At 74.1% G+C, this 48,903-nt stretch carries 47 protein-coding genes and 1 pseudogene (1 of these 48 only partly in view); 25 read left to right on the top strand and 23 right to left on the bottom strand.

The genetic code is table 11. The annotated features are described in order from the left end of the window. Nucleotides 1–1,332, bottom strand: a pseudogene (locus IG69_RS0111130) (Ig-like domain-containing protein); the annotation flags it as partial. Between the two features lie 162 nt (nucleotides 1,333–1,494). Here IG69_RS0111130 and IG69_RS0111125 point away from each other — a divergent pair. The 4 genes from IG69_RS0111125 to IG69_RS0111110 are packed head-to-tail and all read left to right on the top strand — an operon-like array spanning nucleotide 1,495 to nucleotide 4,626. Continuing rightward, entirely contained in the window at nucleotides 1,495–3,213 is a 1,719-nt protein-coding gene (locus tag IG69_RS0111125; protein ID WP_030528239.1) for a DEDD exonuclease domain-containing protein, read from the top strand. A gap of 56 nt (nucleotides 3,214–3,269) precedes the next feature. After that, nucleotides 3,270–3,524: a VOC family protein gene (locus tag IG69_RS22965; protein WP_245616123.1), complete on the top strand. Its 255-nt coding sequence runs from the start codon at nucleotides 3,270–3,272 to the stop codon at nucleotides 3,522–3,524. Between the two features lie 41 nt (nucleotides 3,525–3,565). Then, nucleotides 3,566–4,321, top strand: coding sequence for a dienelactone hydrolase family protein (locus IG69_RS0111115; protein WP_051750437.1), 756 nt, complete (start codon nucleotides 3,566–3,568; stop codon nucleotides 4,319–4,321). 23 nt (nucleotides 4,322–4,344) lie between these two features. Further along, on the top strand, nucleotides 4,345–4,626 hold the full coding sequence (locus IG69_RS0111110; protein WP_030528237.1) for an Lrp/AsnC family transcriptional regulator: 282 nt from the start codon (nucleotides 4,345–4,347) through the stop codon (nucleotides 4,624–4,626). A 16-nt stretch (nucleotides 4,627–4,642) separates the two neighbouring features. On the opposite strand, the gene trpD is transcribed toward IG69_RS0111110, so the two are convergent. Together trpD and IG69_RS0111100 are read right to left on the bottom strand one after the other, a co-directional pair. Further along, nucleotides 4,643–5,716, bottom strand: a complete 1,074-nt coding sequence (gene trpD, locus IG69_RS0111105; protein ID WP_030528236.1) for an anthranilate phosphoribosyltransferase — start codon at nucleotides 5,714–5,716, stop codon at nucleotides 4,643–4,645. A 5-nt stretch (nucleotides 5,717–5,721) separates the two neighbouring features. After that, the gene (locus IG69_RS0111100; RefSeq protein ID WP_030528235.1) at nucleotides 5,722–6,168 is read right to left on the bottom strand and encodes a response regulator transcription factor; all 447 of its coding nucleotides are present in this window, start codon (nucleotides 6,166–6,168) and stop codon (nucleotides 5,722–5,724) included. A gap of 137 nt (nucleotides 6,169–6,305) precedes the next feature. On the opposite strand from IG69_RS0111100, the gene ctaE reads away from it, so the two are divergent. From ctaE to IG69_RS0111065, 6 genes are all read left to right on the top strand, one after another. Next, on the top strand, nucleotides 6,306–6,974 hold the full coding sequence (ctaE, locus tag IG69_RS0111095; RefSeq protein WP_483823624.1) for an aa3-type cytochrome oxidase subunit III: 669 nt from the start codon (nucleotides 6,306–6,308) through the stop codon (nucleotides 6,972–6,974). A gap of 54 nt (nucleotides 6,975–7,028) precedes the next feature. Continuing rightward, nucleotides 7,029–7,841 (top strand): cytochrome bc1 complex diheme cytochrome c subunit, encoded by an 813-nt coding sequence (gene qcrC / locus IG69_RS0111085; protein ID WP_030528233.1) that lies wholly within the window; start codon nucleotides 7,029–7,031, stop codon nucleotides 7,839–7,841. Between the two features lie 43 nt (nucleotides 7,842–7,884). After that, nucleotides 7,885–9,030: a cytochrome bc1 complex Rieske iron-sulfur subunit gene (gene qcrA / locus IG69_RS0111080; protein ID WP_030528232.1), complete on the top strand. Its 1,146-nt coding sequence runs from the start codon at nucleotides 7,885–7,887 to the stop codon at nucleotides 9,028–9,030. 1 nt (nucleotide 9,031) lies between these two features. Continuing rightward, on the top strand, nucleotides 9,032–10,771 hold the full coding sequence (gene qcrB, locus IG69_RS0111075; RefSeq protein ID WP_030528231.1) for a cytochrome bc1 complex cytochrome b subunit: 1,740 nt from the start codon (nucleotides 9,032–9,034) through the stop codon (nucleotides 10,769–10,771). Between the two features lie 99 nt (nucleotides 10,772–10,870). Beyond that, nucleotides 10,871–12,283 (top strand): serine hydrolase domain-containing protein, encoded by a 1,413-nt coding sequence (locus tag IG69_RS0111070; protein WP_036829698.1) that lies wholly within the window; start codon nucleotides 10,871–10,873, stop codon nucleotides 12,281–12,283. Nucleotides 12,284–12,286: 3 nt separating this feature from the next. Further along, complete coding sequence (locus IG69_RS0111065) at nucleotides 12,287–12,640, top strand: metallopeptidase family protein (protein ID WP_030528229.1); 354 nt, start codon at nucleotides 12,287–12,289, stop codon at nucleotides 12,638–12,640. 76 nt (nucleotides 12,641–12,716) lie between these two features. Here IG69_RS0111065 and IG69_RS0111060 read toward each other — a convergent pair whose 3' ends face one another. From IG69_RS0111060 to ctaC, 3 genes are read right to left on the bottom strand one after another with little or no spacing between them, the layout of a single operon-like run. Continuing rightward, on the bottom strand, nucleotides 12,717–13,130 hold the full coding sequence (locus IG69_RS0111060; RefSeq protein WP_030528228.1) for a cytochrome c oxidase subunit 4: 414 nt from the start codon (nucleotides 13,128–13,130) through the stop codon (nucleotides 12,717–12,719). Nucleotides 13,131–13,133: 3 nt separating this feature from the next. Then, a complete protein-coding gene (gene ctaD, locus IG69_RS0111055) occupies nucleotides 13,134–14,879 on the bottom strand; it encodes an aa3-type cytochrome oxidase subunit I (RefSeq protein WP_036829826.1) in 1,746 nt (581 codons plus the stop codon). Nucleotides 14,880–14,904: 25 nt separating this feature from the next. Next, nucleotides 14,905–15,798 carry an aa3-type cytochrome oxidase subunit II gene (gene ctaC / locus IG69_RS0111050; protein ID WP_036829697.1) on the bottom strand — a complete coding sequence of 298 codons (894 nt, stop codon included), beginning with the start codon at nucleotides 15,796–15,798 and terminating at the stop codon, nucleotides 14,905–14,907. A 94-nt stretch (nucleotides 15,799–15,892) separates the two neighbouring features. Here ctaC and IG69_RS0111045 point away from each other — a divergent pair, with 94 nt between their 5' ends. Next, complete coding sequence (locus tag IG69_RS0111045; protein WP_245616122.1) at nucleotides 15,893–17,059, top strand: aminotransferase class V-fold PLP-dependent enzyme; 1,167 nt, start codon at nucleotides 15,893–15,895, stop codon at nucleotides 17,057–17,059. Further along, nucleotides 17,056–17,301: a sulfurtransferase TusA family protein gene (locus IG69_RS0111040; protein ID WP_030528224.1), complete on the top strand. Its 246-nt coding sequence runs from the start codon at nucleotides 17,056–17,058 to the stop codon at nucleotides 17,299–17,301. Before IG69_RS0111045 ends, IG69_RS0111040 begins: the two co-directional genes overlap by 4 nt. Here the strand turns inward: IG69_RS0111040 and aat are convergent. From aat to IG69_RS0111020, 4 genes are all read right to left on the bottom strand, one after another. Further along, nucleotides 17,259–17,963, bottom strand: coding sequence for a leucyl/phenylalanyl-tRNA--protein transferase (gene aat, locus IG69_RS0111035; protein ID WP_030528223.1), 705 nt, complete (start codon nucleotides 17,961–17,963; stop codon nucleotides 17,259–17,261). The genes IG69_RS0111040 and aat overlap by 43 nt on opposite strands. A gap of 14 nt (nucleotides 17,964–17,977) precedes the next feature. Then, a complete protein-coding gene (locus IG69_RS0111030; RefSeq protein ID WP_030528222.1) occupies nucleotides 17,978–18,961 on the bottom strand; it encodes a carbohydrate kinase family protein in 984 nt (327 codons plus the stop codon). A gap of 77 nt (nucleotides 18,962–19,038) precedes the next feature. Next, nucleotides 19,039–19,410, bottom strand: coding sequence for a HesB/IscA family protein (locus IG69_RS0111025; protein ID WP_030528221.1), 372 nt, complete (start codon nucleotides 19,408–19,410; stop codon nucleotides 19,039–19,041). A 206-nt stretch (nucleotides 19,411–19,616) separates the two neighbouring features. Next, nucleotides 19,617–20,780 (bottom strand): glycerate kinase family protein, encoded by a 1,164-nt coding sequence (locus IG69_RS0111020; protein WP_030528220.1) that lies wholly within the window; start codon nucleotides 20,778–20,780, stop codon nucleotides 19,617–19,619. A gap of 86 nt (nucleotides 20,781–20,866) precedes the next feature. Here IG69_RS0111020 and IG69_RS0111015 point away from each other — a divergent pair, with 86 nt between their 5' ends. After that, the gene (locus tag IG69_RS0111015) at nucleotides 20,867–21,382 is read left to right on the top strand and encodes a DinB family protein (RefSeq protein ID WP_030528219.1); all 516 of its coding nucleotides are present in this window, start codon (nucleotides 20,867–20,869) and stop codon (nucleotides 21,380–21,382) included. 19 nt (nucleotides 21,383–21,401) lie between these two features. Next, a complete protein-coding gene (nadA, locus tag IG69_RS0111010; RefSeq protein ID WP_030528218.1) occupies nucleotides 21,402–22,598 on the top strand; it encodes a quinolinate synthase NadA in 1,197 nt (398 codons plus the stop codon). Between the two features lie 6 nt (nucleotides 22,599–22,604). Here nadA and IG69_RS0111005 read toward each other — a convergent pair whose 3' ends face one another. Genes IG69_RS0111005 through IG69_RS0110990 form a run of 4 tightly spaced genes read right to left on the bottom strand, consistent with a single transcriptional unit; the run spans nucleotide 22,605 to nucleotide 25,787 of the window. After that, nucleotides 22,605–23,153 carry a hypothetical protein gene (locus IG69_RS0111005; protein WP_242525606.1) on the bottom strand — a complete coding sequence of 183 codons (549 nt, stop codon included), beginning with the start codon at nucleotides 23,151–23,153 and terminating at the stop codon, nucleotides 22,605–22,607. Beyond that, nucleotides 23,143–23,370: a hypothetical protein gene (locus IG69_RS0111000; RefSeq protein ID WP_030528216.1), complete on the bottom strand. Its 228-nt coding sequence runs from the start codon at nucleotides 23,368–23,370 to the stop codon at nucleotides 23,143–23,145. The genes IG69_RS0111005 and IG69_RS0111000 overlap by 11 nt, the downstream gene beginning before the upstream one ends. A 54-nt stretch (nucleotides 23,371–23,424) precedes the next feature. Beyond that, nucleotides 23,425–24,468 carry a glutathione S-transferase family protein gene (locus IG69_RS0110995; RefSeq protein ID WP_030528215.1) on the bottom strand — a complete coding sequence of 348 codons (1,044 nt, stop codon included), beginning with the start codon at nucleotides 24,466–24,468 and terminating at the stop codon, nucleotides 23,425–23,427. A gap of 17 nt (nucleotides 24,469–24,485) precedes the next feature. Next, nucleotides 24,486–25,787 (bottom strand): dipeptidase, encoded by a 1,302-nt coding sequence (locus IG69_RS0110990; RefSeq protein WP_157577522.1) that lies wholly within the window; start codon nucleotides 25,785–25,787, stop codon nucleotides 24,486–24,488. 151 nt (nucleotides 25,788–25,938) lie between these two features. Between IG69_RS0110990 and IG69_RS0110985 the strand changes: the two genes are divergently transcribed. Continuing rightward, entirely contained in the window at nucleotides 25,939–26,517 is a 579-nt protein-coding gene (locus tag IG69_RS0110985) for a DUF3043 domain-containing protein (protein ID WP_030528213.1), read from the top strand. 10 nt (nucleotides 26,518–26,527) lie between these two features. On the opposite strand, the gene IG69_RS20205 is transcribed toward IG69_RS0110985, so the two are convergent. The 3 genes from IG69_RS20205 to gcvT all read right to left on the bottom strand — a co-directional run bounded on the left by IG69_RS20205 (nucleotide 26,528) and on the right by gcvT (nucleotide 31,113). Beyond that, nucleotides 26,528–29,707, bottom strand: a complete 3,180-nt coding sequence (locus IG69_RS20205; RefSeq protein ID WP_036829694.1) for a hypothetical protein — start codon at nucleotides 29,705–29,707, stop codon at nucleotides 26,528–26,530. 90 nt (nucleotides 29,708–29,797) lie between these two features. Next, complete coding sequence (locus IG69_RS0110975) at nucleotides 29,798–30,013, bottom strand: hypothetical protein (protein WP_030528212.1); 216 nt, start codon at nucleotides 30,011–30,013, stop codon at nucleotides 29,798–29,800. Beyond that, a complete protein-coding gene (gene gcvT, locus IG69_RS0110970; RefSeq protein ID WP_030528211.1) occupies nucleotides 30,010–31,113 on the bottom strand; it encodes a glycine cleavage system aminomethyltransferase GcvT in 1,104 nt (367 codons plus the stop codon). The genes IG69_RS0110975 and gcvT overlap by 4 nt, the downstream gene beginning before the upstream one ends. A gap of 56 nt (nucleotides 31,114–31,169) precedes the next feature. Here gcvT and IG69_RS0110965 point away from each other — a divergent pair, with 56 nt between their 5' ends. Next, entirely contained in the window at nucleotides 31,170–32,696 is a 1,527-nt protein-coding gene (locus tag IG69_RS0110965) for a leucyl aminopeptidase (RefSeq protein WP_030528210.1), read from the top strand. A gap of 66 nt (nucleotides 32,697–32,762) precedes the next feature. Here the strand turns inward: IG69_RS0110965 and IG69_RS0110960 are convergent, their stop codons facing one another. Next, nucleotides 32,763–32,957: a DUF5302 domain-containing protein gene (locus tag IG69_RS0110960; RefSeq protein ID WP_030528209.1), complete on the bottom strand. Its 195-nt coding sequence runs from the start codon at nucleotides 32,955–32,957 to the stop codon at nucleotides 32,763–32,765. Between the two features lie 77 nt (nucleotides 32,958–33,034). Beyond that, nucleotides 33,035–33,361, bottom strand: a complete 327-nt coding sequence (locus tag IG69_RS0110955; RefSeq protein WP_030528208.1) for a hypothetical protein — start codon at nucleotides 33,359–33,361, stop codon at nucleotides 33,035–33,037. A 161-nt stretch (nucleotides 33,362–33,522) separates the two neighbouring features. Between IG69_RS0110955 and lpdA the strand changes: the two genes are divergently transcribed. The 3 genes from lpdA to IG69_RS0110940 are packed head-to-tail and all read left to right on the top strand — an operon-like array spanning nucleotide 33,523 to nucleotide 37,747. Continuing rightward, nucleotides 33,523–34,905 carry a dihydrolipoyl dehydrogenase gene (gene lpdA, locus IG69_RS0110950; RefSeq protein ID WP_030528207.1) on the top strand — a complete coding sequence of 461 codons (1,383 nt, stop codon included), beginning with the start codon at nucleotides 33,523–33,525 and terminating at the stop codon, nucleotides 34,903–34,905. A 39-nt stretch (nucleotides 34,906–34,944) separates the two neighbouring features. Then, nucleotides 34,945–36,846: a 2-oxoglutarate dehydrogenase, E2 component, dihydrolipoamide succinyltransferase gene (gene sucB, locus IG69_RS0110945; protein WP_030528206.1), complete on the top strand. Its 1,902-nt coding sequence runs from the start codon at nucleotides 34,945–34,947 to the stop codon at nucleotides 36,844–36,846. Between the two features lie 10 nt (nucleotides 36,847–36,856). Then, on the top strand, nucleotides 36,857–37,747 hold the full coding sequence (locus tag IG69_RS0110940; RefSeq protein ID WP_036829692.1) for a TIGR01777 family oxidoreductase: 891 nt from the start codon (nucleotides 36,857–36,859) through the stop codon (nucleotides 37,745–37,747). 9 nt (nucleotides 37,748–37,756) lie between these two features. Here IG69_RS0110940 and IG69_RS21020 read toward each other — a convergent pair whose 3' ends face one another. Then, complete coding sequence (locus IG69_RS21020) at nucleotides 37,757–39,268, bottom strand: protein kinase domain-containing protein (RefSeq protein ID WP_157577506.1); 1,512 nt, start codon at nucleotides 39,266–39,268, stop codon at nucleotides 37,757–37,759. Between the two features lie 36 nt (nucleotides 39,269–39,304). On the opposite strand from IG69_RS21020, the gene IG69_RS0110930 reads away from it, so the two are divergent. Continuing rightward, on the top strand, nucleotides 39,305–40,039 hold the full coding sequence (locus IG69_RS0110930; protein WP_030528203.1) for a Type 1 glutamine amidotransferase-like domain-containing protein: 735 nt from the start codon (nucleotides 39,305–39,307) through the stop codon (nucleotides 40,037–40,039). 12 nt (nucleotides 40,040–40,051) lie between these two features. On the opposite strand, the gene IG69_RS0110925 is transcribed toward IG69_RS0110930, so the two are convergent. Next, complete coding sequence (locus IG69_RS0110925) at nucleotides 40,052–41,083, bottom strand: Gfo/Idh/MocA family protein (RefSeq protein WP_030528202.1); 1,032 nt, start codon at nucleotides 41,081–41,083, stop codon at nucleotides 40,052–40,054. Then, on the bottom strand, nucleotides 41,080–43,368 hold the full coding sequence (locus IG69_RS0110920; protein ID WP_084696729.1) for an MMPL family transporter: 2,289 nt from the start codon (nucleotides 43,366–43,368) through the stop codon (nucleotides 41,080–41,082). The genes IG69_RS0110925 and IG69_RS0110920 overlap by 4 nt, the downstream gene beginning before the upstream one ends. A gap of 71 nt (nucleotides 43,369–43,439) precedes the next feature. Between IG69_RS0110920 and lipB the strand changes: the two genes are divergently transcribed. Genes lipB through IG69_RS0110905 form a run of 3 tightly spaced genes read left to right on the top strand, consistent with a single transcriptional unit; the run spans nucleotide 43,440 to nucleotide 45,946 of the window. Then, complete coding sequence (gene lipB / locus IG69_RS0110915; protein WP_030528200.1) at nucleotides 43,440–44,078, top strand: lipoyl(octanoyl) transferase LipB; 639 nt, start codon at nucleotides 43,440–43,442, stop codon at nucleotides 44,076–44,078. Nucleotides 44,079–44,135: 57 nt separating this feature from the next. Beyond that, entirely contained in the window at nucleotides 44,136–45,161 is a 1,026-nt protein-coding gene (gene lipA / locus IG69_RS0110910; RefSeq protein ID WP_030528199.1) for a lipoyl synthase, read from the top strand. Nucleotides 45,162–45,220: 59 nt separating this feature from the next. After that, nucleotides 45,221–45,946, top strand: a complete 726-nt coding sequence (locus IG69_RS0110905) for a DUF4191 domain-containing protein (protein WP_030528198.1) — start codon at nucleotides 45,221–45,223, stop codon at nucleotides 45,944–45,946. A gap of 21 nt (nucleotides 45,947–45,967) precedes the next feature. On the opposite strand, the gene IG69_RS21015 is transcribed toward IG69_RS0110905, so the two are convergent. Continuing rightward, nucleotides 45,968–46,414 carry an RDD family protein gene (locus IG69_RS21015; RefSeq protein WP_051750433.1) on the bottom strand — a complete coding sequence of 149 codons (447 nt, stop codon included), beginning with the start codon at nucleotides 46,412–46,414 and terminating at the stop codon, nucleotides 45,968–45,970. Between the two features lie 188 nt (nucleotides 46,415–46,602). Between IG69_RS21015 and glnA the strand changes: the two genes are divergently transcribed. Both glnA and IG69_RS0110890 read left to right on the top strand, forming a co-directional pair. After that, complete coding sequence (glnA, locus tag IG69_RS0110895; protein ID WP_030528196.1) at nucleotides 46,603–48,027, top strand: type I glutamate--ammonia ligase; 1,425 nt, start codon at nucleotides 46,603–46,605, stop codon at nucleotides 48,025–48,027. 102 nt (nucleotides 48,028–48,129) lie between these two features. Continuing rightward, nucleotides 48,130–48,903, top strand: the 5' portion of a protein-coding gene (locus IG69_RS0110890; RefSeq protein ID WP_030528195.1) for an LLM class flavin-dependent oxidoreductase. The gene runs 54 nt beyond the window's last position; the window shows 774 of its 828 coding nt (coding positions 1–774); its start codon is at nucleotides 48,130–48,132; its stop codon lies beyond the right edge, outside the window.

Here is a 48,903-nt window from a genome sequence, read left to right as displayed (position 1 = left end):
GGGGCGCACCGTCTGGGCGTCGGGGACGGCCTTGGGCGGCTGCTGTGCGGCGGCCTCGTCGACGAGGTTCTCGTCCTTCTTCTGGTTCTTGTCGTCCTGGCGCGTCGGCGGCGTCAGCGCGTCCCAGTTGTCGATCTTCGTCGGCTTGTCCTCGAGGTCCCAGACCCCGCCGTTGTCGAGGTCGTTGAGGACCACGAGGCCGCGGTTGACCCGCAGCGCCACGCCGTCGCGGGTCGGCTGCTCGCCGTCGGCGGGCAGCGTGGCCGTCTGCTCGTCGCCGGTGCGCCCGCAGTTGGCCCCGTAGAAGACGCGACCCTCCTCCGCCCACGCCGCGTGGACGCAGCCGCCGAGGACGACCGGGCGGCTGAGCAGCGTGGCCCCGGGGACGCGGTTCACCCGCTCGCCGACGACGACGCCGCCCGGCGAGAGGCCACCGTCGAGCGGCACCTGCGTCGCCCGGGCCGAGGACTCGACGACGACCGTGTCGGCGTCCGGGCCCGGCACCTGCAGCGCCGCCGACCGGGCCCCGTCCGTCGTCACCTGCGCGTCGACGCCGTCCCGCTCGTCGGCGGTGAAGACCCGGTCCGACGCCGGGTCGTACGCGACCCAGCGGGGGCCCACGGCCGTGACGTCCGGCGACGGGGACCGCAGGGCGGTCGGCGTGACGACGGGGCGCGAGAAGCCCCCGGCGGCCGTGGGCGCGAGGGTCGTGACCTTGCCGTCGGCGCCGGAGACGACGTGGATCGCGCCGTCGAGCCCCACGGCGAGCGCCGCCTGGCGCCCGACCGTCGCGAGCGGCTTGGCGCCGGCCGCCACGCCGGGGAACTCCGTCGTGCCGCTGCGAGGGTCGACCCGCTGGCCCCAGACCTTGCCGCTCGCGGGGTCCAGGAGCGCGAGGGTGCCGCCGCGCAGGTCGACCGGGCTCGGGCGGAAGCCCTTCGCCGTGCCGCGACCCGGGCCGGGCACGACGGCGACCGGGTCGCCGGCCGTGGAGGCGGCCACGTCGAGGGCGGAGAGCTCGCCGGTGCCGGTGTCGAGGCCGAGGACGACGGCACCGTCCTGGAGGAGGTCGAGCCCGGCGCCGGGCGCCGCGTCGGTGGCGATGCCGGTGTCGAGCTGGCCGATCGGCACGTTGGCCTTCGCGTACTTCGCCTGGGCTCCGGAGCTGACCCAGACACCGGCGTCGTTGAGGTCGGCCTCGTGGACCGTGGTGCCGTCGCTCGCGACCGCGGCGTACCCGAGGCCGGAGGCGACGAGGACGACGGCGAGCAGGCTCGCGAGGCGGCGGCGGGTCTGCCGGCTCCGCGCGCGTGCGCCACCGCCACGTGCCACTGCTGCCTCCCTCGTGCGCTCCCCCGGTGCCCACGGCCTCCGGGCCGTCGCGACGTCGCCACACTGTAACCGCGCGGGCACGCCGTCGGGCCCGGACCCGGAGGGGAGCACTCCCCGCGCGCCTCGACGGACCTGTCGGTGCCCCGACCTACCGTTCGGGGCATGACGATGGTCCAGGGCACGTTCGACGACCTGGGCACCCCGCTGTCGTCCGTCGACTTCGTCGTCGTCGACCTCGAGACCACGGGCGGCAGCCCGGCCGAGTGCGGCATCACCGAGATCGGCGCCGTGCGCGTGCGCGGCGGTGTCGTCGTCGGCGAGTTCCAGACGCTCGTCAACCCCGGCGAGCCGATCCCGGCGTTCATCTCGGTCCTCACCGGCATCACCGACGCGATGGTCGCGGGCTCGCCGCGCATCGAGACCGTGCTCCCGCAGTTCCTCGAGTTCGCGGCCGGGTCGGTGCTCGTCGCCCACAACGCCCGCTTCGACGTGTCGTTCCTCAAGGCCGCGGCGCTGCGCTGCGACCGGGAGTGGCCGTCGTTCGCCGTCCTCGACACCGTGCACCTCGCCCGCCAGCTCGTCCCCCGCGACGAGGTCCGCAACCACCGCCTCGGCACGCTCGCGGCGCACTTCGGCGCCACGACCACGCCCGACCACCGGGCGCTCCACGACGCGCGCGCGACCGTCGACGTCCTCCACGCGCTGATCGGGCGGGTCGGCAGCCTGGGCGTGCACTCCCTCGAGGAGCTCCTCGACTACACCGCCCGCGTCTCCCCGGCGCGGCGCCGCAAGCGCCACCTCGCCGACGGCCTCCCGGACGCCCCCGGGGTCTACCTCTTCAAGGACGGCGACGACCGCGTCCTCTACGTCGGCACGTCGGTCTCCATCCGCACCCGCGTCCGCTCCTACTTCACCGCGTCCGAGCACCGTCGCCGGATGGGCGAGATGGTCCGCCTCGCGGAGTCCGTCTCGCCCGTGGTCTGTGCGACGACGCTCGAGGCGGAGGTCCGCGAGCTGCGGCTCATCGCCCAGCACAAGCCGCGCTACAACCGCCGCTCGCGCCATCCCGAGAAGGCGCTGTGGGTCAAGCTGACCGTCGAGCCGTTCCCGCGCCTGTCGATCGTGCGCGCCGTCGCCGCCGACGGCGCCCGCTACGCCGGGCCGTTCGGCTCTCGGCAGGCGGCGGAGGCCGCCGTGTCGGCGGTCCACGAGGTCCTCCCGCTGCGCCAGTGCGTCGAGCGCCTCTCCCCCAGCCGCCCGCGCACCGCCTGCGCCCTCGCCGAGATGGGCCGCTGCGGGGCGCCCTGCACCGGTGCGCAGGGTGTCGACGAGTACGCCGAGGTCGTCGCCGAGGCCGCCGCGCTCCTCGACGGGCACGCCCGCGGTCTGCTCACCGCGCTCCAGGAGCGGATGGCCGCCCTCTCGGGTGCGGAACGCTTCGAGGACGCGCAGGTCGTCCGCGACCGCCTCGTCGCCCTCGTGCGCGGGACGACCCGCAGCCAGCGGCTGCACCCGCTCGCCCGCATCCCCGAGCTCGTCGCCGCCCGGCGCTCGGTCACCGGCGGCTGGGAGGTCGTCTGCGTCCGCTACGGGCGGCTCGCCGGGAGCACCACCTCGCCGCGGGGCGCCGACCCGATGCCCTACATCGGGGCGCTGCGCGCGAGCGCCGAGGTCGTCGCGGCGCCCGTCGCCCCGGCCACCGCGGCGACCGCCGAGGAGAGCGAGAAGGTCCTGCGCTGGCTCGAGGCGCCCGGGGTGCGCGTCGTCGACGTCGACGGCGACTGGACCTGCCCGGTCGGCGGCGCCGCGGCCGTGCGCGAGCAGCTCGAGCCGCTCGAGACCTCGCGCCGCCGCACCGCCGGCTTCGCCGGCGTCTCCTGACCCGGGTCCAGGCAGCTCGGGGCGATGCGGACGCGTCCCGTCCGCCGGGCGGCGGCGTGTCTCCCGAGCGGCCGGACGGGCGCACGACCCTCGCCTTCCAGCGCATCGACGACTGGGTGGCCCCCACCTGGCCGGGCGGCGCCCACCCGCAGCAGTTCCACCTCGACCTCTCGGTGCAGGACATCGACGCCGCCGAGCCGGCCGTGCTCGCGGCCGGTGCGAGCGTGCACGCCGAGCAGCCCTCCTCCGACGGCGGGTTCCGCGTCTACCTCGACCCGGCCGGCCATCCCTTCTGCCTCGTGCGCGGCTGACGCGACGGCCTCCCCGTTCTGCTGGGCGTAGCGTCGGCCCCGTGAGCGACCTGAACCTCGTCGACGTCCCCGTGCCCGGCGGTTCCGCCGAGGCCCACCTCTCCCTCCCGCCCGCCGGCCACGGCCCCGGCGTCCTGTTCGTCATGGACGCGATCGGCCTGCGCCCGCAGATCGCCGCGATGTGCGAGCGCATCGCCTCGTGGGGCTACACCGTCCTCGCGCCCAACGTCTTCCACCGCGAGGGCAGCGTCGCCGAGCTGATGCCGACCGGCGACCTGCGCACCCCCGAGGGCCGCGACGCGTTCATGCAGCTCGCGATGCCGCGCGTCGGGCACCTCACGAGCGACCTCTCGCGGCCCGACGTCGCCGCCTACCTCGAGCACCTGCGCGGGCTCGACGCCACCGACGACGGCCCGGTCGGCGTCACCGGCTACTGCATGGGCGTGCGCATCGCCCTGCGCGCGGCCGGCGACCACCCCGACGTCGTCGCGGCCTGCGGCGGCTTCCACGGCGGCGGGCTGGTGACGGACGAGCCGGACAGCCCGCACCTCTCGCTCGCGACCACCCGGGCCGAGCTCGTCCTCGGCCACGCCGACCACGACCGCTCGATGCCGCCCGAGGCCGTCGAGACGCTCGGCACGGCGGCCGCCGAGGCGGGCCTGACGGTGAGGAACGAGGTGTACCCGGACGCACCCCACGGCTACTCGATGGCCGACACCTCGATGTACCAGGAGGCGGGCGCCGAGCGGCACTTCGCCGAGCTGCGCGGGCTGCTCGACCGGACCCTGCGGCCCTGACGGCCGCTGGCTAGGCTGACCGCGTGATCACCGCCATCGTCCTCATCACCGCCGACGTCGACCGCATCCCCGAGGTCGCCCAGGAGATCGCCGACATCGACGGCGTCACCGAGGTCTACTCGGTCGCCGGCGACGCCGACCTCGTCGCGATGGTCCGCGTCCGCCAGCACGAGGCCCTCGCCGACGTCATCGCGGACCGGCTCAACAAGGTCACGGGCGTCACCGGCACGAACACGCACATCGCGTTCCGCACCTACTCCTCGCACGACCTCGAGTCGGCGTTCAGCCTCGGACTCGAGGACTGAGGGCGAGGACGCGCGCTCAGGCCCCGGCGATCTCGCGGGTCGTCGCGACCCAGCGCTCGAGCAGGCCCGCCGCGGCGCCCGAGTCGAGCGCCTGCTGGGCCCGGCGCACGCCGGTGGCCAGGGCGGCGGTCAGCGACTCCCGCGTCGGCTCGCCGTCCAGCCCGGCCGCGACGGCCAGGGCCATCCCGGCGTTGAGGACGACCGCGTCGCGCGGGGCGCCCGCCTCGCCGGCGAAGACCCGTCGGGCGACGTCGGCGTTGAAGGCGGGGTCCCCGCCGCGCAGCGCCTCGACCGGCGCGCTCGACACGCCGACGTCGGTCGGGTCGACGACGAGCTCGGTCACGACGCCGTCGCGCACCCACCAGACGGTCGAGGTCGTCGCGAGGGTCAGCTCGTCGAGGCCGTCGTCGCCGCGGAACACGGCGGCCGCCCGGCCCCGCCCGGCGAACACACCGGCGATGAGCGGGGCGATGCGGGCGTCCGCGACCCCGACGGCGGCGTAGGTCGGCTGCCCGGGGTTGGTCAGCGGGCCGAGCGCGTTGAAGGCGGTGCCCACGCCGAGCCCGGAGCGGGCCTGGGCGGCGTGCCGCATCGAGGGATGGAAGGCCGCGGCGAAGCAGAAGGTGATGCCGGCCCGGACCGCGACCTCGGCGACCCGCGACGGCGGCAGCGACAGGTCGACCCCGAGCGCCTCGAGGACGTCGGCGGACCCGGACGACGACGACGCCGCCCGGTTGCCGTGCTTGACGACGCGCAGGCCGGTCGAGGCGACGACGACCGAGGCCATCGTCGAGATGTTGACCGAGTGCATCCGGTCGCCGCCGGTGCCGACGATGTCGACGCTCTCGCCGGGCACCTCGATGCGGTTCGCGTGCTCGAGCATCATGTCGGCGAGCCCGCGCAGCTCGTCGACGGTCTCGCCCTTGGCCCGCAGCGCGACGAGGAAGCCGGCGAGCTGCACCGGCGAGGCCTCGCCGGACATCACGCGGTCCATCGCCCAGCGGGCGGCGTCCGTCGACAGGTCCTCGCCGCGCAGCAGCGCGGCGAGGAGGTCCGGCCAGGTCAGCGCACCGGACGGCGAGGCGGTCACGCCGCTCAGCCGACGGTGGCCCGGCCGCGGGCGAGGCCGGCGACGGCCTCGGCGACCGCGATCGGGTCGAGGGGGTGCGGGACGGCGTCGTCCGCGAGCGACCAACCGGCCAGCCACGCGTCCTGGGGGCGGCCGGTGAGCACGAGGATCGGCGGGCAGCGGAAGATCTCGTTCTTCAGCTGACGGCACAGCCCGAGCCCGCCGACCGGGGCGGCCTCGCCGTCGAGCACGACGACGTCGAACCCGCCGGCGTCCATCGCCTCGATGACCGCCTCGGCCGTGGCGCACTCCTGCCACGACGCGACCTCGACGTCGCGCGCGGGGCGACGACCCGCGGCGGCGCGCACGGCGTCACGGGTCGTGATGTCGTCGCTGTAGAGGAGGACGCGCACGCGGTGGATGCCGTCGGCGCTCGAGGTGGACGGGCCCGCGGGGGCGTGCGCATCGGTCATGACGTGCATCGTAGCGAGGACGTCCCGGGGCGCCGGACCCGACCGCTCGGCGGGAACACACCACCGGTGCAGGGCGTTGTCGAGCCTTTCGGGGGGTCGCCTCGTCACACCCCCTCCGGTGTCGGCATAATGCGTCCGTGGCGACTTCTGCAGCAGCTTCCGTCAAGAACGCGGGACCGGTCCCGTCCATCCCCGGCTCCGGCCCCGCGACGCGGCCGAACATGGTGGCCGTCGGGACGATGGTCTGGCTCTCCAGCGAGCTCATGTTCTTCGCGGCGCTCTTCGCGTTCTACTTCACGCTGCGGGGGCACCTCCCCGAGATGTGGGCGGAGGAGAGCGCGATCCTCAACGTGCCGTTCGCCACGGCCAACACGATCATCCTCGTCGTCTCCTCCGTGTGGTGCCAGCTCGGTGTCCTCCAGGCCGAGCGCGGCGTCGTCGCCCGGCCGGCCGGCACCCGCCTGACCAAGGTCAGCGCCTGGGGCATGCGCGAGTGGTACGTCGTCACCTACGTCTTCGGCGCCATCTTTATCGCCGGGCAGGTGCTCGAGTACGCCACGCTCGTCACCGAGGGCGTCACCCTCTCGTCCGACTCCTACGGCTCGATCTTCTACCTCGCGACCGGCTTCCACGGCATGCACGTCACGGGCGGTCTCATCGCCTTCCTCCTCATTATCGGCCGCACCTTCACGACCCGCCGCTACACGCACGCGCAGGCCACCGGCGCCGTCGTCACGTCCTACTACTGGCACTTCGTCGACGTGGTCTGGATCGCCCTGTTCCTCATGATCTACGTCCTGAAGTAAGTTCTCCCGCACGCCGACTCGACACGTAACGCAGCAGACGACAGGAACCCCTCCGTGAACGCACTGGCAGCCCGCCGCCGGCACCCCGCAGCGATCGCCGTCCTCCTCATGATCGGCCTGTTCCTCACGGGGGCCGTCTACGCGGCGGTGGCCCCAGAGCCCGCCGACGCCACGACGCAGGCCCTCCCGGCCCAGTCGGTCGCCGAGGGCAAGGCGCTCTTCCGGGCCAACTGCGCCTCGTGCCACGGCCTCAACGCCGAGGGCCGCCAGACCGGCACCGGCGACCAGATCGCCGGCCCGCCGCTCGCGGGGGTCGGCGCCGCCGCCGTCGACTTCCAGGTCGGGACCGGCCGCATGCCGATGACCCAGCCCGGCGTGCAGGCCATGCGCTCCGACGACGTGAAGTTCACCGACGAGCAGATCGCCGCGATGGGCGCCTACATCGCCTCCCTCGCCCCGGGCCCGTCGGTCCCCTCCGACGAGGCCGTCGACCCCACCAAGGGCGACGCCGCCGTCGGTGGCGAGCTGTTCCGCGTCAACTGCGCCATGTGCCACAACTTCGCCGGCTCCGGCGGCGCCCTGACCCGCGGCAAGTACGCGCCCTCGCTGCGGGACGTCACCGGCAAGCACATCTACGAGGCGATGGCCACCGGCCCGCAGAGCATGCCGGTCTTCAACGACTCCAACATCACCCCCGAGAACAAGCGCGACGTCATCGCCTTCCTCGACACCCTCGACCAGGAGCCGAGCCCGGGCGGTCTGACCCTCGGCTCGCTCGGCCCGGTCACCGAGGGCCTCTTCGCCTGGGTCTTCGGTCTCGGCATCCTCGTGGGCTGCGCCGTCTGGCTCGGCTCCAAGGCCGCCTGACCCCCACCACGTTCCCTTCCGTCGACGACAGATCGGTACCCCGATGAACGAGCAGGACCCCCACACCCCCGGCACCGAGGTGACCCCGGCCGGGTCCCACGGTGAGGCCGTGCGCCTCGACGAGGGCCACGTCGTCGGGACCGGCGGCCTCCCGGACCGCTTCACCAACCCCGGGCTCCCCCACCACGTGCCGCGGATGGCGGACCTCGACGAGTCCGCCGCCAAGCGCGCCGAGAAGCAGGTCGCGGCCCTCTTCGGCGTCTCGATCATCGCCACGCTGCTCTTCATCGTCCTGTACTTCGCGCTCGACGTGGACCAGACGGTGTTCATCCCGGGCATCGGCACGACGAGCGCCACGAACGCCGGCCTCGGCGTCACCCTGGCCTTCTCGCTGCTCGGCATCGGCCTCGGCGCCGTGCACTGGGCCAAGACCCTCATGCCCGACGAGGAGGTCGTCGAGGAGCGCCACCCGCTGCGCGCCGCCGACGCCGACCGCGACGAGGTCGTCCGGGTGATCACCGAGGAGGGCGGCAAGTCGCAGATCGGCCGCCGCCCGCTGCTCAAGATGACGATGGGTGGCGCGCTCGGCCTCTTCGCCGTGCCGCTCGTGCTGCAGGTCGGTGGCTCGCTCGGCGAGATGCCGCAGAAGAGCCTCTCGCTCACCTGGTGGAACGGTGGCCCCAGCGGCCCCGGCGAGGAGCCGACCTTCAAGCCGCTGCGGCTCATGAAGGACCCCGAGAACCAGCCGATCAAGGCCTCCGACGTGACGATCGGGTCGGTCTACCACGTCATGCCGCAGGGCCTCCTGCCCGACCCGGAGACCAACGAGGGCGGCGCCGAGCACCTGCTCGAGGAGAAGGCCAAGGCCGCCGTGCTCCTCATGCGCCTGGACCCCGCGCAGATCCAGTCGCAGAAGGAGCTCGACTGGGGCTACGAGGGCATCGTCGCGTACTCCAAGATCTGCACCCACGTCGGCTGCCCGGTCGGCCTCTACGAGCAGCAGACGCACCACCTGCTCTGCCCGTGCCACCAGTCGACCTTCGACGTGACCCAGGACTGCAAGGTCATCTTCGGTCCGGCGAAGCGTCCGCTGCCACAATTGAAGATCACCGTCGACGACGAGGGCTACCTCGTCTCCGCACAGCCGTTCCGCGAAGCGGTCGGCCCGAGCTTCTGGGAGCGTGGCTGACATGTCCACGACCGCGAACCAGCGTCCGGCGGACGCCCTGCGCACCGGTGACGGCCCGCGCCACGTGGCCCCGTCGGCCGGCGCGAAGAAGATCGGCGGGCTCGCCGGCTGGGTCGACGACCGCACGGGCGCCGCCAAGCCCGTCGGCTACCTCATGAAGAAGGTCTTCCCCGACCACTGGTCCTTCATGCTCGGCGAGATCGCCATGTACTCGATGATCATCTGCCTGATCACCGGTGCCTTCCTCACGTTCTGGTTCGTCCCGAGCGCCGGCCACACCGTCTACGACGGCTCCTACGTGCCGCTGCGCGGGGTCGAGATGTCGGAGGCCTACGCCTCGACGCTGCACATCTCGTTCGACATCAAGGGCGGCCTCATCATCCGCCAGATCCACCACTGGGCCGCGCTGATGTTCGTCGTCGCCCTCGTGGTCCACATGTTCCGGGTGTTCTTCACCGGGGCGTTCCGCAAGCCCCGCGAGATCAACTGGGTCATCGGCTCGGTCCTCGCCCTCCTCGCGATCGTCGAGGGCTTCGCCGGCTACTCCCTCCCGGACGACCTGCTCTCGGGCACCGGCATCCGCGCGATGGCGGGCTTCGTCCAGACGGCGCCGGTCATCGGCTCCTACCTGGTCTACGGCATCTTCGGCGGGCCGTTCCCCGGCGAGATGATCATCCCGCGCCTGTACTCGGCGCACGTGCTGCTCATCCCGGCCATCCTCATCGGCCTGTTCACGGCGCACATCGCGCTCGTGGCGCTGCAGAAGCACACCCAGTTCCCCGGCCCGGGCCGGACCAACGACAACGTCGTCGGCTACCCGGTCATGCCGGTCTACGCGGCCAAGGCCGGTGGCTTCTTCTTCATCGTCTTCGGCGTCCTGGCCCTCATCGCCGCGCTCGTCCAGATCAACCCGGTGTGGGCCTACGGCCCCTACGACCCCTCGCCGGTGACGGCCGGGTCGCAGCCGGACTGGTACATGGGCTTCGCCGACGGCGCGCTGCGCCTGCTGCCCGGCTGGCTCGAGTTCACCGTCTTCGGCTTCACCGTGTCGATGAACATCTTCCCCGGCGCGCTGATCCTGCTGCCGCTCGTCTACGTGATCCTCGGTGCGTACCCGTTCGTCGAGCGCTGGGTCACGGGTGACGAGCGCGAGCACCACCTGCTCGAGCGCCCGCGCAACGCCCCGGTCCGTACCGGCATCGGCATGGCGGGCATCACGGCGTACACCGTGCTGCTCTTCGCCTCCGGCAACGACATCATGGCGATCAAGCTCGGCATGTCGATCAACGACCTCACGTGGTTCTTCCGCGTCGGCTTCTTCGTCCTGCCGGTCGTCGTGTTCTGGGTGACCAAGCGCGTCTGCCTCTCGCTCCAGCGCCGCGACCGCGACACGGTCCTGCACGGCCGCGAGTCCGGCACGATCATCCGCACGCCCGACGGCCGCTTCTTCGAGCGTCACGAGGCCGGGCTGCCCGAGGACCAGTGGGTCCTCGTCCAGCACGAGGCCGTCGCGCCGCTCGAGCTCGAGCCCGAGGTCGACGAGCACGGCGTCGCCCGCCCGGCCGCCCGCAAGGACCGGATGCGCGCCCGCCTGTCGCGCTTCTACTTCGCCGACGCGGTCAACCCCGTCACCCCGGCGGAGCTCGCGGCCGCGCACCACCACGGCCACGAGACCGAGGCCCTCGAGGGCTCGCAGGCCGCCGGCGAGATCGAGTCCGCCGAGCCGGCCGGCCGCCACTGAGGCACCCCGCCCGACCGACCGAGGCCGCACCCGCCCAGCGGGTGCGGCCTCGTCGCGTCCCGGGCCGTGTCGCACCGGCGCGCGCCTAGGCTGGAGCGCGTGAGCACCCCGGCGCCCCTCCCCCTGCCCCGCACCCGGCCCGAGGACGCGGGGGTGCCTCCCGCGGCGCTCGAGGCGCTCCTGGAGCGGTGGGAGCGCGTCGGTGTCGAGGCGCACGGGCTCGTCGTCCTGCGGCACGGCGAGGTCCTCGCCGAGGCGGACTGGGCGCCCTACACGCGCGACGGCATCCGGCTCGTGTACTCGGTGAGCAAGACCTTCACGGCGTGCGCCGTCGGGTTCGCCGTCTCCGACGGGCTGCTGCGCCTCGAGGACCGCCTCGTCGACCTCTTCCCCGAGGCCGCGGACGCCGCCGACCCCCGGGCCCGCACCCTGACGCTGCACCACGTCCTCTCGATGTCGACCGGCCACCACTCGGACACCCTCACGTGGCGCGGCCTTGACGTCGCCGACTTCCCCGCGCAGTTCCTCGCGACCGAGCCGGACGAGGAGCCGGGCTCCTGGTTCGTCTACCACAACGGCGCCACGCTCATGGCGGCCCTGGCGGTCCAGCGGGCCACCGGGCAGCGCCTGCTCGACCACCTGCGCCCCCGCCTGCTCGACCCGCTCGGCATCGACGACGCCGCCTGGCAGGGCACGGACGGCCTCGACCTCGGCTATTCCGGCCTGCACGTGACGACCGAGGCGCTCGCCCGCCTCGGCGAGCTCCTGCGCGCCGACGGGGTCTGGCAGGGCCGTCGCGTGCTCCCCGAGGGATGGGCCGCGCGGATGACCTCGGTCCACGTCGACACCGCCCCGCACCCCGAGACGGTCGACTGGCAGCAGGGCTACGGCTACCAGGTCTGGCGCTGCCGGCACGACGCGTTCCGCGCGGACGGCGCGTGGGGGCAGTTCTCGCTCGTCCACCCGCCCAGCGGGCTGGTCCTGGCCGTCACCTCCCTCGCGACCGACACCCAGGCGCTGCTCGACGCGGTCTGGGAGGAGCTGCTGCCCGCGCTCTCCCCCGCGCCGCTCCCCCGCGACGACGAGGCGCACGCACGCCTGCTGGAGCGTCTCTCCGGCGCCCACCTGCCGCCGGTCACCTCCGACGACTCACGACTCCCCGAAGCCGCTCACGCGCCCGTGACGGCCCACCACGAGCCCGACGAGGACCACCCCTCGCTCCGGTCGCTCTCGGTCCGGGCCACCGGCGACGCGCACGCACCGTGGCAGCTGATGGTCGACGACGGCGACGTGCTCGTCCTGCCGGCCGGTGACGGCGCGTGGGTCGGGGACGGCCCGTGGTCCGCGTCGGCCGGCTGGACCGCCCCGGGTGTCTTCGAGGCGGTCGTCGTCGCCCGCGAGACCCCGCACGTCCTGCGCCTGCGGGCACAGGACGGCGTCCTCACCGCGGCGTGGAACGGACGCCCGCTCGGATGGCCGGCCCTCGTCGCCCTCCAGGCGCCCCGTGGCTGAGCCGTGGACGCGCTGACGCCCGAGCACTTCGACGCCATCGTCGAGGACGCGCTCGACGAGGTGCCCGAGGAGCTGATGGCGATGCTCGACAACGTCGTCTTCCTCGTCGAGGACGAGCCGCCCGCCGACGACCCCGAGCTGCTCGGCGTCTACGACGGCGTCCCGCTGACCGAGCGGGGCGACGGCTGGGGGGCCGGGGCGCTCCCGGACCGCATCGTCCTCTTCCGCGGCCCCCTGACCCGGATGTGCGAGGACCTCGACGAGCTGACCGACGAGATCGCCGTCACCGTGGTCCACGAGATCGCCCACCACTTCGGGATCGACGACGCCGCGCTCCACGACCTCGGCTGGGGCTGAGACCACGCACGCCCGGTCGGACGACGACGAGGGCCGCCCGGGATCTCCCGGGCGGCCCTCGTCGTGGGTCACGTGCTCAGAGGGCGTTGGGGCCCTTCCAGTACTCGAAGGTCCAGCCGACGAGCGCGGGGATCGCGAAGAACGCCCCGATGATGAACAGCCACCAGCCGACCGCGAGTCCGAGGAAGCAGACCGCCGCGGCCCCCGCGAGGAAGAGCGGCTGCCAGCTGTGCGGGCTGAAGAAGCCGTACTCGCCCTGGATCTCGTCGATCTCGCCCAGCGGGTCGTCCGCCGGGTCGCGGTCCAGGCGCCGCCGGGTCATCCAGAGGTACCACGCGATCATCATCCCGAGCAGGCCGCCGAGGATGAGGCCGATCGTGCCGACCCACTCCGTGCCGATGACCGTCGAGGACGTCCACGTGCCGTAGATGGCCGCCATGACGAACGCGAACACGCCGATGAGCATGCCGATCCGTTCCATCGCCCGCATGGCTCAGGCCTCCTTGTTCTTCTCGTCGACGAAGGCCTCGCCGTGCAGGTCGGCCGGGCCGAGCGCGGACACCAGGCCGCTGTCGGAGCTGTGCGCGGCGTCGTGGACGCCGGCCACCGCGGCCTCGGGGTGGTGCAGGTCGAACGCGGGGCGCTCGGAGCGGATCCGCGGGATGCGGTCGAAGTTGTGGCGCGGCGGCGGGCAGGACGTCGCCCACTCGAGCGAGGCGCCGTAGCCCCACGGGTCGTCGGTCTCGACGAGCGGCGCGTACCGCCAGGTCTTCCACACGTTGTAGAAGAACGGGAGCATCGAGGCGCCGAGCAGGAAGGCACCGGCTGTCGAGATCTGGTTGCCCAGGGTGAACCCGTCCTCCGGCATGTAGTCGGCGTAGCGGCGGGGCATGCCCTGCGCTCCGAGGATGTGCTGGACGAAGAAGGTCAGGTGGAAGCCGAGGAAGAGCATCCAGAAGTGGATCTTCCCGAGCTTCTCGTCGAGCATCCGCCCGGTGAACTTCGGCCACCAGAAGTAGAAGCCGGCGAACATCGCGAACACGACCGTGCCGAAGACGACGTAGTGGAAGTGCGCCACGACGAAGTAGCTGTCGGAGAGCTGGAAGTCCAGCGCCGGGCTCGCGAGGATGACGCCGGTCAGGCCACCGAAGAGGAAGGTGACGAGGAAGCCCAGCGCCCAGAGCATCGGCGTCGAGAAGTCGAGCTTGCCGCCCCACATCGTGCCGATCCAGTTGAAGAACTTCACACCGGTCGGGACCGCGATGAGCATCGTCATGATCGCGAAGAACGGCAGGAGCACCTGTCCGGTCACGTACATGTGGTGCGCCCAGACGCTGACCGAGAGGGCCGCGATGGCGATGGTCGCGTAGACGAGGGTCTTGTAGCCGAAGATCGGCTTGCGCGAGAAGACCGGCAGGACCTCGGAGATGATCCCGAAGAACGGCAGCGCGATGATGTAGACCTCCGGGTGCCCGAAGAACCAGAAGATGTGCTGCCACATGATGGCGCCACCGCTGGCGGGCTCGAAGATCTGCGCCCCGAACCTCCGGTCGGCGCCGAGCGCGAAGAGCGCGGCGGCCAGGGCCGGGAAGACGAGGATGACGAGGATCGAGGTCACGAGCACGGTCCACGTGAAGATCGGCATCCGGAACATCGTCATGCCGGGGGCGCGCATCGTGAGGATCGTCGTGATGAAGTTGACGGCGCCGAGGATGGTGCCGAAGCCACTGAGGGCGAGGCCGAAGACCCAGAGGTCACCGCCGATGCCCGGGCTGTAGGTGTTGTCCGACAGCGGCGCGTAGGCGAACCAGCCGAAGGCGGCGGCGCCGTTCGGGGTGATGAAGCCCGCCGCAGCGATGAGGCCACCGAAGAGGTAGAGCCAGTACGCGAACATGTTCAGCCGCGGGAACGAGACGTCGGGCGCCCCGATCTGCAGCGGCATCAGCGCGTTGGCGAACCCGGCGAACAGCGGCGTCGCGAAGAGCAGCAGCATGATCGTGCCGTGCATCGTGAACAGCTGGTTGTACTGGTCCGGGTTGTCCACGATCTGCAGGCCCGGCTCGGCGAGCTCGGCGCGGATGAGCAGCGCCATGACGCCACCGATGAGGAACCACGCGAACGAGGTGATGAAGTACAGGTTGCCGATGACCTTGTGGTCGGTCGTCGTCACCCACTTGACGACGGTGGCACCGGGCGAGAGCCGGCGGGTGCGCTGGCGGACGCCCGCCTCGCGCAGCATCGTCGTGTCGGTCGCGGCGCTCATGTCAGTTACCTCCGCCGGGCTGGACGTTCTGGCCGCTCATCAGGGCCTCGCGGTTGAGGGTGTTGTTGAGCAGGCCGGTCTGGTCGGCCGCCCGGAGGTCGGCCATGTGCTGGTCGTACTCGGCGCGCGAGACGACCTTGACGTTGAAGAGCATCTGGGAGTGGTAGGCGCCGCAGAGCTCGGCGCACTTGCCCTTGAACTGCCCCTCCTCGGTGGGGACGACCTGGAAGCGGTTGACCCGCCCCGGGATCATGTCCATCTTCTGGAGGAAGGCCGGCACCCAGAACGAGTGGATGACGTCGCGGGCGGTGAGGACGAACTCGACCCGCTCGCCGACCGGCAGGTACAGGGTGGGGATGGTCTCCTCGGCCCCGGGCTCGCCGGTGAGGATGGCCTGCGTGCCGACCTCGTGGACGTCGTCCTCGAGGTAGTTGAAGTCCCAGCTCCACTGCTTGCCGACGACGTTGACGGTGACGTCCGGCTTCTTCGAGGTGTCGATGAGGGCGGCCTCGTCGCGTGCCGTGTAGTAGAAGAACACGACGATCATCAGCATCGGGACGACCGTGTAGAGGATCTCGATCGGGATGTTGTAGCGCAGCTGCACCGGGAGCTCGGTGTCGTCCTGGCGGCGACGGTAGGCGCCGATGCACCAGACCGTGAGGCCGATGACGAGCAGGCCGACCGCGATGAGCGCGATCCACGCGCCGATCCACAGGGTCGTGACGCGCTCGCCCCCCTCGGTCACCGCGTGCGGGAGCCATCCGGTGGAGGCGTCACCGCGCAGGTCGCCGCTGGCGCAGCCGCCGAGCGCGAGGGTGGCGAGGGCACCCACGAGGACCGTGGTGCCGAGCCGCCGCCGTGGGCGACGGGGCGAGGAGGAGTCGTGCTGGCGCACCGCTGCACCCTTCGTGTCGTGGAGCGAGGACGATCGGTGCAAACCCTACTGCACGGGTACCTCACCGGGCATGGAGGGGGGCTACCGTCGAGCCGTGGCGCACACCACCGTTCAACCTTCCACAGCCTCCTTGACGGCGGGCCTCCTCGACGCGTCGCGCGGCCCCCTCCACCCCCTCGCGGCGCAGACCCTGACGGCCGCCCTCGGGGTCGCCTGGGCCGACCCGGGCGCCCGCCACGCGCCCGGTCGGGCCGCCCGGGCGCACCTCGACACGGCGCGGGCGGTGCTGGCCGGCGCTCTCGGCGCCCGTCCCGACGAGCTCTCGCTCCACGGCAGCGCCGAGGAGGCCCTCGCCCTCGGGCTCGACGGTCTCCTCCACGCGCGGCGACGCGCCGGCGACCGGACGGTGGCGGGAGCCACCGAGCGTTCCGTGCTCCTGCTGCGCGCGGGCGCCGAGGACGCCGTGGCCGTCGAGGGGACCGGTCGGGTCGACGCCGACGCGTGGGAGCGCGCGGTCGCGGCCCCCGGGGTCGCCGCGGCAGTCCTCCAGACCGCGAACGGCGAGGTCGGCACGCGCCAGCCCGTCGAGCGCCTGGCCCGTGCCGCCCGGGATGCCGGGGTGCCGCTCCTCCTCGACGCGACGGCCTCCGTGGGGCGCGAGCCCCTCCCGCCGGGAGCCGGTGACGTCGTCGTGGCCGACGCCGCCTCCTTCGGGGGGCCGCCGCTCGGGCTGCTCGTGGTCCGCACCGGCACCCGGTCCTCCCTGCCCGCTCCCCGACGGGAGGCAGAGCACGGCCGCGCCTTCGCGGCGCCGTGGGTCCCGCTCGCCCTGGCCGCCGCCGAGGCCTGGCGCCAGACCGAGCACGCCTGCGCCGACGACACGCGGGAGGCGCGCGCCCTCGTGGACCGCGTCCGGGCCGCCGCCGCGGGCGTGCGCGACGTCGAGGTGCTCGGCGACCCCACGGACGCGCTCCCCCACGTCGTCACCTTCAGCGTGCTGCTCGCGGACGGGGAGGCCCTCGTCGACGAGCTGGCCGCGCGCGGGGTCGCCGTCGCCTCCGGGTCGGCCTGCACCTCGAGCACCCTGCGGCCGAGCCACGTCCTCGCCGCGATGGGGGTGCTCACGCACGGCAACGTCCGCGTGACCCTCCCGCTGGCCTCCGTCGCCCCCGACCGGGAGGACGCGGTCGCGCTGCTCTGTCGTGAGCTGCCGGACGCGGTGCGGGCCGTCCGCGTCCGGATGGGGACCGAGGACCTGTGAGCGGGGACGCGACCGTCGACGCCCGGGGCACCCGCTGCCCCGTGCCGGTCATCCGCGTCGCCCGGGCGACCCAGGACCTCTCCCCCGGGTCGACCGTCGTCCTGCTCGCCGACGACGTGGCCGCCCGGTCCGACGTGCCGGCGTGGGCGCGGATGCGCGGCCACGGGCTGACCCTCGAGGACGAGGGCTCGTGGACCCGCTACACGGTCGTCGTCGGGACGACGGTTGCCAGGTCGACCTGAGGCGCCTCGAGGGCGCGCGCGAGGGCGCGACGGTAGTCCTCCCGCGACCACTCCTGCGCGCCCATCCGGCGCAGGTGGTCGGTGGCCCACTGCACGTCGACGATCCGGCGCGGGTCGCCGTCGGCGAAGAAGCGCGCGGCGAGCCCGACGAGCGCGACCTTGGAGGCGTCCCGGACCCGGTGGAACATCGACTCCCCGGCGAAGAGTCCGCCGACCGACACCCCGTACAGGCCGCCGACGAGCGCGTCGTCCTGCCAGACCTCGATGCTGTGGGCCCATCCGAGCCGGTGCAGCTCCTCGTAGGCGGCGGCGAACTCGTCGGTGATCCACCGGCCCTCCCGTGAGGGGTCGGCGCACCCGGCGACGACGTCGGCGAAGGCGGTGTCGACGGTCACCTCGAAGCGCGGGAGCACCTTGCGCAGCGAGGACCGCACCCGCAGCGCCCCCGGCGGGATCACCCCCCGGGGGTCGGGGGACCACCAGCCCACCGTGCCGGCGCCGTCGCGGCCCAGGCCCATCGGGAAGAGCCCGAGGCGGTAGGCGGCGAGCAGCGTGCCCGGGTCGAGGTCGGCCCCGGCGGCGACGAGGTCGTCGCCCTCCACCGCGTCGGCGGCGTCGAGCAGCCAGCCGGTGGGCGGCGGCTCGACGGGAGGGAAGGCCACGGCGCGGCCCGGCGTCAGTCGCGGACGAAGCGCACGTGCGGCGCGATCTCGGCCGCCGCCCCGGCCCCGTAGGCGGCCTCGAGTCGGGCGAGGAACCCGGCCCGGCCCACCTGGTACTCCTGGGTGCCGACCGTCTCGAGGACGAACGCCGCGAGGACCGAGCCGATCTGTGCGGAGCGCTCGTGCGACAGCCCGCCGGAGAGCCCGACGAGGAAGCCGGCCCGGAACGCGTCGCCGACCCCGGTCGGGTCGACCCGCTCGACGTCGCCCGCCACCGGCACGTGCACGGGCTCCTGACCCCGGGTGCGGATCTCGGCGCCGTCCTTGCCGAGCGTCACGACCCGGGTCGTCACGCGGGCGTCGATCTCCTCCTGGGTCCACCCGGTCTTGGTCGAGGTGAGGTGCGACTCGTACTCGTTGGTGATGAGGATCTCGGCGCCGTCGACGAGCTTGCGGATGAACGGGCCGTCGGCGAAGGCCAGCTGCTGCGAGGGGTCGGCGATGAAGGGGATGCCGCGCTCGCGGCACTCGTCGGTGTGGCGCAGCATCGCGTCGGGGTCGTCGGCGCCGACGAGGACGAGGTCGAGGTCCCACCGGTCGTGGATGGGGCCGAGCTCGATCATCCGGGCCTCGCTCATCGCGCCGGCGTAGAAGGTCGCGATCTGGGCCATGTCGTCGTCGGTCGTGCAGACGAACCGGGCGGTGTGCCGCGTGCTGGAGACGAGCACGTGGTCGGTGACGACGCCGTGCCGGCCGAGCCAGCTGCGGTAGTCGGCGAAGTCCTCGCCGGCGGCCCCGACGAGGAGCGGCCGGGCCCCGAGCACCCCCATCCCGAAGCAGATGTTGCCCGCGACGCCACCGCGCCGGATGTCGAGCTGGTCGGCGAGGAAGCTGACCGAGATCTTGTCGAGCTGCTCGACGACGAGGGAGTCGGCGAAGCGGCCGCGGAAGGTCATGAGGTGGTCGGTCGCGATGGACCCGGTGACGGCGATCTGCACACCGGCAACCTACCCGGCCCCCGGGGACGCGGACGGGCCCGGACCCCTCGAGGAGGTCCGGGCCCGTCCGGGGTGCGTCAGCTGAAGCTGTCGCCGCAGGCGCAGGAGCTGCCCGCGTTGGGGTTGTCGATCGTGAAGCCCTGCTTCTCGATGGTGTCCGAGAAGTCGATGGTCGCGCCCTCGAGGTAGGGGGCGCTCATCCGGTCGACGACGACCTCGACACCGTCGAAGTCGCGGACGAGGTCACCGTCGAGGGTGCGCTCGTCGAAGTAGAGCTGGTAGATCAGGCCCGAGCAGCCGCCGGGCTGGACCCCGACGCGCAGCCGGAGGTCGTCGCGCCCCTCCTGCGCGAGCAGGGAGGCGACCTTGGAGGCGGCCACGTCCGTGAGCAGCACGCCGTGGGCGGCGGTCTCGGTGGTGGCCTCGGTGGTCTGGAGCTGGTCGCTCATGGGTGAGGACTCCTCGTCGCTGTCGGTGGGCCGGCCGGGTGGCCGCCACGAGGGGGAACCCCGGGCGGGGCCTCGGTGTTCCCGGACTCCTCCACTGTACGTCGCGCCCCCGACGGACGGTGCCACCGCCCACTCGCGTGCCCGGCTACGCCGCAGTAACTGCTGCTGTGGCGACACGTACTGCGGTGTGGCCCGCGCTCGGGGCGTCAGCGGGCCGGGGACCAGGTACGCGCGACGCGCCGGGCGCGGGCCCGCAGGGTGCCGACCGGGTCGGCGAGCATCGCGTCGACCTCGTGCGGGTGGTCGGCGAGGGCGTAGCAGCCGGCCAGGCCCATCGTCATCGTCTCGCGGCGCCCGACGAGCAGCTCGCCGGCGACGACGACGGCCGGGCGGCCGGTCGCGGTGGTGGCCTCGGCGACGCCGGAGACGACCGAGCCGCGCACGGAGGTCCAGTCGAGCCGGTCGGTCGCCGTGACGACGAGGTCGCTGCCGGCCGCGGCGACGTCGAAGCCGGTGAGGCGCAGCACCTCGGTGACCGCGGGCACCGGGCGGGCCCCGAGGACGAGGAGGGCGTACCCGAGCCCCCCGGCCGCGCCGGCGCCGAGCTCGCGGTCGAGGCGGCGGGGCTTCCCGCTCAGGAGGTCGAGCGGGCGCGGGACCGCCCGGCCCACGACGTCGGTGAAGTGCCCGAGCGCGGACTCCAGCGCCTGCGAGGTCTCGGGCGTGGCGCCCTTGCCCGGCGAGCCGACGGCGCTCGTGCCCGAGAGGCCGAGCAGCGGGGTCTCGTCGTCGGTCGCGAGGATGATCTCGGTGCCCGAGAGACGGTCGAGCACCCCCGGCAGGCCGATGAGGGCGGACTCGTCGGCGCCGCGCAGGGCGAGGCCGCCGCGGGCGAGCACGTCGGCGGGGCCGGCGCCGAGGGCGGCGAGCATCCCCGCTCCGCCGTCGTTCGTCGCGCCGCCACCGACCCCGACGACGACACGGTCGACGCCCTCGGCCACCGCGGCCTCGAGCAGCTGCCCGACCCCCCAGGTGCTCGTGATGCCCGGGTCGCGCTCGTCGGCGGCGAGCAGGTGCAGGCCGATGGCCTGCGCGGCCTCGACGTAGGCGGTGCGCCGCCCCGGCTCGTCGACGAGCAGGAGGGTCGCGGGCACCTCGCGCCCGAGCGGGTCGCTCACGGTCGTCGCGACCATGTCGCCGCCGCAGGCGCGGGCGACGACGTCGAGGAAGCCCGGCCCGCCGCCGGAGAGGGGCAGCAGGCGCACCTCGTCGTGCGGCGCGCCGAGGGCCCAGCCCTCGGCCATCGCGGTGGCCACCTGGACCGGCCCGAGGGTCGAGCCGAAGGCGTCGGGGGCGAGGAGCACGCGCACGGGGCGAGCGTATCGCCGCAGGCCCTGGCGGGTGTCGGTGGACGGGCCTAGGGTCGCGCCACCAGCCCAGCCGCCAGGAGGCCCTCGTGACCGAGACCCAGCCCACCGACCTCGACCCCGAGCGGGTCGCCCTGCTCGAGGCGCTCGCCCAGCAGCGGTACTTCTTCCTCCACACCGTCGAGGGCCTGACCGACGAGCAGGCCCGGCTCACGCCGACCGCCAGCAGCCTCTGCCTCGGCGGGCTCGTCAAGCACGTCGCGCTGACCGAGCGCGGGTGGACCGACTTCGTCGAGCACGGGACGATGGCCGGCGGCGACGACGCCGACCTCGAGGCCCGTGAGCGGGAGTTCCGCCTCCTCGAGGACGAGACGCTCGACGGCGTCGTCGGCCTCTACCGCGAGGTCGCCGCCCACACCGACGAGCTCGTCCGCACCGTCGACCTCGACTCCAGCCACCCGCTGCCGCCCGCGCCGTGGTTCACCCCGGGCGAGCACCGCAGCGCGCGGCGCACCTTCCTCCACCTGCTCTCCGAGCTCGCGCACCACACCGGCCACGCCGACGTCATCCGCGAGACGGTCGACGGTCAGAGGTCGATGGGCTGAGCACCTAGGATCGGTCGCCGTGACCACCACGACCGGCACGCCGCAGCACGCCCCGCTCCCCCTCCTCGTCCTCGGGCAGGGCCGCGAGCTCGCGACCGAGCGGGGGGTCGAGTGCCCCGGCGACCTGCCGGCGCCGTCCGACCCCGGCCTCGTCGAGCGCGCCCGGATCGCCCGTGCGGCCCTCGGCGACCGCCTCTTCGTCCTCGGGCACCACTACCAGCGCGACGAGGTCATCGAAATCGCCGACGTCACCGGCGACTCCTTCAAGCTGGCCAAGGAGGCGGCGGCCCGCCCGGACGCCGAGTACGTCGTCTTCTGCGGCGTGCACTTCATGGCCGAGTCGGCCGACATCCTCACCTCCGACGCCCAGACCGTCGTCCTGCCCGACCTCGCCGCCGGCTGCTCGATGGCCGACATGGCGGCGCTCGACCAGGTGCAGGAGTGCTGGGACGAGCTCGTCGCCGCGGGCGTCGCGGACACGACCGTGCCGGTCACCTACATGAACTCCTCCGCGGCCATCAAGGCCTTCACCGGGCGCCACGGGGGCACCGTCTGCACCTCCTCCAACGCGCGCACCGCCCTCACCTGGGCGCTCGAGCAGGCCGGTGACGGCGGCAAGGTGCTCTTCCTCCCCGACCAGCACCTCGGCCGCAACACCTACGTGCGCGACCTCGGGGGCGACCTCGACGGCTGCGTCGTCTGGGACCCGCACCGCCCGATGGGCGGGCTGACCCCGGAGCAGCTGCGCGACGCGACGATGATCCTCTGGCGCGGGCACTGCTCGGTGCACGGCCGCTTCTCGGTCGAGGCGGTGCAGGCCGCCCGCCGCGAGGTGCCGGGTGTGCGGGTCATCGTCCACCCGGAGTGTCGTCACGAGGTCGTCGAGCTCGCGGACGAGGTCGGCTCGACCGAGAAGATCATCAGGACCATCGCCGCCGCCCCGGCGGGCACGGCCTGGGCCGTCGGCACCGAGCTCAACCTCGTCCGGCGCCTCGCCGCGCAGTTCCCCGAGCAGCGCATCCTCTTCCTCGAGAAGAACGTCTGCTACTGCTCGACGATGAACCGCATCGACCTGCCGCACCTCGTGTGGGCGCTCGAGTCGCTCGTCGACGGCCGCGTCGTCAACCCGATCCGCGTCGACCCCGAGGTCGCGCACTGGGCGAAGGTCGCGCTCGACCGGATGCTCGCCCTCCCCGGCGAGACCTCGAAGGACTGACGCGCCTCACGCCTGGGCGGGCCGCCCGGTGTCCCGGACGAGGTAGAGCCAGGGGAAGGCCCGCACCGCGACGACCCATCCGTCGCCCTCGTACGCGGCGGCCGGGCGTGACCAGAGCACCCGGCGGTGCTCCCACTGCGTCGGCGTCCGCACCATCCGGTGGCGCAGCATGCCGGCGCCGACCGTGCGCCAGCCCTGGCGCCCGGCCAGCTCGAGCTCGGGCATCTCGTCGAAGGCGGTGACCGGGCCCAGCCAGCGCTCCTGCGCCTCGGTCGGCCCGTCGTCGACGACCCCGCCGAACCGCTGCTGAGCGGCCTGCCGGCTCAGGCCGAGGACCTCGCCGACGGCGGCCCAGCTGCGGCCGTCGGCCCGGGCCGCGGCCACCGCCTGCTGCAGGAGGTCGCGGGTGGCCGCGTGCGCGCTCGCGGAGCGCGCGACGAGCGCGAGGGTGTCCGGCGCCTCCTGCGCCTCGACCGGCCCGAGCACGACGCGGGCGAGACGGTCGGCCAGCGCCTCGTCGGTCACGGTCGCGGGCGCGAGCGGGTCAGGCGTCACGGTCGCGGCTCGGCAGCCAGAGCCGGTCGCCGCCGGAGGCCCGGCCCCACAGCCCACTGCCGATGGTCGCGGCGCCGAGCACCATGAGGGCGACGGTCATCCCCTGGAACAGCCCGTGGACGAAGCCGGACTCGACGACCCGGCTCAGCCAGAAGGTGACGAGGCCGACGAGCACGAGGGTTGTGCCGCCGCCGAGGGCGGTGCGTTGCGCGGTCATGTGTCAACCATCCCTTGACGTCGCCCCGATGTCAAGGGATGGTTGACAGACGAGTCAGCCGGCGTGGACGAGCCCGTCGTCGCCGACGTGCGGGTTGTGCGCGGTCGGGACGCGCTCCCCCGCCGACGGCGGGCCGGGCGGCGTGCCGTCGCCGAAGGGCCGTCCGCCGAGCTCCTCGCGGCCGTGCGGCGTCGCCCAGCCGGCGAGGTCCGGGCCCGCCGGCACGACGCCGGTCGGGTTGATGTCGCGGTGGACCTCGTAGTAGTGGCTCTTGACGTGCACGAAGTCGGTCGTGTCGCCGAAGCCGGGGGTCTGGAACAGGTCTCGGGCGTACGCCCAGAGGACCGGCATCTCGCTCAGCTTGCTGCGGTTGCACTTGAAGTGCCCGTGGTAGACCGCGTCGAAGCGCGCGAGGGTCGTGAAGAGCCGGACGTCGGCCTCGGTGATGGTCTCGCCCATGAGGTAGCGCCGGGTCGCGAGGCGCTCCTCGAGCCAGTCGAGCGCCGTGAAGAGCCGCTCGTACGCGGCCTCGTACGCCGCCTGGGTGCCGGCGAACCCGCAGCGGTAGACCCCGTTGTTGACCTCGGTGTAGACGCGCTTCATCACCGCGTCCATCTCCTCGCGCAGCGCCTCGGGGTAGAGGTCCGGCGCGCCGGCGCGGTGGTGCTCGCGCCACTGCGTCGACAGGTCGAGGGTCATCTGCGCGAAGCCGTTGGTCACGACCTCGCCGCTCGGGACGTCGACGAGGGCGGGCACCGTGATGCCGCGCGGGTACCCCGGGAAGCGCTTCTCGTAGGCATCCTTGATCCGCGGGATGCCCAGCACGGGGTCGAGTCCGTCGGGGTCGAGGTCGAAGGTCCACGAGTCGGCGTCGTGCGTCGGGCCGCAGATGCCCATCGAGATCGCGTTTTCGAGCCCGAGCAGGCGCCGGACGATGATCGCCCGGTTCGCCCACGGGCAGGCCCGGGCGACGACGAGCCGGTAGCGGCCGGCCTCGACCGGCCACTCGTGCTCGCCGGCGCCGTCGACGGTCACCCGGTCCTCGATGTAGTTGGTGTCGCGCTGGAAGTCGTCCTCGACGTACGTGCCCTGGGCCACGGTCGGTCCTCTCTCGGTCAGGCGGGGAGTGCGCCGAGACGGGCGAGGAGGAGCGCCTCGGCGAGGCACACCGCCTCGAACTCGGCGAGGTGCAGCGACTCGTTCGCGCCGTGCGCGCGGGTGTCGGGGTCCTCGACGCCCGTCACGAGGATCGCGGCGTCGGGGAAGCGCTCGGCGAACGCGGCGACGAACGGGATGGACCCGCCGACGCCGATGTCGACCGGCTCGGTCCCCCATGCGTCGGTGAACGCGGCGCGCGCCTGGTCGTAGACCGGGCCCTGCGCGTCGGCGGCGAAGCCGAGCCCGCGCTCCTCGAGCTCGACCTCGACCCGCGCGCCCCACGGCGCGTTCGCCAGCAGGTGGGCCTTGAGCGCCTCGAAGGCCGCGAGGTCGTCCTGGGTCGGCGCGAGGCGCATCGACACCTTCGCCCGGGCGGAGGGGACGAGGGTGTTGGAGGAGCGCTCGATCGTCGGCACGTCGAGGCCGATCGTCGTGATCGCCGGGCGGGTCCACAGGCGCGAGAGCAGCGACCCGGTGCCGATGACCTCGACGCCGTCGAGCAGCCCGGACTCGGCCCGCAGCCGCGACTCGGGGTAGTCGAGGTCGGAGGCCTCGCCCGCGTCGAGACCGGTGACCGCCACGTCACCGGCGTCGTCGTGCATCGTCGCGAGGAGCCGGACGAGCGCGGTGATGGCGTCGGGGACGGCGCCGCCGAACATCCCGGAGTGCACGCCGTGGTCGAGGGTCGTCACGGTGACGACGACGCGGATCATCCCGCGCAGCGTCGTCGTGAGGGCCGGCTCGCCGACGTCCCAGTTCTGGCTGTCGGCGAGGACGATGGCGTCGGCCCGCAGCCGCTCGCCGTGGCGCTCGAGGATGGTCGGGAGCGAGTCGGAGCCGATCTCCTCCTCGCCCTCGACGAAGACCGTGACGCCGACGGGCAGGTCGTCGCCGTGGGCGCGCAGCGCGGCGACGTGCGCCATCACGCCGGCCTTGTCGTCGGCGGCGCCGCGGCCGTACAGCCGGCCGTCGCGCTCGGTCGGCTCGAACGGCGGGCTGTCCCAGAGCGCCTCGTCACCGGGGGGCTGGACGTCGTGGTGGGCGTAGAGCATCACGGTGCGCGAGCCGGGCGGCCCGGGGCGGTGGCCGATGACCGCGGGCCGGCCGCCCTCGCGCACGATCTCGACCTCGAGCCCCTCGCCGCGCAGCAGCTCGGCGGTCGCCTCGGCGCTCGCCTCCACGTGGGCCTGGTCGAAGGCGTCGAGCGAGACGGACGGGATGCGGGTCAGCGCCTCGAGGTCCGCGCGGACCTGCGGCATGAGCTCGCGGATGCGCTCGCGGAGAGCGGTCTTCTGGGCGTCGGGGAGCACGTCGGTCACGCCTCGAGACCCTACCGACCCGCGGGGCGCCGGCGGCGCTCGCGCCCCGGGCGGACGGAGGCACCCCGCGGATGCACCTAGAGTTGGATCCGTGTTCGGACGCAGCAAGTCGAGTGAAGAGGCTCCCGCGGAGCAGGCGCAGGCCGCCCGCGAGGGCGCCAAGGGCCGCCCCACGCCGAAGCGGCGCGACCAGGAGGCCGCCCGCAAGCGTCCGCTCGTCGTCACCGACCGCAAGGCCGCCCGTGGCCGCGACCGGCAGGAGCGCCGCGAGCAGCTGGCCAAGGTCCGCCGCGCCCTCGAGACCGGCGACGAGACGCACTTCCCGCCGCGCGACCGCGGGCCGGTCCGTCGCTACATCCGCGACTTCGTCGACGCCCGCCGCAACCTCGGCGAGTTCCTCCTGCCGGTGATGCTCATCGTCCTCGCGCTCAGCCTGGTCAACCAGCCGGCGATCTTCGCCGCGAGCGTCTACCTCACGTGGGGCGCCGTCCTCCTCGTCGTCATCGACACCGTGCTCATGTGGCGCCGCCTCAAGAGCCGCCTCGTCGAGAAGTTCGGCGCCGACGGCGTGCCGAAGGGCAGCGTCTCGTACGCGGTGATGCGCGTCTTCCAGCTGCGCCGCAGCCGTCGTCCCGTCCCGATGGTCGCGCGGGGCGAGTACCCCTCCTGACCGGCGCGGCTCAGCCGCCGCTCGCCCCGCGGGCGAGGCAGAGCGCCGAACGCATCGTCCCGTAGCCGCGGGCCGACAGCGGCGAGGTGTCGCGGTCGGCGGCCGTGCAGGCCTCGGCGACGACGGTGGGCGCGAGCCCCTCGGACGCGACCGCCGGTGCGGTGTCGCAGGCCCCGCTCGCGACGGGCGTCAGGCCGGTGCCCGCGACCTGGTCGTCGCGCGCGCACCGCAGCGTCCGCAGCGACTCCCGCGACAGCACCCAGCCGAGCGGGGCCGCGATGGACGGCCGGGTCGGCTGGTAGAAGACCTTGACCGCCGGGCCGCGCCAGCGCTCCAGCGCGCTGCAGACCGCGCCCGAGGCGTCCTCGCAGCCGGGGACGACGTCGCGCGTGGCGAGGACGTCGAGCGCCCGGTGCAGCTGGGTGTCCGTCGAGGACAGCCCCGCCGTCGCCGCCCCCTTGGTCAGCAGCGGCACGAGGACCTCGTTCGTCGCCCCGGCCGGGACGGCCGAGAGGTCGCTGCCCTCGCCGTTGTCGAGGTAGACGAGGACCGGCAGCACGAGCGGGGCGTCCACACGTCCGGCCACCACGTCCGCGTTGTGCGCCCGCAGAGCCGGCAGCCACCGGGGTGCGAGGTCGACGAGCGTCCCGAGCCCGTCGTTGTCGGCGTAGCCGCCGTCGACGACCTGCTGCGTGTCGGGCGATTCCCCGCCGTCCGGGCACCCGGTCGCGACGACGCCCGACGGCGTGACGTAGGGGAAGCGCGAGGCGAGGAGCGCGACGGTGCTCGCGCGCAGCGCCGGTGACCGGCCGGTGCACCCCGTGCGCAGCGTGGCGAGGAGGTCGACCGAGTCGGGGACCGCGGTGGGGGTCCGGCAGTCGCGCGCATCGGGGGCGGTCTCGAGCCCGACCTGGCTGAGCAGGGTGCGGCACCGGGTCGCCACCGACGTGGAGTTGAGGACCAGGGCGCCGGTGACCCGTCCGTCCGGCGGCGCGAGGTAGGGCGTCCGCAGCCCCGGCACGGCGCGCTCCCACGCCCGTTCCATCAGCCCGGCGCGGTCGACCCAGCCGCTCTCCCCCGACGTCGGGAAGGCCAGGCCGGTGACCGAGCGCAGCGGGTCGCGCAGGAGGAGGCCGCTCACCGCCGAACCGAGCGCGTCCGGGCCGGCCATCCGCTCGACCGCGGGGAAGGCCTGCCCGCTCGTGCCGGCGAACGCCGACACCGTGAGACCGACGGCCCCACCGCTGGCCCCGGACGACACGAGCGCCTCGGCGCAGTCACCCCCAGCGGCGTGCAGCGCGTCGGTCCCGAGCGCGGTCCAGGCCGCCGCCCGGATGCCGCCGCCCTCGGCGGCGAGGAGGAACAGCGGACGGACCCGGTACGACGTCCCGGGCAACGCCGTGCCGCAGCCGGGTTCGTCGAGCATCGTCCCGAGCCGGCTCGCGAGGTCGGGGCGGGCCGCGGGGTCCGGGGCGCTCTCGGCGAGGGTGCGCAGGCCGTGCACCCTCGCGTCGCTGCCCGTCAGCCCGACGACGAGGCCGGACAGGAGCACGAGCGTCATGACGGGGGCGGTGCGCAGGACCGGGGTCATCGGCCGCGACAGGAGGTCGGGTGCCCCGCCGCCCTGGAGCAGGATGACGGTGGCCCCGAGCGGCAGCGCCACGGCGGTCACCGCGAGGAGCATGACGCCGATGACCCCCAGCCGCTCGGCGCTCCCCTCCGGGAAGAGACCGAGCACGACGAAGAGGGCGACGCCGAGCGCGAGCAGGAGCCAGCCCGCGAGCCGCGAGCGCTGCTGCGAGGTCTCGCCCAGCACCCGGCCCGGCACGAGGGCGACGAGCAGGTCCTCCGGGGCGTGGCGACCGAGGAGGCCGGCGACCCACCGGGCGAGCGGCCAGGTGAGGACCGCTCCCACGGCACCGAGCAGCAGGAGGGCGAGGTTCCACCCCCCGCTGCCGAGGGCCACCGGCGCCGTGAACGCGCGGACGAGCCCGAGACCGGGGATGACGAGCACGAGAACCCCGAGGACGTCGCCGACGACCCGGGTCGTCGCCGCCTGCTCCGCGGTGACCGGCCGGCGGTAGGGGCTCCACGGCACCGTGCCCCCGCGCCGGCGCCACCACAGCGAGCCGGCCCACACGACGAGCGGGATGCCGACGGCCAGGCCGAACCTCACCCCGATGACGTCCCAGCGGCCAAGGAGCAGCCGCGAGAGCGGCAGCCCGACGAGGAGCACCGCGAGCGTCACGAACCACGGCAGGAGCGAGGGCTTGCGGTAGGGAGCCGCGCTCGGTGTCGGGCCGTCGCCGAGGACGCGCATCGCGACGTGGTGGCTGCGCAGCCGGCCGACGACGACGACGAGGACCGCGACCAGCCCGGTGAGCACCCCGCTGACCAGCGCGTGCCGGGCCGGGCCGGAGTCCACCCACTGCCGCTGCACGTCGGGCAGCTGGTCGAGGACGTCGGTGCCCGAGGCCAGCCCGAGGGCCGCGAACGGGACGACGACGAGCAGGCTGAAGCGGTGGGTGTAGAGCGCGCCGACGACCCGGCGGGCGGGGCCGGAGGGTCGGCGGACGTCCGAGGGTCCGTAGGGCGTCCCGTGCTCCGGTCCCCGGGGGGTGTCGCTGTGCTGCCGGGCGGCGAGGACGACCGCGAGGAGGGCCAGGAGCAGCCCGAGCCACGTGACGGCGCTCGCCGTGACGAGCGCGGTGGGGTGGCCGGCGCCGTCGGCGAGGTCGACGAGGAGCGCGGACTCGACGAGGTCGGCGACCGCCCCGACGCCGAGCAGCACGAGGGCGGCGACCCACCAGGGCCGCCCGCGCGAGGACCCCGCGACGGCCGGGCGCAGCAGGGCCGCCGCGCCGAGGGCGTACAGCGCGACGAGCCCGACGTCGACGAGGGCGTAGGCGACGACCCAGCGGGCCATCCCGGGGACGGCGGCCACCGTCGGCGCCACGAGCGCCCAGCTTTCGCGGGTCGCCCCCGGCGAGAGGACCGCGCCGAGCGAGGTCAGCCCGCCCAGCGACACGGTCCGGCCGGCTGTCACGACCTGGGAGACGAGCCCGTCGAGCTGCCCGAGCGCGATGAGGACGGCGACGACGGCGCTCGCCCAGCCCCCGGCGAGCGCGGCCCGGCGAGGGGGCAGCACGGCCGCGAACGCGTCGCGGACCGGCATCGGTTCCGTCGCCATGCGGACCTCCTCACCCCGGCCTCCCGGCCCGTCGACCCATCGTCCTCCGGCAGGAGGCGCGGGGGTCGGACGGTGATACGCCCCGGCGCGTCAGGGAGCGGGCTCGAGCCCCATCGGCCCGTAGACCACCGCGCCGTCGCGGTGCAGGGTCACCGAGGCGACCCCGGCGTCGGCGAGCTCGTGCCAGACCTCGCCGAACCAGCTCTCGGCGTCGGACTGCGTCGGGAAGGTGGTGGTCGTCGTCGGCTCCCCGGTGACGGGGGCGCCGTCGGCGTCGGCGAAGGTCCAGGACCACTGCTCGCTCATGCGCCACGCACCCCCGCCTCGACGAACGGCGGCTTGCTGACGGTGGCCGCCACCGCCCGGCCGCGGACGTCGATCGAGACCTCGTCGCCGAGGGTCACCGACCGGTCGAGGAGCGCGAGCGCGACGCCCTGCTTGCGGGTCGGCGAGAAGGTGCCGGAGGTGACCTCCCCGACGACGGCGCCCGAGGCGTCGGTCACCGCGCAGTGCGAGCGCGGGATGCCCCGGCCGGTGACGACGAGGCCGCGCATCAGCCGGCTCTCCTTCGCGGCGCGCTCGGCGGTCAGCGCCTCCTTGCCCCAGAAGGCGTCCTTGTCCCAGCCGACGGCCCACGCCGCGCCGGCCATGACCGGCGTGATGTCGAGCGAGAGGTCGTTGCCGTGCAGCGGGTAGCCCATCTCGGTCCGCAGGGTGTCGCGGGCCCCGAGGCCGGCGGGCAGGCCGCCCTCCTCGGCGACCGCCGCGGCCAGCGCGTCCCAGACCGAGCCGGTGACGTCCCAGGCGGGGACGATCTCGTAGCCGCGCTCGCCCGTGTAGCCGGTGCGGCAGACGATGACCGGCAGCCCGTCCCACTCGGTCTCGACGAAGCTCATGTAGTCGTGGTCGACGGGCAGGCCGAGCCGGGCGAGGACCTCGTCCGAGCGCGGGCCCTGGACCGCGATGACGCCGTAGCGGTCGTGGAGGTCCTCGACGACGACGCCCTCGGGCGCCGCGGCGGCCAGCAGCTCGACGACCCGCGCGGTGTTGGCCGCGTTGGGGATGAGGAAGACGTCCTCGTCGGAGCGCAGGTACTGGATGAGGTCGTCGACGACACCGCCGTCCTCGGTGCAGCACATCGTGTACTGGGCCTGGCCGGGGCCGATGCGCCGCAGGTCGTTGGTCAGGCACGCGTTGACGAACTCGGCGGCGCCCGGGCCGCTGACCCGCGCCTTGCCCAGGTGCGAGACGTCGAACAGACCGACGCGCGCGCGGACCGCGGTGTGCTCGGCGACGACACCCCCGCCGGGGTACTCGATCGGCATCGACCACCCCCCGAAGTCGGCCATCTTCGCGCCCAGGGCGACGTGCCGGTCGTGCAGCGGCGAGTGCTTGAGGTCGGTCATGGTCGCACCGTACCGCGACCCACGGACGCCCCGGCGGGCCCGGTTAGTCTGCCGCCATGACTTCACTGACCGTGACGACCAAGACCTCAGCCGACCTGCCGGTCGACGCCCTCGTCGTCGGCTCCGTCCGCACCCCCGACGGCGCCGACCTCGCTGCGGGGCACGGGCTGCCGCGCAAGGCCGTCGTCCACCTGCAGGCGGTGCTCGCCGACCTCGAGGCCACCGGGAAGGCCGAGGAGGTGCACCGCGTCGTCGCGGTGCCCGGCGTCAAGGCGACCTCCGTCGTCGTCACCGGTCTCGGCGAGGGCACGACCCGCCGGACCGCCTTCGAGCACACCGTCCTGCGCGAGGCGGCCGCGTCCGCGCTGCGCTCGGTCCGCGGCAAGAAGGCCGTGGGCGTGGCCCTCCCGACGCCCGACGCCGAGTCGCTGTCGGCGGTCGCCGACGGCGCCTTCGCCGGCTGCTACGTCTACGACAAGGCCGCTCCCCTGCCCGCGCGCAAGGGCCGCCCGGCCGCCACGCCGGTCACCGGCCCGAAGATCGTCGTCGTCTCGGGCCTGGGCCAGGGCAAGGCCGCCAAGGACGCGGTCGCCCGCGCCGGGGTCCTCGGCGCCGCCCGCGACTGGGCCCGTGACCTCGTCAACATGCCGCCGAACCTGCTCTACCCGCAGTCCTTCGCCGATGCCGTCAAGAAGCGCGCGGCCGAGTCCTCCGCGAAGATCACCGTCTCGGTGCTCGACGAGAAGGCGCTCGTCAAGGGCGGCTTCGGCGGCATCACCGGCGTCGGCCAGGGCTCGTCCAACCCGCCCCGCATCGTGACGATGAGCTGGTCGCCCTCGAACGCGAAGGGCTCGGTCGCGCTCGTCGGCAAGGGCATCACGTTCGACACCGGTGGCCTCAACCTCAAGCCGTCCACCGGCATGGTGACGATGAAGTGCGACATGGCCGGCGCGGCCGCCGTCGCCGCGACGGTCCTCGCCGCCGCCGAGACCGGTGTGCCGGTGGCCGTCACGGGCTACCTCTGCCTCGCCGAGAACATGCCGAGCGGCACCGCGCAGCGGCCGAGCGACGTCGTCGTCATGCGCGACGGCACGAGCGTCGAGATCCTCGACACCGACGCCGAGGGCCGGATGGTCCTCGGCGACGGCATCTGCCTCGCCGCCGAGAAGACCCCCGACTGGATCGTCGACATCGCGACGCTGACCGGCGCGCAGATGATCGCCCTCGGCGACGACATCGCCGGCGTCATGGGCAACGACGACGCCTTCCGGGCGAAGGTCGTCGCGGCCGCCGACGCCGCGGGCGAGGGCGCCTGGCCGATGCCGCTGCCGGCGGCGCTGCGCGCCAAGCTCGACACCCCGACCGCCGACATCGCGCACAAGGGCGACCGCGCCGGCGGGATGCTCACCGCGGCCAAGTTCCTCGAGGAGTTCGTGCCCGAGGGGATGACGTGGGCGCACGTCGACATCGCCGGGCCGGCCTTCAACGAGAAGGGACCGAAGGGTCGCAACCCCAAGGGCGGCACCGGGTTCGGCGTCTCGACGCTGCTCGGTCTCGTCGAGGGGCACGCCACGCGCGCCTGACCACCGACCGCACGGCGGACACCCCGGACGGGGTGCCCGCCGTGCTCGCGTCGTGGAGGGTGGCGCTCAGCCGCCGCTCTTGCGCCGGAACATCTGCTGGCGGGCACTGGTCTCCGGGCCGTGCGCGTGGTCGACCTTGCCGTGCTCGGAGGAGTCGGAGACGTCGGTGCCGCCGTGGGCCTGCTTCTTGTCCAGGGCCGCCCGGAAGCGGGCCTTGACGTCGTCGGGCACTGCGGCGCGGGGTCGGTCCTTGGCGGCCATGACGGCTCCTTCGGGGTGCTCGGGATCGGGTCCCCCACCGTGCCACGCCGGGGCGCGCGGGGCCACCGGGTTCTCGCTCAGGCGCGCTCGTCGCGCCGCTGCCGCGCGGTCCAGGCCCGCATCCGCGCCGGGTAGCCGGTGAGGTTGACGTCGTAGACGGGCACCTGCAGGTTGCGGGCGACCTCGAAGGCCTGAGGGCGTGATGGCAGGGCGCGGCGGGTCCACTCGCCGTCGTGCGCGATGAGCACGACGGTCGTCGCGGTCACGTTGGTCGCCGGCTCCACGTACGCCTCGACCCCGCGCCGCGTGCCCACGAACTCCTCCAGGTGGGCACGCGCACTCGCGAGGTCGCTGCCGTCGTGCGGTGCGGCGCCACCGCGCCGGCCTCGTCTCCACCACGCCATGCGCACACGATAGGCGAGCCACCTGCCCTCTCCCTGTGCGTCCGCCACGCGTCGCCACCTCGTGCGCGGGCCCGCGGGGGTGACAGGATGCGGGACGTGGCCGGCGCGCCCACCCCCAGCGCCGCCGTGCCCACCGACCGCCACCGCGAGAACGGAGCAGCATGCCGGCCACCGCCGAAGCCACCCACGACGTCGTCGTCCTCGGAGGAGGGAGCGGCGGGTACGCCTGCGCGTTGCGCGCCGCCGAGCTCGGCCTCTCGGTCGCCCTCGTCGAGAAGGACCTCCTCGGCGGGACGTGCCTGCACCGCGGCTGCATCCCGACCAAGGCCCTGCTGCACGCCGCCGAGGTCGCGGACGCGGCGCGCGAGGCGGGCCGCTTCGGTGTGCGGGCGACCTTCGAGGGCGTCGACCTCCCGGCCGTCACGGCCTACCGCGAGGGCGTCGTGGCCCGGCTGCACAAGGGCCTCCAGGGGCTCGTCTCCGGGCGGAAGGTCGAGTACGTCGAGGGCACCGGCCGGCTCGACGGCCCGCACACCGTCGTCGTCGGCGACCGCCGGCTCGTCGGGCGCCACGTCGTGCTCGCCACCGGCTCCTACGCCCGCACGCTGCCCGGGCTCGAGCTCGGCGGCCGCGTCGTGACGAGCGACCAGGCGCTCGGCCTCGACGAGGTCCCCGGCCGCGTCGTCGTCCTCGGGGGCGGGGTGATCGGCGTCGAGTTCGCCTCCGTCATGCGCTCGTTCGGCTCCGAGGTCACCGTCGTCGAGGCCCTCCCCCGGCTCGTCGCCGCCGAGGACCCCGCCTCCAGCAAGGCGCTCGAGCGGGCCTTCCGCAAGCGCGGCATCACGGTCCGCACCGGCGCCCGTTTCGCCTCCGCGACCGACGGCGCCGACGCCGTCACCGTCCGCCTCGAGGACGGCACCGAGCTCGAGGCCGACCTCCTGCTCGTCGCCGTCGGGCGCGGCCCGGTGACCGACGGGCTCGGGTACGAGGAGGCCGGTGCCACGGTCGAGCGTGGCTTCGTCGTCACCGACGAGCGCTGCCGCACCGGCGTCGAGGGCCTGTGGGCGGTCGGCGACATCGTCCCCGGCCTGCAGCTCGCGCACCGTGGGTTCGCGCAGGGCATCTTCGTCGCCGAGTCGATCGCCGGGCTCGAGCCGGCCCCCGTCGTCGAGTCCACCATCCCCCGGGTCACCTACTGCGACCCCGAGGTCGCGTCCGTCGGTCTCACCGAGGAGCAGGCCCGCGAGGTCCACGGCGACGCCGTCGAGGCCTACGAGTACAACCTCGGTGGCAACGGCAAGAGCCAGATCCTCGGCACCCAGGGCTTCGTCAAGCTCGTGCGGGTCACCGACGGCCCCGTCGTCGGGGTCCACATGGTCGGCTCCCGGATGGGCGAGCAGGTCGGCGAGGCCCAGCTGATCGTGGGCTGGGAGGCCCACCCGGAGGACGTCACGCCCTTCGTGCACGCCCACCCGACCCAGAACGAGGCCCTCGGCGAGGCACACCTGGCGCTCGCCGGCAAGCCCCTGCACGCACACAACTAGAGTGATGACCGCCACCGCCCACGAAGGAGAGCACCACTGATGTCGGAACGTGTACAGATGCCCGCACTCGGCGAGTCCGTGACCGAGGGGACCGTGACGCGGTGGCTCAAGGGTGTCGGCGACGAGGTCGCGGTCGACGAGCCGCTGCTCGAGGTCTCGACCGACAAGGTCGACACCGAGATCCCCTCGCCGGTCGCCGGCACGCTCCAGGAGATCCTCGTCCAGGAGGACGACACCGTCCCGGTCGGCGCCGACCTCGCCGTCATCGGTGACGGGCCGGCCTCCGGCGGTGGCGACTCCGCCCCCGAGCAGTCGCAGGAGCAGTCCTCCTCCGACGGGCCCGCCGACGAGGTGGCCGACCCGGCCGACACCGACGCGGTCGCCGAGGCCGGCGACGAGGGCGGCCAGGAGCCGGCCGAGCCGCAGTCCGACGGCGGCGCGCAGGAGCAGCCCGCGCCGTCCTCGGAGAGCTCCTCCGGCGGGTCCGGCGACGGCACGACCGTCCAGATGCCCGCGCTCGGCGAGTCCGTCACCGAGGGCACCGTCACCCGCTGGCTCAAGGCCGAGGGCGACGAGGTCGCCGTCGACGAGCCACTCCTCGAGGTCTCGACGGACAAGGTCGACACCGAGATCCCCTCGCCGGTGGCCGGCACGCTGACCAAGATCCTCGTCCAGGAGGACGAGACCGTGCCCGTGGGCGCCGACCTCGCCGTCGTCGGCGGGTCCGGCGGCGGGTCCGCCCCGGCCGCCGAGCCCGAGCAGGCTCCCGCGCAGGCCGAGGAGGCCCCCGCGAAGGAGGAGGCCCCCGAGCCCGAGCCGGAGCAGCCGGCCCAGCAGGACGAGCCCGCGCCGGCCCCGGCCGACGAGGCTCCCCCGCAGGAGAAGCCGGACGAGGCCGCCGCCGCGGCCGACGAGGCCCCGGCCGCGACCACCGCGCCGTCGTCCTCGACCTCGACCGCGCCGACCCCGCGCGAGAACGAGTCCGACGCGAGCAGCTACGTCACCCCGCTCGTGCGCAAGCTCGCCGCCGACCACGGCATCGACCTCGCGTCGGTCACCGGCACGGGCATCGGCGGGCGCATCCGCAAGCAGGACGTCCTCGCCGCCGCCGAGGCCAAGAAGGCCCCGGAGCCCGAGCCCGAGGCCCCCGCCGCGGCGCCCGCGTCCCAGCCGTCGTCGTCCTCGGCCCCGGCGGCCGCGGCGAAGCCGGCCGCCGACAACGGCCTGCGCGGCACGACGCAGCCGATGTCGCGCCTGCGCAAGACGATCGCGCGTCGCATGGTCGAGTCCCTCCAGGTCTCGGCGCAGCTGACGACGGTCGTCGAGGTCGACGTCACCCGCATCGCGCGGCTGCGCGACCGGGCCAAGGCCGACTTCGCGCAGCGCGAGGGCACGAAGCTCAGCTTCCTGCCGTTCTTCGCCCTCGCCGCGGTCGAGGCGCTCAAGGCGCACCCGACCGTCAACGCGAGCATCGAGGACGACCAGGTGACCTACCACGGCACCGAGAACCTCGGCATGGCGGTCGACACCGAGAAGGGGCTCATCGTCCCGGTCCTCAAGAACGCCGGCGACCTCAACATCGCGGGCCTGGCCCGCGGGATCGCCGACCTCGCGAACCGGACGCGGAGCAACAAGATCATGCCCGACGACCTCGCGGGCGGGACCTTCACGATCACCAACACGGGCTCGCGCGGTGCGCTGTTCGACACCCCGATCATCAACCAGCCGCAGGTCGGCATCCTCGGCACCGGCGCCGTCGTCAAGCGGCCCGTCGTCGTGACGGCCGAGGACGGTGGCGAGACGATCGCGATCCGCTCGATGGTCTACCTGGCGCTGTCCTACGACCACCGCATCGTCGACGGCGCCGACGCCGCGCGCTTCCTCACGACGATGAAGCAGCGACTCGAGGAAGGGGCGTTCGAGGCCGACCTCGGTCTCTGACGCGCCCGCCGTGAGCCGCATCGTCGTCACCGGCTCGTCCGGGCTGATCGGCACCGCGCTCGTCGCCGCGCTCCGTGAGCGCGGCGACGAGCCGGTCCGGCTGGTCCGGCGCGCCCCCGCGGCCGCCGACGAGGTCCGCTGGGACCCCGCGAGCCGCCATCTCGACCCGGCCGTCCTCGACGGCGTCGACGGCGTCGTCCACCTGGCCGGCGCGGGGGTCGGCGACAAGCGGTGGACCCCGGCCTACAAGCGCGAGATCCTCGCCTCGCGGACCGACTCGACGACCGCGGTCGCGGGGGCCGTCGCGGCGGCCGACCACCCGGTCCGCCTGGTGTCCGGGTCGGCCGTCGGCTTCTACGGCGACCGCGGTGACGAGGAGCTGACCGAGGCCAACCCGGCCGGCACCGGCTTCCTCGCCGACGTCGTCCTCGCCTGGGAGGCCTCGGCAGCTGCCGCGGTGGACGCCGGGGCCTCGGTCGCGTTCGCGCGCACCGGGATCGTCATGGCCCGTGACGGTGGCGCGATGGCCCCGCTGCTGCGCCTGGCCCGGCTCGGGCTCGGCGGCCCGCTCGGCCTCGGCCGCCAGTTCTGGCCGTGGATCACCCTCGTCGACGAGGTCCGCGCGCTGCTGCACCTGCTCGACCACCCGGAGGTCACCGGACCGGTCAACCTCGCCGGTCCCACCCCGGCCCGGCAGAAGGACGTCGCGGCCGCCCTCGGGCGCGCCCTGCACCGGCCGGCCGTGCTGCCCGCCCCGACGCCGGCGCTGCGGCTGGTCGTCGGCGAGTTCGCCGGCGAGATCATGGGCAGCCAGCGCATCGTCGGGGAGGCCCTCGTCGCGAGCGGCTTCGTCCACGAGCACGGGGACCTCGACACCGCGGCCCGCTGGCTGGTGGCCTGAGCGCGGCGTTCACGTCGCGCGCAGCGCCTCGAGCCTCCATCCGTCCGCGGTCCGGACAACCTCGACGAGCACCGGCTCCCCGGGGACAGCGGTGACGTCGGTGTCGTCGCCCGGGCGGAGGACGCGGTGTGCGCCCACCCCCACCGTGGCCCGGAGCACCGCCCGGTCGGCTCCCGCGGAGCGCACCGCCACGTCGGTGACCCGGTAGCGGAGCCCCTCGTAGCGCGTGCCCGCCGCGCGCAGCGTGCGCACCGCGGCGGCGTCGCGGCGGTGCAGGGCCCCGGCCGTGGTCTCGGCGGCGTCCAGCCGGGCGGCGTCCGCGGCGCGGTAGGCGGCCGCCCGCTCGTCGGCGAGCACGGTGAGCAGCTCCTGCGGCCGCTGCACGGGGGCGAGGGGGTCCAGGCGCGGGTCGTCCGTGGCCGCCGGCTCGGCGCTCGGTGCCGCGGCCGGGACCGACGCCCGCGCGGGGTCGTCGCGGCCGACGAGGACCCCGGCCACGACGAGCGCCGCCACGAGGCCGAGGGCGCAGGCGCCGAGGCCCGCGGCACGCACGACCCGGAGGCGGCCGCCGGCCCGCGGCGCCGTCGGCGCCCGGTGCCTCCCCCGCTGCGCCGCGGGCGGGACGGGCGGCCGGCCCGCCGCGGCGCGCAGCCGGTAGGTCACCGCGCTCTCGTCGTCACCGCCGACCCGCAGGCGCAACGGCTCCGGCCGGGCGGCCGCGAAGAGCAGGCACGCGAGCTCGTCGGCGCCCGGGCGCTCCTCCGGACGAGGGTGGACCGCCGCCTCGAGCGCCGCGAGGACCGCCTCCGAGCCCGCACCCGCCCGGCTGACCTCCGCGAGCGAGGGCCGCAGCCCGGGGGCACCGGGCACCTCGCCGGCGAGGCAGAGCCAGCCGAGCGCGCCGAGGGCGTAGACGTCGGCGGCGGGGGTGGGGGCGGCTCCGAGCAGCACCTCCGGGGCGAGGTGGCCGGGCGTCCCCCAGACGGCGGCCGGCGCCTCCCCCAGCACGCGTCCGAGGCCGAGGTCGGCGAGGGCCGGGCGGCCGTCGAGGTCGAGCAGGACGTTGCCGGGCGACACGTCGCCGTGCACCACGCCGGCCGCGTGCAGCCGCCCGAGGGCCTCGGCGAGCGGGGCGAGCACGGTGACGACCTCACCGGGCCCGAGGTGACCCCTGGCGCCGACGAGGGCCGCCAGCGAGCCCCCGCGCATCAGGGGCATGACGAGCGCCACGCGGGCGTCGGGCAGCGTCAGGCACGCCTCGACCCGCACGACGTGCTCGGCGGCCGCGCGACTCGACACCGCCGCCTCGCGCACCGCGGCCTCGGCGGCCTCCGGGTCGGCGTGCGACACCTTGAGCGCCACGCGCCGCCCGTCGGTCAGGCGCACCGCCTCCCAGACGTGCGCCGTGCCTCCGCTGCCCAGCAGCCGCCCGATCCCGAAGCCCGGGACGGCCGGCGCCTGCGTCGTCTCCATGGCCACCACCGTGCCCGACCCGACGAGGACGCCAGCGGAGTTTTCCACAGACGTCCTCGCCCGCCCGGCCCCTAGGGTGGCGCGATGACCACCGACGCGCCGACGATCCTCGCCACCTCGGGCGGCTACCGGCCCGGGCACCGCACCTGGTTCGAGCTCGACGCCCTCGTCCACCACGCCGTCGAGCTCTCGGGCGCCCACGGCCGACGGCCCCGGGTCGCGTTCGTCGGCACGGCCTCGGGCGACCCGGAGGCGTTCTCGTTCCGCGCACTCGAGGCCGGCCGGGTGGCCGGGTTCGACGTCAGCGTCCTGTCGCTCTTCCCCATGCCCAACCACGAGGACCCCGCGGCCCTCCTCCTCGAGCAGGACGTCGTGTGGGTCAACGGGGGGTCCGTGGCGAACCTGCTGGCGGTCTGGGACGTGCACGACCTCCGCCCCGCGATGCGCGCGGCCTGGGAGGCCGGGGTCGTGCTCGCCGGGGTGTCGGCCGGCTCGATCTGCTGGTACGTCGGGGGCACGACCGACTCCTTCGGCCCCGAGCTGCGGGCGGTGACCAACGGCCTCGGGCTGCTTCCGTACGGCAACGGCGTCCACTACGACTCGGAGGAGCGGCGACGACCGCTGGTGCACTCGCTGGTCGCCGACGGCACCCTGCCCGAGACGCACTGCACCGACGACGGCGTCGGCCTCGTCTACCGCGGCACGGAGCTGGTGGAGGCGGTGTCCGAGCGCGACGGCAAGGGCGCCTACGTCGTCATCCGGGACGGTGACCGGGCCCACGAGGAGCGGCTCGAGCCGCGCCGGCTGCCCTCTCCCTGAACGGGACCCGGGTCAGCGCGGTGGGTCGACGACCGCGACCACCCGCTCCTCGCGCGCCGAGGCGCGGGCCGCGTCGACGACCGCGAGGACGTGGACGGCGTCCCAGGGGTCGACGGGCATCGCGGCCTGCGGGTCGTCGGCCGACAGCGCGGCGGCGACGGCGCGGTAGAGGTCCGCCTGGTTGCTCGACGCGCGGGCGACGGGCTGGCGCTCGTCACCGCGGTACAGCCACCCGGCGTGGTCCGCGTCGAGGTCGGACTGTGCCGACCACGGGTGCGCCTCGGCCTCGAAGTCGGCCAGGACGAACGCGGCGGCGGTGCCCAGCAACCGGATCCGTGGGCCCGGCGCCCCCGCGAGCGACGTGGCCGAGAGGTGCGACTCCACTCCCCCGGCGTGCCGGCAGAGGAGGAACGCGTCGTCCTCCGCCCGGGTGGTGCGGGCGTGCGCGGTGGCCACGACCGAGCGCACCGGGCCGAACAGCCGGACGGCGGCGTCGACGAGGTGCGTGTGCAGGTCCAGCAGCAGCCCACCGCCCTCCTCGGGCGGGGCGTTCTCGCGCCAGCGGTCCTTCGGCACGGGACGCCAACGCTCCCAGCGCATCTCGTAGCGGAACGGCTCCCCGACGAGGCCGTCGGCGACGACCTTCGCCAGCGTCACGTGCTCCGGGTCGTAGCGCCGGTTCTGGAAGACGGTGAGGGGCACGCCGGCCCGCGCGGCGTACCGCACCGCGTCCGCGGCCGAGGCTGCGTCGACGGCGAGCGGCTTGTCGACGACGCAGGCGACGCCGGCGTCGACGACGGCCCGCACCTGCTCCGCGTGGCCACCGCTCGGGGTGGCGAGCACGACGAGGTCGAGGCCCGGGACCGCGAGCAGCGCGTCGAGGTCGGCGACGACCTCGACGCCGGGCAGGTCGGAGCGCGCGGCCGCCGCCCGCGCGGCGTCCCGCGTCGAGACGGCCACGACGTCGAGGCCCGCCTCCCGCAGGCGCGGTGCGTGGATGTCGCGCCCGGCGAAACCGAAGCCCGCCAACCCGACCCGCGTCACCGCGACCCCTCCGCCGGCTCGGTGGCCGGCGGGTGGGCCCCGGCCGCGTGGTGCCCCGGCCCGGACCGTCCGCCGTCGGCGACGAGCCGCGCCGGCCACCACACCCGCGGACCGAGGTCGTGGGCCATCGCGGGGACGAGGAGCGACCGGACGACGAAGGTGTCGAGCAGCACGCCGAAGCCGACGATGAAGGCGATCTGGACGAGGAACTGGATGGGCAGCACCGACAGCGCAGAGAAGGTCGCCGCGAGGACGATCCCCGCGCTCGTGATGACACCGCCGGTCACGGCGAGGCCGACGAGCACGCCCGGTCGCGTGCCGCGCACGAGCGACTCCTCGCGCACCCGCGTCATGAGGAAGATCGAGTAGTCGATGCCCAGCGCGACGAGGAACACGAAGCCGTACAACGGGATCGCAGGGTCGCCGCCGGTGAAGCCGAGCACGTGGTCGAAGACGAGGGCCGAGATCCCGATCGTGGCGCCGAAGGACACGACGTTGCCGACGACGAGGACGAGCGGCGCGACGAGCGAGCGCAGGAGCAGCGCGAGGATGACGAAGATCACCGCGAGGATCGTCGGGACGATGACGCGCAGGTCGCGCGCGCTGGCGTCGAGGACGTCGAGGTTCGTGGCCGCGTTGCCCCCGACGAGCGCGTCCGGGCTGACGGCGTCGAGGTCGGTGCGCAGCCGCTCGACGGTGTCCTCCGCGCCCGCGCTGTCGGCCGCGTCCTTCGTCGTCGCCTGGAGGAGCACGTCGCCGTCGACGACCTTCGGCGGCGGGGCTTCCTGGCCGGGCTGCGGGGGCACGAGCCCGAGGTAGGCCGAGTCGATGCCGGGGTCCTTCGAGACGAGCTCGAGCGCCGCGTCCGCGTCGGCCTGCGGCACGACGACCTGGAGCGGCTGGGCCGCACCGGCCGCGAAGTGCTCTGCGATGACCTCCTGCGCGGTGATGGAGTCGACCTCGGTGAGGAAGGTCTCCTCGATGGAGGCCCCGCCGGCCTTGAAGGTGGGGACGAACGCCGCCGCCGCGAGCAGCGCGACGAGGGTGACGACCCAGGTGCGGCGCGGGTGCGTGCCGACGAGGCGGGCGACCCGGCCCCAGACGCCGCGGGCGGAGCCGACGACGTCCTCGGCGTGGGCGTGGTCGACCTTCGGGGCGAAGGGCCAGAAGATGCGACGGCCGAAGAGCAGGAGCACGGCGGGCAGGAAGGTGAGGGACGCGAGGAGCGCGCCGGCGATGCCGAGGGCGCCGACCGGGCCGAGGCCCGAGGTGCTGCGCAGCTCGGCGAGCAGGAGGCAGAGCAGGCCGATGATGACCGTCGCCGCGGACGCGCCGACCGGTTCGACGGCGCCGCGCCAGGCCTTCTTCAGCGCGACCCACGAGCTCTCCTCGTCGTGCAGCGCCTCCTTGAAGCGGCTGACGAGCAGGAGCGCGTAGTCGGTGGCGGCGCCCACGACGAGGATGAAGAGGATGCCCTGCGACTGGCCCGACAGTGTGATGACGTCGTTCTTCGCGAGCTGGTAGACGACCGCCGCCGCGGCCGACAGACCGAGCACCGCGCTGACGAGCACCGCGATCGGCAGGATCGGGCTGCGGTAGACGACGAGCAGGATGACGAGGACGACGACGAGCGCGACGAGCAGGAGGATCCCGTCGATCCCGGCGAACGCCTCGGAGAAGTCGGCGATGAGCCCGCCCGGCCCGCCGACGTACCCCTCGAGCCCGTCGGCCGCGAGGTCCGTGCGCAGCGCCTCGCGCAGGGCGTCCGCGCCCTCGGCGAGCGGCGTCGTCTCCCCGGAGGCCGCGGTGCCCGTCGTGCCGTCGAGCGGGACCGACACGAGCACCGCCTCGCCGTCCTGGGCGGGGACGGGCACGACCTGCGACCCGGGCACGAGGTAGTCACCGAGCGTCCGGCCGGCCCCGAGGCCGGGCAGCTCGAGGGAGGGCACCGACTCGGCGAAGCGCTGCACCGCCTCGAGGTCGCCGGCGTCCAGGCGCCCGCCGCCGGTCCGCTCGACGACGACGAGGTAGGGGAGCTCGGTGCTCTCGCTGAAGCGTGCGACCGCGTCGCTGACGAGGGTCGACTCCGCCTGCGCGGGGAGGAAGGTCGAGTTGTCGTTGGACTGGACGCCGGCGAGCTTGCCCTGGGACTGCCCGCCGATGCCGCCGACGAGCAGCCAGAGCAGGACGACGGCGACCGCGCCGAGCAGGGCCCAGCGGGGACGCCGGGCCTTCGCCCGGGGGTCGTCGGCGGGGGCCTCGGGGGTGTCGGTGTCCGCGCTCATGGACCCAGCGTATTGAGGTTCGGGCGGGCCGTCCGCCGGGTCCGCCCAGGCCTCGGCGTACCGTGGGCGCCATGCGCTTCGTGCACCTCGGCTTCGCCCCCGACCTCGTCGACTACGAGGCCGGGTGGGCCACCCAGCGCGAGGTGCACGCGCAGGTCGTCGACGGCACCCTCGAGGACACGACCCTGCTGCTCGAGCACGCCGCGGTCTACACGGCCGGCAAGCGCACCGAGCCGCACGAGCGCCCGGTCGACGGCACGCCCGTCATCGATGTCGACCGTGGCGGCAAGATCACCTGGCACGGGCCCGGGCAGCTCGTCGGCTACCCGGTCGTCCGGCTGCCCGAGGTGCCGATCGACGTCGTCGCGCACGTGCGTCGCCTCGAGGAGGTGATGATCCGGACCTGCGCTGATTTCGGCGTCGAGGTCGTCCGGGTCGAGGGCCGCAGCGGCGTGTGGGTGCTCGCCGACGAGCGCGGCCCGGACCGCAAGCTCGGGGCCATCGGCGTCCGGGTCAGCCGCCGGGTGACGATGCACGGCTTCGCGCTCAACTGCGACGCCGACCTCGGCTGGGCCGACGCCATCATCCCGTGCGGCATCGCCGACGCGGGCGTCTCGTCGATCTCCCGCGAGGCCGGGCGCACGGTCACCGTCCAGGACGTCCTGCCCTACGCGGAGAAGCACCTCGCCGACGTCCTCGGCCGCGCCTGAGCACCCTCCCCGCACCGCCGTCCCGGGCTGTCGGGACCGGAGCGTAGGCTTGAACGCGTGACTGTCGCACCCGAGGGACGCCGCCTGCTGCGGGTCGAGGCGCGCAACGCCGAGACCCCGATCGAGCGCAAGCCCGAGTGGATCCGTACCACGGCCCGGATGGGGCCGGAGTACACCCAGATCCACTCGATGGTGAAGGGCCAGGGCCTGCACACCGTGTGCCAGGAGGCCGGGTGTCCCAACATCTTCGAGTGCTGGGAGGACCGCGAGGCGACCTTCCTCATCGGCGGTGACACCTGCACGCGCCGCTGCGACTTCTGCGACATCGCCACCGGGCGCCCGCAGCCGCTCGACCTCGACGAGCCGCGCCGGGTCGCGGAGTCGGTCGCGACGATGGGGCTGCGCTACGCCACCGTCACCGGTGTCGCGCGCGACGACCTCGCCGACGGCGCGGCCGGCCTCTACGCCGACACCATCCGGCAGATCCACGCGCTCAACCCCAACACGGGCGTCGAAATCCTCCCGCCCGACTTCGGCGCGAAGCCGGAGCTCGTGGGGCAGGTCTTCGACGCGCGGCCGGAGGTCTTCGCGCACAACCTCGAGACGGTGCCGCGCATCTTCCGCCGCATCCGGCCCGCGTTCACCTACGAGAAGTCCCTCAAGGTCCTCTCGATGGCCCGCGAGGCCGGCCTGGTCACCAAGTCCAACCTCATCCTCGGGATGGGCGAGGAGGACCACGAGATCGAGGAGGCCATCCGCGACCTCCACGACGCGGGCTGCGACATCCTGACGATCACGCAGTACCTGCGCCCCTCGCCGCTGCACCACCCGATCGACCGGTGGGTCAAGCCCGAGGAGTTCGTCCACTGGTCCGAGGTCGCCGACGAGGTCGGGTTCAAGGGCGTCATGGCCGGGCCGCTCGTCCGCTCGTCCTACCGCGCCGGCCGCCTCTGGGCCACGGCGATGCGCCGCTGGGGCCGTCCGATCCCCGAGCACCTCGCGCACCTCGCGCAGGCCGCGAACGACCCCGCTCGCCAGGAGGCGGCGTCGTTGGTCGCCAAGGCGGCTCGGCCCGTATCCTGAGGCCCGCGTCCCCGCACTCGCGGGCGACCGCACCGTCCTCGACCAGGAGCACCTCCCCCGTGTCCGACGCACCCGAGAAGAAGCAGGGCCGCATCGCCGAGATCCGGCAGGCCTACCAGGCGATCAAGTCGCTCGACCCGAAGCTCGGGTGGTGGATGCTCGGGGCCGCGCTGCTCACGGCGGCGGTCATCGTCGGCATCGGCGCGATCTTCGGCGGCGGCTGGCTGATCTACGCGGCCATCATCGCCATCCCCTCGGCGTTCCTCGCCGCCGTCATCGTCATGAACCGCCGCGGCAACACGGCGATGTACAAGGCGCTCGACGGGCAGGTCGGCGCCGCCGGTGCCGCCCTGACCGGCATGGGCCGGCGTGGCTGGTACGCCGCGCAGGAGCCGGTGGCGATGGAGGGCGCGCGCGGGACGCGGGCCCAGGACATGGCCGGCGCCGCGATGGTCTTCCGCGCCCTCGGCCGCCCGGGCGTCGTCCTCATCGGCGAGGGCCCTGCCGGCCGCGTCGCCAAGCTGCTCAAGCAGGAGGAGAAGAAGGTCGCCCGGGTCGCCCCCGGCGTGCCCGTCCACCTGTGGACCGTCGGCGACGGCGAGGACCAGGTCCCCGTCAAGAAGATCTCCGGCAAGCTGACCCGGATGCGTCCGGTGCTCACCAAGGCCGAGGTGTCGGTCGTCAACAAGCGCCTGAAGTCCCTCGGCGGCCTCAAGCCCCCGGTGCCCAAGGGCATCGACCCGACGAAGGCGCGCATGGACCGCAAGGCGATGCGGGGCCGCTGACGGCTCGCGCGCCCGCGCCGCTCAGGCGGCGGGCGGCGTGGCCGGCACCCCCGGCCGGACGATGCGGGTGCCCGCGGCGAGGTCGTGCAGGCCGCGGCCGCCGGCGGTGAACAGCGCCGGGAGGACGAGCGCGGCGAGCACCGAGCGCAGGAGCACCTGGAGCGGGAAGACCCGCCGGCGCACCTGCCACACCTGCAGACCCACGAGCCGGTGGCCGACGCTCGAGCCGGTGACCGAGACGAGCACGGTGCTCAGCACGACGTAGACGCCGGCGACGGCCCAGCTGCTCGTCGGCAGGCCGAGGACCATCGGCGGGGTCTCCCCCGGCTGCGCGAGGTCGAAGGGCAGGACGAGGAAGGTCACGAGGGCGCTGAGCGTCCAGTCGACGACGAAGCCGACGAAGCGGCGCAGCAGCGTGGCGTCCGCCGGGGTCGCGGTGGGGCTCGGCGGGGTGGAGGTCGGCGGCACGCCACCAGCGTACGCGGCGACGCGTTCCACGCTTCGGGCGCGTCGTCCCACACCTTGATACGGTGGCTGGCGTTACGTCGGCGAAACATCCGGGTCACGGTCGGGAAACCGCCCCGCCCTAACGTCGTCGGCAACGCCATCAGGGCTGGCTCCCATAGCCCCTGCACCGAACCAGGAGGTTCAACACAGTGTTCAGCTCCGCTGACGAGGTCCTCTCCTTCATCAAGGACGAGGACATCACGTTCGTCGACATCCGGTTCTGCGACCTTCCCGGCGTCATGCAGCACTTCAACGTGCCCGCCGCCTCGGTCGACGAGGACTTCTTCACCAACGGCCAGATGTTCGACGGATCCTCGATCCGCGGCTTCCAGGCCATCCACGAGTCCGACATGAAGCTCATCCCGGACCCGACGACGGCCTATGTCGACCCGTTCCGCGCCGAGAAGACGCTCATCATGAACTTCTCGATCGTCGACCCCTTCACCGGTGAGCCCTACAGCCGCGACCCGCGCAACATCGCCGCGAAGGCCGAGGCGTACCTCAAGTCGACGGGCATCGCCGACACCGCCTTCTTCGGCGCCGAGGCCGAGTTCTACGTCTTCGACGACGTGCGCTTCGAGACCAAGGCGAACGCCAGCTACTACTACATCGACTCCGTCGAGGCCGCGTGGAACACCGGCCGCGTCGAGGACGGCGGCAACCGCGGGTACAAGACCCGCTACAAGGGCGGCTACTTCCCCGTCCCGCCGGTCGACCACTTCGCCGACACCCGCGACAAGATCTGCCTCAACCTGGCCAAGGTGGGCATCGAGGTCGAGCGCAGCCACCACGAGGTGGGCACCGCGGGCCAGCAGGAGATCAACTACCGGTTCAACACCCTGCTCCAGTCCGGCGACGACATGATGAAGTTCAAGTACGTCGTCAAGAACACCGTGTGGGAGGGCGGCAAGACCGCCACCTTCATGCCGAAGCCGATCTTCGGCGACAACGGCTCGGGCATGCACACCCACCAGTCGCTCTGGAAGGACGGCGAGCCGCTGTTCTACGACGAGCGCGGCTACGGCGGTCTCTCCGACCTCGCGCGCTGGTACATCGGCGGTCTGCTCAAGCACGCCCCGGCGCTGCTCGCCTTCACCAACCCGACGGTCAACAGCTACCACCGCCTGGTGCCCGGCTACGAGGCCCCGGTCAACCTCGTGTACTCGGCCCGCAACCGCTCCGCCTGCGTCCGCATCCCGATCGCCGGCGACAGCCCGAAGGCCAAGCGCATCGAGTTCCGCATCCCGGACCCGTCGTCCAACCCGTACCTGTGCTTCGCGGCGCAGCTGATGGCCGGTCTCGACGGCATCCGCAACCGCATCGAGCCGCCGGAGCCCGTGGACAAGGACCTCTACGAGCTGCCGCCCGAGGAGCACGAGGCCATCGCGCAGGTCCCCGGCTCGCTGCCGGCCGTCCTCGACGCGCTCGAGGCCGACCACGAGTTCCTCCTCGAGGGCGACGTCTTCACCGAGGACCTCATCGCCACGTGGATCGAGTGGAAGCGCAAGAACGAGGTGGACCCGATCCGCTTCCGCCCGCACCCGCACGAGTTCGAGATGTACTTCGACATCTGAGCCGTCGCGTGTCACGACGCCCCCGCCGGTCCGTCCGGCGGGGGCGTCGTCGCGTCTTGTGGTGGCCGATGAGAACCGTCCGCCCCTAGGGTCTGCCCCACCATGCCAACCCCTCTTCGCCCCTTCCGGTTCGGCGTTCTCGCCCCGCTGGGCGACGACGTCCGCTCCTGGCTCGACGGCTGCCGCCGGATCGCCGACCAGGGGTACTCCACGGTCCTCGCACCCGACGTGCCCGGCTGGCAGCCCTCCCCCACCGCGACGCTGGCCATGGCAGCTGCGGTGACGCCGTTGCGGGTCGGGACCTGGGTCACCGCGGCGCTGGTCCGCCCGCCGTGGGTGACCGCGTGGGAGGCTCATTCCCTCACCGTCCTCACCGAGGGTCGCTTCGAGCTGGGCCTCGGGACCGGCCGACCCGGCCTGGGCGAGTTCCTCGCGGAACGCGGTGTCCCGGTTCCAGACCCGGTCTCGCCGTCGACCGGAGTGGAGCTACTGGGGGCCACGGTCGATGCTCTCCGCCACCTCGACGGCGCCGCCCACACGACGCCCGTCGCCGTCGCGGTCCGAGGACCGCTGTCGCGCGCCCTCGCCGCCGAGGTCGCCGACACGGTGACGGTCGCCCACGCCCCGACCGACCGTCGCGCGGACGTCGCGCGCCGGGTGCGCGAGGTCACCGCGGTCCGCGACGTCGAGGTCGCCCTCCACGTGCCCGTCGTCGGCGACCGGGTCGCCGCGTTCATGGCCTCCGTCCGCGACACCGACCCGGCGGCGCTGCGGGCCGCGGACTCCCTCGCCGTCCTCCCCGAGGACCCGGTCGCCGCCGCCGAGGAACTGCTGCGCCGACGGGAGGAGCTCGGCGCCAGCTACGTCGTCATCGGC

Origin of the sequence: Phycicoccus jejuensis (genome assembly GCF_000720925.1) — a bacterium.
GTDB classification, from domain to species: domain Bacteria; phylum Actinomycetota; class Actinomycetes; order Actinomycetales; family Dermatophilaceae; genus Phycicoccus; species Phycicoccus jejuensis.
Note: the sequence above shows the minus strand (reverse complement) of the source record. Positions and strands in the feature narration are given on the sequence as shown.

Coding starts and splice junctions, on each gene's coding strand:
- IG69_RS0111125 (WP_030528239.1), top strand. CDS start 1,495: ATGACGATGGTCCAGGGCACGTTCGACGACCTGGGCACCCCGCTGTCG.
- IG69_RS0111100 (WP_030528235.1), bottom strand. CDS start 6,168: ATGACCGATGCGCACGCCCCCGCGGGCCCGTCCACCTCGAGCGCCGAC.
- qcrA (WP_030528232.1), top strand. CDS start 7,885: ATGAACGAGCAGGACCCCCACACCCCCGGCACCGAGGTGACCCCGGCC.
- qcrB (WP_030528231.1), top strand. CDS start 9,032: ATGTCCACGACCGCGAACCAGCGTCCGGCGGACGCCCTGCGCACCGGT.
- IG69_RS0111060 (WP_030528228.1), bottom strand. CDS start 13,130: ATGCGGGCGATGGAACGGATCGGCATGCTCATCGGCGTGTTCGCGTTC.
- ctaD (WP_036829826.1), bottom strand. CDS start 14,879: ATGCTGCGCGAGGCGGGCGTCCGCCAGCGCACCCGCCGGCTCTCGCCC.
- IG69_RS0111025 (WP_030528221.1), bottom strand. CDS start 19,410: ATGAGCGACCAGCTCCAGACCACCGAGGCCACCACCGAGACCGCCGCC.
- IG69_RS0111000 (WP_030528216.1), bottom strand. CDS start 23,370: ATGACCGCGCAACGCACCGCCCTCGGCGGCGGCACAACCCTCGTGCTC.
- IG69_RS0110990 (WP_157577522.1), bottom strand. CDS start 25,787: ATGCCGCAGGTCCGCGCGGACCTCGAGGCGCTGACCCGCATCCCGTCC.
- IG69_RS20205 (WP_036829694.1), bottom strand. CDS start 29,707: ATGGCGACGGAACCGATGCCGGTCCGCGACGCGTTCGCGGCCGTGCTG.
- IG69_RS0110975 (WP_030528212.1), bottom strand. CDS start 30,013: ATGAGCGAGCAGTGGTCCTGGACCTTCGCCGACGCCGACGGCGCCCCC.
- gcvT (WP_030528211.1), bottom strand. CDS start 31,113: ATGACCGACCTCAAGCACTCGCCGCTGCACGACCGGCACGTCGCCCTG.
- IG69_RS0110965 (WP_030528210.1), top strand. CDS start 31,170: ATGACTTCACTGACCGTGACGACCAAGACCTCAGCCGACCTGCCGGTC.
- IG69_RS0110960 (WP_030528209.1), bottom strand. CDS start 32,957: ATGGCCGCCAAGGACCGACCCCGCGCCGCAGTGCCCGACGACGTCAAG.
- IG69_RS0110955 (WP_030528208.1), bottom strand. CDS start 33,361: ATGGCGTGGTGGAGACGAGGCCGGCGCGGTGGCGCCGCACCGCACGAC.
- lpdA (WP_030528207.1), top strand. CDS start 33,523: ATGCCGGCCACCGCCGAAGCCACCCACGACGTCGTCGTCCTCGGAGGA.
- sucB (WP_030528206.1), top strand. CDS start 34,945: ATGTCGGAACGTGTACAGATGCCCGCACTCGGCGAGTCCGTGACCGAG.
- IG69_RS0110930 (WP_030528203.1), top strand. CDS start 39,305: ATGACCACCGACGCGCCGACGATCCTCGCCACCTCGGGCGGCTACCGG.
- IG69_RS0110920 (WP_084696729.1), bottom strand. CDS start 43,368: ATGAGCGCGGACACCGACACCCCCGAGGCCCCCGCCGACGACCCCCGG.
- lipB (WP_030528200.1), top strand. CDS start 43,440: ATGCGCTTCGTGCACCTCGGCTTCGCCCCCGACCTCGTCGACTACGAG.